Below are 57369 nucleotides of genomic sequence, written 5' to 3'. Positions count from 1 at the left end.
AGCGCAGCGGAGTACCGCAGTCGCGAACGAAGGATGTCGCCGGTGAGCGCGAGTGTGACGACGGAGGTGCCGGAGCCGGCGGAGTCGACCTGGCGGACGCTGCGGCGCGGGTTGGCGCTGTCGCCGGAGTTGCGGGTCGGCCTGGCCGGCACCCTCGGCCTGGCGTTGGTCTACATGGTCGGCCGGGTGGCCGTGCCGGTGGCGGTGCAGCAGGGCATCGACCGGGGCATCGCCGGTGGGCTCGACCTGGACCCGTTGTTCGTCGTCGTGGCGGTCACCGCCGCCGTGCTGGTGGTGACCACCGCCTGCGGCTATCTGATGATGCGGCGGCTGTTCACGGTCAGCGAGACGGCGTTGGCCGGGGTCCGGGTGCGGGCGTTCCGGCACGTGCACGACCTGTCGATGCTGCACCAGCAGTCCGAGCGGCGGGGCTCGCTGGTCTCGCGGGTCACCAGCGACGTCGACCAGATCACCCAGTTCCTCCAGTGGGGCGGCGTGATCCTGCTGGTGAACCTGGGGCAGTTGGCGGTGACCACGGCGGTGATGCTGGCGTACTCGTGGCAACTGACGCTTGTGGTCTTCGCGGCGTTCGTGCCGGCGGTGCTGGTGATCCGGCTGCTCCAGCGTCGGCTCGCCGCCGCGTACGGGGTGGTGCGGCAGCGGACCGGCACGTTGCTGGCGGCGGTCGGCGAGAGCGTGGTCGGCGCGCCGGTGATCCGGGCGTACGGCATCGCCGGCCGGACGTCGCGGCGGCTGGACGAAGCGATCGACAGTCAGCAGCAGGCGCAGAAGAAGGCCATCCGGATCAGCATCCTCGGCAGTTCCGTGGGGGAGTTGGCGGCCGGGGTGGCGCTGGCCGGTGTGGTGGTGCTCGGCGTGCTCCTCGGCGCCGACCAGACGTTGAGCATCGGCGCGATCACCGCGTTCCTGTTCCTGGTGACGCTCTTCATCCAGCCGGTGCAGATCGCCACGGAGGTGCTCAACGAGGCGCAGAACGCGATCGCCGGGTGGCGGCGGGTGCTGGACGTGCTGGACGTCTCGCCGGACGTGGCCGACCCGGGCCCGCAGGGGCGGGAGCTGCCTGGTGGTCCGCTGGACATCCGCTTCGCGCAGGTGCGTTTCGCCTACCCGGACGGGCCGACCGTGTTGCACGACGTCAGCTTGGACATCCCGGCGAAGAGCCGGGTCGCGGTGGTGGGCGAGACGGGCAGCGGCAAGACCACCTTCGCCAAACTGCTGACCCGGTTGATGGACCCGACGGCGGGTGCGGTGCTGCTGTCCGGGGTGCCGTTGACCGACGTCCGCTTCGACTCGTTGCGGTCCCGGGTGGTGATGGTGCCGCAGGACGGCTTCCTGTTCGACACGTCGGTGGCGGACAACGTGCGGTTCGGTCGTCCCGAGTTGACCGACGAGCAGCTCACCGCGGCCTTCAGCGACCTGGGGCTGGCCGACTGGCTGGAGGGGCTACCGGCCGGGTTGGCCACCGGGGTGGGTGAGCGCGGTGAGGCGTTGAGCGTGGGGGAGCGGCAGTTGGTGGCGCTGGCCCGGGCGTACGTGGCCGACCCGGATCTGCTGGTGCTGGACGAGGCGACCAGCGCGGTCGACCCGGCCACCGAGGTACGCCTGCAACGGACCCTGGACGCGGTGACCCGGGGACGGACCACGCTGGCGATCGCGCACCGGCTCTCCACCGCGCAGGGCGCCGACGAGGTGATCGTGGTGGACCGGGGTCGGATCGTGCAGCGTGGGCCGCACGAGGAGTTGATCCGGGACCCGGACTCGGTCTACGGCCTGCTCTACGCCTCCTGGCTGGAGCAGACGCGGTGATCGGCGCGGACGTGTCCCGGCGAGGCCGGTGCCTGGATCCGGTGGACGTGATCGGCACGATGCCCTAGTCTTCGGGTTAGGTAAGCCTAACCTTAGAAGGAGGTCGTGCCATGCGGCCGAGCCCTGCCGAGATCGTTCGTACCCTCGTCGCGGGCCGGTTGGCCGGTCTCGTCCACGTGGCCTGCCGACCCGGTCTGCACCACGTCCGCCACGTCACCGACCGCGACGGCCGGGTGCTGCTGCTGGTGCCGGTGGTCAGTGACCTCACCGCCGCCCTGCGTACCACCGGTCCGGACCGCCCGCTCGCCGTGGCGCTGGACGTCCTGGACCTGCCGCCCGCTGCGGGCGCACCGTCGCTGGGTCGCGCGCTGGTCTCCGGCTGGGTACGCCAGTTGGCCGGTCCCGAGGAACGCGCCGCCGCGCTGGACTTCGCCGAGGTGGACGCCACCGGGGACCTGCTCGACGTCGGTACCCGGTTCCGGCTGTGCCGCTTCGAGGTGGAGCAGGCCCAGTGGGACCGGGCGGGCACGCTGCGCCGGGTCGACCCGGCGGCGTACGCCGAGGCGGAGCCGGACCCGCTGCACCCGGTCGAGGCGGTGCTGCTGGCCGACCTGGCCGACCGGTACGCCGACCGGCTGACCGCCTACCTGCGCCGCCGGCTGGGGCTGACCGACATCGACGTGACGCCTCGGCTGGAGCGGATCGACAGGTACGGGATGTTGGTCTCGTTCGGGCATGCGGGTGCCCGGCACCGGACCCGGCTCGCCTTCGCGCGCCCGGTGGCCGGACACGACGAGTTGCCCCGGATCTTCGACGAGATGCTGCACCCGGCGGCCGGCGCCTGAGCGCGCCTCAGTCGACCAGCTCGCCGGTGAGGTAGCGCTGCACGGTCGGCCCGACGGTGGCGACCAGGGTCTCCGGCTCGGCGGAGGCGATCGGCTCCAGCCGGATCACGTGCCGCATGACGGCCAGCCCGATCAACTGGGTCGCCACCAGCCCGCCGCGCAACGGAAGCTGGGCCGGGTCGACGTCGAGGTGATCGAGGATCCGGCGCAACACCTGGGTGGTCAGGAACTCCCGGACCAGCCGGGCGGTCCACTCGTTGCCGACCGCCGACCGCAGCAGGGCCACCCCGGCGGCGCCGGCCGGCGAGTCCCACACCGCGACGAACGTACGGACCAGTCGTTCCCCGATCCCGTCGCGGTCGCCCGCGAGCACTGACGGCAGCAGCTCCCGGGGGTCGACCGGCGCCTGCACGGCGGCCAGGAACAACTGCTCCTTGCTGCCGAAGTAGTGGTGCACCAGGGCCGGGTCGACCTCGGCGGCGGCGGCGACGGCCCGGATGGTGGCGGCGTCGAAACCCCGCTCCGCGAAGGCGGTGCGGGCCGCCGCCAGGATCGCGTCCCGGGTCGCCGGATTGCCGGGTCGCCGTCCGCTGCGCCGTGCCATCGCCCCCTCTTCCCGCTCGGTGGCCCCGTCAGCCGCTGCGCCGTCGCAGCGTGGCCGAGGCGAGCACCAGCGCCAGCACCGCCGCACCGGCGACCACCGCCACGTCCCGCCACATCGTCGCGGTCGGCTCGGCGTGCGCGCCGACCTCCTGAAGGGCCTCGACGGCGTACGACAGGGGGAGCACGTCGCTGATCGCCTGCAACCAGCCGGCCATCTCGTCGCGCGGCACGAAGAGCCCGCAGAGCAGCAGTTGTGGGGCGACCACGACCGGCATGAACTGTACGGCCTGGAACTCGGTGCGGGCGAAGGCACTGCACAGCAGCCCGAGCGCGACGGCGAGCACGGCGTTCAGCGCCGCGACCAGGATCACCAGCGCGCTGCTGCCGGCGGTCTCGAGACCGAAGACCCAGTACGCCACGGCCGAGGCGATGGTGGCCTGCACCGCGCCGGCCAGCCCGAACGCGATGCCGTACCCGAAGAGCAGGTCGGTGCGGGACAGCGGGGTGGTGAGCAGCCGTTCCAGCGTGCCGCTGGTCCGCTCGCGCAGCATGGCGATGCTGGTCACCAGGAACATGATGAGGAACGGGAAGAAGCCGAGCATCACCAGCGCGATCCGGTCGAAGGTGGACGGCTGGCCGGGCGGGGTGGGCTGGTCGGCGTACATGTAGTAGACCAGGGTGAGCAGCACGGTGGGGACGACCACCAGCAGCGCCACCGTACGCCGGTCGTGGCGCAGTTGCCGCAGGATGCGGCCGACGGTGGCGGCCAGGATCCGCAGGTTCATCACGCCTCCCCGCCGCTCGCGTCGTCGGCCTGGCCCGCCCGGATCAGCCGCAGGAACGCCTCGTCGAGGTCGTCGACCCCGGCGGCGGCCCGGATCGCGGCCGGGGTGTCGTCGGCGACCAGCCGCCCCGCGCGGATCAGCAGCAGCCGGTCGCAGCGGGCCGCCTCGTCCATCACGTGACTGGACACCAGCAGGGTCGTCCCGGCCGCGGCGAGGGCGTGGAACCTCGCCCAGAGCTCGGCGCGCAGCACCGGGTCCTGGCCGACGGTGGGTTCGTCGAGCACGATCAGCTCCGGCTCGCCGACCAGCGCGCAGGCCAGTGACGCCCGGCTGCGTTGCCCACCGGAGAGGGTGTCGACGATCTGGCCCGCCGCCGCTGCCAGCCCGACGTCGGACACCGCCCGGTCCGCCTCGGCCCGGCCCCGGCCGTGCAGGGCGGCGAAGTAGCGGGCGTTCTCCCGCACCGTCAGGTCCGCGTAGACGCTCGGCGCCTGGGTGACGTAGCCGACCCGGTGGCGCAGCTCCGTCGCGCCCGCCGGGTGTCCCAGCACGGTCACCGTGCCGGCGGTGACCACCTGCACCCCGACGATCGCGCGCATCAGCGTGGTCTTGCCGCTGCCGCTGGGGCCGAGCAGCCCGGTGACCGCGCCGCGCGGCACCTCGGCGTCGATCCCGTGCAGTACCCGCCGTCCGCCCCGGTCCACGACCAGGCCCCGGACGGCGATCGCCTCCGCCATCGCCCACCTCCGAAACTCATCATCTGTTGAAATCAACGGTAGTTGAATTACGTCGAGCGGGCCAGGGTGTGATATCGCCATAGCACGGGCTTTAGCCTCCGTATCGGACACCATGTCCGTTGTAGGGCATTGCGCCCGGATCGGACCTGCGGCACGATGGCGCAGTGGATCACGCTCCGTCACCGGACAGTGGGTTCTTCGACGACTGGGCCGCGCGGCTGCGGGCGACCGCCGACCGGCCCGTGGTCGGCATCCTGCTGCGCGGAAGCCACGCCCGTCGAGCCGCCACCCCGCACAGCGACGTCGACGTCGACGTGCTGGTCAACGGAGCCCCGTACGCCGTACGTCGGGCGTACCTCACGGAGCACTCCGGACGCCTGACCCACGTCTCGGTCGCTGCCCGCGACATCCGGTCCTGGGTGACACGGCTGGGCGAGCCGGCCGACTGGGCGTTCGGGCTGCCGGTGACGGCTCCCGCGCGGCTGCTCTGGGCCGACCCGCACTGGCGGGACCGGATCGACCTCACCGTGCTCTGCCAGCCGGCCGACGAACCTCGGCTGGAGGACCTGATCGCCACGCTCGGCAAGGTGGCCGCCGCGCGCGACGCCGACGACCCGCTCGGCGTCCGGCTGGCCGCCGCCGACCTGGCCCGGCTCTGCCCCTCGGTGCTGCGGTTGGCGAACCCCTCGGTCCGGGTGGTGTCCCGCCGCTCGGCCTTCGCCGCCGCGCTCGACCTGCCGGTGGCTCCACCCGGCTACCGGCAGGACATGCTGCGCTGCCTCGGCCTGCTGCCCGGATCGACCGGGCAACTCTGGGCGGCGGCGGTCCGGCTGGTCGCCGGCACCCTGCCGCTGATCCGCCCGTACGCCGCCGAGGTGGCCGAGGTGGCCGGCACCGACTTCGCCGACGCCCTGCTCGACGGGCGCCTGGACCGGTACGTCACCCAGTTGCGCCAGCCCGTCGGCCCTGCGCCGTCCGCCAGCCGGGAGCCCACTGGGGTACCGGCGCCGCGTGCGGGACAATGGGTCACTGTGCCCGTACCTGACGCGCCGACGAGCGGCGCCCACCTCTCCCCGCCGGAGCCGCCGAGTGGCCCGGACCGGCCGTCGCGACTCGACCCGGAGATCGCCGCGCGGCTGCGCCGCACCCCCGACGGCCTGGTGGCCGCCGTGGTCCGCCAGCACGACAGCGGTGAGGTGCTGATGGTGGCCTGGATGGACGACGAGGCCCTGCATCGCACCCTGACCACCGGCCGGGCCACCTACTGGTCACGCAGCCGCCGCGAGTACTGGGTCAAGGGCGCCACCTCCGGCCACCACCAGTACGTGCGGTCCGTGGCGCTGGACTGCGACGGTGACGCGGTGCTGGTCAGCGTCGAGCAGGTCGGCGCGGCCTGCCACACCGGCCGGCGCACCTGCTTCGCCACCGAACTCCCGGTCACCTCCGGCGAGGTGTCCTCGTGAGCGGGCGGTACGCGCGACTCCTCGGACGCCCCGGAGCGTCGGCATGACCGACGGCACGGTCAGCCCGGATCTGGCCACCTTCACCGACCTGGCCGCCCGCTGGCGGGTGGTGCCGGTCACCCGGCGACTGCTGGCCGACGCGGAGACGCCGGTCGGGGTCTATCGCAAGCTCGCCGGCGGGCCCGGCACGTTCCTGCTGGAGTCCGCCGAGCAGGGCGTCGGCTCGTCGGGGCTGGCCTGGTCCCGGTACTCCTTCGTCGGCGTCCGCAGCAGCGCCACCCTGGTCGAACGGAACGGCTCGGCGGCCTGGCTCGGCGAGCCGCCCGCCGGGCTGCCCACCGCAGGCGACCCGGTCGAGGTGCTACGGGCCACGGTGGCGGCGCTGGCCGGTCCGCCCGGCGAGCCGGACGGGACCATGCCCCCGCTGACCGGCGGCATGGTCGGCTACCTCGGGTACGACCTGATCCGCCGCTTCGAACGGCTGCCCTCGCTCACCGAGGACGACCTGCGCGTACCCGAGCTGGGCATGATGCTCGCCACCGACCTGGTGGTGCTGGACCACTTCGACGGCTCGGCCATCCTGGTCGCCAACGCGGTCCTGCCCCCGCTCGACGACCCGGACCGCGAGGCGCAGGTGGCCGCCGCCTACCACCACGCGGTGGGCCGGCTGGACGCGATGACCACCGCGCTGTCCCGGCCGATCCCGCCGATGGTCTCCACGGTCCGCCGCCCCAGTGCCGGCGAGGTACGCAGCCGTACCCCCGAGGGCGGCTACCCCAAGGCGGTCGAGGCGGCCAAGGAGGCGATCCGGGCCGGCGAGTGCTTCCAGATCGTGCTCGCCCAACGGTTCGAGCGCGACACCGACGCCGACCCGCTGGACGTCTACCGGGTGCTGCGCACCACCAACCCGAGCCCGTACATGTACCTGCTGCGCTTCGACGACTTCGACATCGTCGGCTCCTCCCCGGAAGCACACCTGAAGGTGACCGGCGAGGTCGACGGCGAGCGGCGCGCGCTGCTGCACCCGATCGCGGGCACCCGCCCGCGCGGGGCCACCCCGGAGGCCGACGCGCGGCTCGCCGCCGAACTGCTCGCCGACCCGAAGGAACGCGCCGAGCACGTGATGCTCGTCGACCTGGGCCGCAACGACCTGGGGCGGGTCTGTCGACCGGGCACCGTCGAGGTGCCGGAGTTCGCCACCATCGAGCGGTACAGCCACGTCATGCACATCGTCTCCACCGTGGTCGGGACGCTGCGCGCCGACCGCACGGCCTTCGACGCGCTGGCCGCGACGTTCCCGGCGGGCACCCTGTCCGGGGCGCCGAAGGTGCGCGCCATGGAGATCATCGAGGAGCTGGAGCCGGTACGCCGGGGCCTGTACGGCGGCACCGTCGGCTACTTCGGCTTCGGTGGCGACCTCGACATGGCCATCGCCATCCGCACCGCGCTGATCCGGGCCGGGCGGGCGTACGTGCAGGCCGGTGCCGGGGTGGTGGCCGACTCCGATCCGGCCGCCGAGGACCAGGAGACCCGGAACAAGGCCGCCGCGGTGCTCGCCGCCATCGCCGCTGCCGAGACACTCAGGCCGGCCCGGTGAGCGCGAGGAACGCAGCGCAGCGGAGTCCCGCAGTCGCGAGCGAAGGCTGGGTCCGGTGAGCGCGAGGAACGTAGCGCAGCGGAGTCCCGCAGTCGCGAGCGGAGGGTGGGTCCGGTGAGCGCGAGGAACGTAGCGCAGCGGAGTCCCGCAGTCGCGAGCGAAGGGCAAGTCCAGTGAGTGAGCAGACCTTGCCCGGGGGCGACGCGCCGTCCGCGTCGGGCCGGCGCGAGTTGGCGTACGCCGTGTTGCTCTGCCTGGCCGGTGCGGGGCTGGCGCTCTGGGCGGTGACCCGCACCTGGGCGGTGGACACCGACGTGGTGGGCGTACCGACACCGTTGGTGGACGAGGGGCGGACCGGGACGCAACTGCTTCCCTGGCTGCCCGCGCTCGCCCTGGTCGGGCTGGCCGGTGGCGGCGCGGTGCTGGCCACCCGTGGCCGGCTGCGGCAGGTGCTCGGTGGGTTGCTGGCGCTGCTCGGCCTGATGATCGTCGTCGGCGGCGGATACGGGCTGGTCGCCGAGATCGGCGACGAGGTCGCCCGACAGTGGCCGGCGCTCACCCTGCTCGGTGGGTTGCTGGCGGCGGCCGGCGGGCTGTTGACGGCGCTGCGCGGGCGGTACTGGCCGGCGATGGGTGCCCGGTACGAGCGCCGGTCCCGGCAGTCGGCACCGGCGGCGGGGCCGATCTGTGGGGCCGGCACCGTCGAGGCGTGGGACGCGCTCGACCGGGGCGAGGACCCGACCGAGCGCTGAGCGGCCGGTGGGTCAGCCGACCGGCTGCCGGTCCCGGACGCGGCTGGCGGCGAGTTCGGCGACCAGCTGGTCCAGTGCGGCCCGCTGGTCGGCTCGGGCCCGGTCGGCGCAGATGGCCTCCCAGGCGTTGCCGCGGGCGGTCCGGATCCGGGTCGGGCCGACCACGGCGCGCTCCAGCGTGTGGACGACACCGACGGCGAGCGACGCGACGGTACGCGAGATGGTGGTGAGTCCGATGGTCTGCTGCGGCGCGGAGGAATTCATGATCACCCCGGGGAGAGATCGTCGTGGCGATGGGGTAGGCGCGTCATCGAGTGTGCCCGAGTCCGATGCTGCCCGGTTCACGTTTCGTGGTGATGACCACGACATCAACACTGCGGCAGGGGGTCTGAGCAGGCAAAGGGTCGTTCGGCCTTGAGCTTGCTCACAGCATCGACCGACCTCGACGGAAGCCGACCGGTAAGGTCGGGACTGCCGTCGATATGGGTGGATGTCGATAAGAGGGTGACGCAGCGTCACGCCCTGTTCGCGCAGGTCGGTCATTATGCCGCAGCCCATTTCGTGAGGCGCGCCATACCCCCACCGGTCGGTGCCAGGTGGCGGCACCTAGCATCGGCCCATGACACCCGGAGAGGGGAGTCCGTTGGTGACTGCTGAGCATCCGCACGCGGAAGGGAACGAGGCCGGCCCGGCAGCGTCCGTCAGCGTGCTCGACGAGATCCTGGCCGGCGTCCGCGAGGACGTGGCCCGGCGGCAGGAGCAGGTCCCGATGGAGCGGATCCGCGAACTCGCCGCCGCCGCCCCGCCGCCGCTGGACGCGTACGCCGCGCTCCGCCGGCCCGGCGTCGCGGTCATCGCCGAGGTGAAGCGTTCCTCGCCGTCCAAGGGCAAGATCGCCGACATCGCCGACCCGGCGGACCTGGCCGGTGACTACGCGGCCGGTGGCGCCCGGGCGATCAGCGTGCTCACCGAGGGGCGCTGGTTCGGCGGTTCGCTGGAGGACCTCGCCGCCGTCCGGGCCGCGGTCAGCGTTCCGGTGCTGCGCAAGGACTTCGTGGTCTCCAGCTATCAGGTGCACGAGGCCCGCGCGCACGGCGCCGACCTGGTGCTGCTGATCGTCGCCGCGCTGGAGCAGAACGTGCTGGTCGGGCTGCTGGAGCGGATCGAGTCGCTGGGCATGACCGCGCTGGTCGAGGTGCACGACGAGGAGGAGGCCGACCGGGCCCTGGAGGCCGGCGCGCAGGTGATCGGGGTCAACGCCCGCGATCTGCGTACGCTGGAGGTCGACCGGTCGGTGTTCGAGCGGATCGCGCCCGGTCTGCCGAGCAACGTCGTCAAGATCGCCGAGTCGGGCGTGCGTGGTCCGCACGACCTGATCCGGTACGCCTCGGCCGGGGCGGACGCGGTGCTGGTCGGCGAGGGCCTGGTCACCCAGAAGAGCCCGCGGGAGGCGGTGGCCGAGCTGGTCAACGCCGGCAACCACCCCGCCACGCCCCGCCCGGCGCGCTGACGCCGTCGCGGCGAGAGGATCTGACATGAGCGAGCCCGTCGAGCGAATCATCGACGCGGTGACTCAATGGCGGCGCGTAGCGGAGCGGAGTGTCGGCATGAGCGAGCCTGTCGAGCGAATCGTCGACGCGGTGGCTGATGGCGGCGCGCAGCGGAGCGGAGTGTCGGCATGACCGAGCCCGGCGAGCGAATCATCGGTGCGGTGGTGCCTCACGGGGGCACGCGGCGGAGCGGAGTGTCAGCGTGAGCGAGCAGGCGTCTTTTCCGGACGCGGCCGGGCATTTCGGCCGGTTCGGTGGCCGGTTCGTGCCGGAGGCGTTGGTCGCCGCCCTGGACGAGTTGGACGCGGCGCACCGCGCGGCGATGGCCGACGAGTCGTTCCGGGCGGAGTTCGCCGCCCTGCTGCGCGACTACGCCGGCACCCCGTCGCTGCTCTACGAGGCCCGCCGGTTCTCCGCCCGGGTCGGCGCCCGGGTACTGCTCAAGCGGGAGGACCTCAACCACACCGGCGCGCACAAGGTGCGCAACGTGCTCGGTCAGGCGCTGCTGACCCGACGGATGGGCAAGAAGCGGGTGATCGCCGAGACCGGTGCCGGTCAGCACGGTGTCGCCACGGCCACCGCCGCCGCCCTGTTCGACCTGGACTGCGTGGTCTACATGGGTCAGGTCGACACCGAGCGGCAGGCGCTCAACGTGGCCCGGATGCGGATGCTCGGCGCCGAGGTGGTGCCGGTCACGAACGGCTCGCGCACGCTCAAGGACGCGATGAACGAGGCGATGCGGGACTGGGTCGCCAACGTCGACGACACGCACTACCTGATCGGGACCGCGGCCGGCCCGCACCCGTTCCCGGCCCTGGTGCGCGACTTCGTGCGCGGCATCGGCGACGAGGCGCGGGCCCAGTGCCAGCAGCTCACCGGCGGCCTGCCGGACGCCGTCACCGCCTGCGTCGGCGGCGGCTCCAACGCGCTGGGCATCTTCCACGCCTTCGTCGACGACCCGCAGGTACGCCTCTACGGCTTCGAGGCCGGCGGCGACGGGGTGGCCACCGGACGGCACGCGGCCAGCATCACCGGCGGCTCCACCGGCGTGCTGCACGGCACGCGGACCTTCGTGCTGCAGGACGAGGACGGCCAGACCGTCGAGTCGCACTCGATCTCTGCCGGCCTGGACTACCCGGGCGTCGGCCCGGAGCACGCCTGGCTGCACGACACCGGCCGGGCCCGCTACCTGCCGGTCACCGACGACGAGGCGATGGCCGCGTTCGAGTTGCTCTGCCGTACCGAGGGGATCATCCCGGCGATCGAGAGCGCGCACGCGCTCGCCGGCACCCTGGCCGTGGCTCCGAAGCTCGCCGCCGAGCTGGGCCGGGAACCCACCATCGTGGTCAACCTCTCCGGTCGCGGCGACAAGGACGTGCACACCGCCGGCGAGTACTTCGGCATCCTGGGTTCGGAGCGAAGCGGAGCGGCGGCATGAGCGAGCGTCAGCGAGCGAATCATCGATTCAGTGCTCTGGTGTCTCATGGCGGCGCGGAGCGAAGCGGAGCGGCGGCATGAGCGAGCGTCAGCGAGCGAATCATCGATTCAGTGCCCTGGTGTCTCATGGCGGCGCGGAGCGAAGCGGAGCGGCGGCATGAGCGAGCGTCAGCGAGCGAATCATCTCGCCGTGGGGTCTCATGACGGCGCGGAGCGAAGCGGAGCGGCGGCATGAGCCAGATCGGTGGGGCGTTCGAGAAGGCGCGGGCCGACGGCCGGGCGCTGCTGGTGGGCTGCATGCCGGCCGGCTTCCCGACGGTCGAGGGCAGCATCGCCGCGATGAAGGCGATGGTCTCGGCGGGCGTCGACGTGATCGAGGTGGAGATCCCGTACTCCGATCCGGTGATGGACGGCCCGGTGATCCAGCGGGCCAGCGACATCGCGCTGGCCGGCGGGGTGCGCACCCGGGACACGCTGCGCATCGTGGAGGAGGTCGCGGCCACCGGTGCCCCGGTGGTGACGATGACCTACTGGAACCCGATCGAGCGGTACGGCGTGGACGCCTTCGCCCGGGACTACGCGGCGGCCGGCGGCACCGGGCTGGTCACCCCCGACCTGATCCCCGACGAGGCCCAGGAGTGGCTGGCCGCCTCGGACGCGCACGGGCTGGACCGCACGTTCCTGGTCGCCCCCTCGTCCACCGACGCCCGGCTGGCGATGACCGTCGAACACTGCCGTGGCTTCGTCTACGCCACCGCGATCATGGGGGTCACCGGGGCCCGGGCACAGACCTCGGAGGCGGCGCCGGTGCTGGTGTCGCGGGTCCGGGAGATCAGCGAGATCGCGGTCGGCGTCGGGCTGGGCGTGGGCACCGGGGAGCAGGCCGCCACCGTCGCCGGGTACGCCGACGCGGTGATCGTCGGCAGCGCCCTGATCCGCTGCCTGCTCGACGCCCCCGACCAGGAGGCCGGGCTGACCGCGCTGCGGACGCTCAGCGCGGAGCTGGCCGAGGGCGTACGTCACCCTGCGGCCTGACGGGGGAGCGCCCGACCATGTCTCTGGATATCCGGTGGCAGGCGACGGACGGTGACGCCTGTCGCCTGCCACCGAGGTCCTGACCGGTCAGCTGCCGCGGCTGCTCGGCGAGGCGTCCTTTGGCGATTGCCTCGTCACCGTTGCCCAGGTTCGCTCTCGGGGGTGGGCTCGCCGGACGATGGTGCCGCGCTGCTCCGCGGACCGCTCACGGCAACGACGGACTGGTGGGTGGCGCCGACGGTGGTCAGCGTCTTGACGGCGGCCCCGTCCGCCGTCCGGTCGGTGAGAAGTTGGCGAAGAGCCTCTCCTTCCACGTCGACCTTGGGCAGCACTCGGTCGAGCCAGCGGGGCAGCCACCACGCTCTGCGTCCGAGCAGTGTCATCACCGCCGGCACGATCGTCATCCGGACGACGATGGCATCGAAGAGTACGGCGATGCCGAGCGCGAACCCCATCGACTTGATGACTGCCTCCGGGGAGAGGACGAAACCGGAGAACACGCTGATCATGATGATCGCGGCGGCGGTGACGACCCGGGCTCCGTGGGTGAATCCGGTGACGACCGCGTCGGTGGGTTCAGCGCCGTGGACGAACTCCTCCCGCATTCGGGTGACCAGGAAGAGTTGATAGTCCATGGCGAGGCCGAACACCGTGCCGATCAGGAAGATCGGCAGGAAACTGATGATCGGCCCGGTCTGGTCGATGCCGAGCAGGTCGGCGGCCCAGCCCCACTGGAAGACCGCCACCACCACGCCGAACGTTGCACCGATGGACAGGAGAAAGCCGAGCGTGGCCTTGATCGGGACCAGCAGCGACCGGAACACCAGCACCAGCAGGATGAGCGCCAGCCCGACGACCACCGCGAGGTACGGCAGCAGTGCGTCACCGACCTTCTCCGAAAAATCGAGGTTGATCGCTGTCGGGCCGGTCACCTCGATGGTCGTCGCGGGCGTGCCCGTGTCGAGTTCGCGTACCCGGTGGACCAGTTCCTCGGTCTCGGCGGTGCTGGGGCCACTTACCGGCACGACGTTGAGGATCGCCGTGTCACCGGCCTCGTTGACGAGAGCCGGCGACACGGCTGCCACGTTGTCGAGTGCCTGGATCCTCTCCGTCGCCTGGGCCGCCTCTGCCTGGATCGAACCGACCTCGGCGTCGACGACTACGGTCAGCGGTCCGTTGAAACCGGCTCCGAAGCCGTCGGCCAGCAGGTCGTACGCCTTGCGCTGGGTGGACGTGGGCGAGGCGTTGCTGTCGTCGGGCATGCCCAGCCGCAGGTCCAGCGTGGGAATCGCGACCACCCCGAGTCCGACGACCGCGACCAGCAACACGACGACCGGCCGTCGGGCGATGAGTCGGGCCCACCGGGCACCGACGGCGGTGCGTGCGGTCTGACCGGCGACGTTCGTCTTGGAGGGCTTGCGTCCGCTTCCGATCCGTTTGCCGGCGACACCCAGCAGCGCCGGCAGGAGGGTCAGCGCGATGAGGACGGCAACGGCGACGGTGAACGCGGCGGCGAGGCCCATCTGCGTCATCATCGGTAGGTTGACGACGGAGAGCGCGGCCAGGGCGATCATGACGGTGAGACCGGCGAACACGACGGCAGATCCGGCGGTACCGACCGCCCTACCCGCTGCCTCCTCCCGGTCGTGCCCCTCGCCGATCTCGTGCCGGTACCGAGAGACGATGAACAGGGCGTAGTCGATGGCGACCGCCAGGCCGAGCATCAGTGCCAGGGTGGAGGTGGTTGACGAGAGTTCGATGAAGCCCGTGGCGATGCTGATGACACTGACGCCGATGCCGATACCGAGGATCGCGGTGAGCAGTGGAAGGCCAGCTGTGACCAGTGAGCCGAGGGTGATGAACAGGACGATCGCTGCGACGAATACCCCCAGGATCTCTCCCAGGCCCTGTTCCGGTTGTGCCTGGACTGCCTCACCTCCGACCTCCACGGTGAGGCCGCTGCTTCGCGCGACGTCCAGCGCCGAGACGAGGGCCTCGCGAGCATCCTCGGTCACTGCGGGCGGGGGCACGCGCAGGGTCACCTGAGCGAATGCGACGGTGCCGGACTGGTTGACCGCGTTGCTCGTGAACGGGCTGCTGACCGCGGTGACCAGCGGCGCCCGTGTCAGAGCCGCCACGGTGTCGTCGATCACCGCGCGGTGGCGCGGGTCGTCGAGCGTCTCTCCCTCGGGGGCGCCGAAGACGACTCTGGCGGTGGCGCCGTCGGCGGCTACCTCCGGGAATCGTTCCTGCAACAGGTCGATCGCCCGTTGGGAGGGGGTGCCCGGGATGCTGAACGAATCGGAGGTCTGCCCCGACAGGGTGGCGGAGCCGACCAGCGCGGCGACGAGGACCGCCAGCCAGGTTGCCGCCACCAGCCAGCGTCGGCGGAAAGTGAACCGGCCCAGCCGGTAGAGCAGTGCAGCCATGACGAAACTCCTGACACGGATGGGTGGTCGTTCAACCCACATGGGTCGTAGACGGTTCTGACACTGGACGCGGTTCGCGGACCGCTCGGCGGACGTGTGGCTGGCCTTGTGTCTGGAGCGGTTGGTCGAGACCGAGGGGTCGGTGCCAGAACCTCAAGGTGAGGCTTGCCTCACCTTGAGGCCGAACTCTAGCACGAATGGTGAGGCATGCCTCCGCTTGATACGCTGGATGCATGTCGATCACCCCGGCTGACACTCCTGACGCTGGACGGCCGCTGCGGCGTGACGCCCGACGGAATCGAGAGGCTCTGCTGGTCGCGGCTCGACAAGCATTTGCCGAAGCGGGCCTGGAAGCGTCGCTGGAACAGGTGGCACGCCGCGCCGGTGTCGCCATCGGCACCCTCTACCGGCACTTTCCGACCCGTACCGACCTTGTCGAGGCGGTCTTCATGGAGAAGGTGCGGGCCTGGGAGGAACTGGGGTTACGCGCCGCCGAGGTCGACGACGCTTGGGAGGGCTTCCGTCTCTACCTGGAGACCACGTGTGAGCTGCAGGCCGACGACTGGGGCTTCGACGACCTGGCGAGAGCGCATGTCGTGTCCTCGTCCGTGCTCGACGAGGCGCACCGCCGGATGGGGCAACTCGCCGCGCGGATTCTCGAACGTGCCCAACGGCAGGGCGCCGTACGCGCCGACGTGACTGCGGAGGATCTGGCCTTCGTCATCTGGTCCCACAGCGGCATCGCCCGGGCCACCCGGGACATCGCCCCCCGGGTCTGGCGCCGCCACCTTTACCTGATGCTCGACGCCTTCCGGGTCGATCGCGCGCATCCGTTGCCTGAGCCTCCGTTGACCTCTGGACAACTTCAGCAGGCGACCCACGCGCTGGGTCGGTCCTGTTCCCGCCCCGGCTGACCGGTTCCTACCCGTTCGGCGGCGTGCTGCCGACTGGGGCTGGGCAGAACCCCGGGGCGACCGGGGTGACGTTCCGGGGGTCCGCAGCGGTAGCGTGTGCACCCGTGAGTCTCGCCTCGCCGATGCCCCTGGCCGCCCTGCCCAGCCCGAGCACCGCCGTATGGCATCTCGGCCCGATCCCGCTGCGGGCGTACGCCCTGTGCATCATCGCCGGCATCGTGGTGGCCTGCTGGGTCACCGATCGACGGTTGCGCCAGCGCGGCGTGGCCCCCGGCGCGGTGCTCGACATCGCCCTCTGGGCGGTGCCGGCTGGCATCATCGGCGCCCGGATCTACCACGTGATCACCTCACCGGCGGCGTACTTCGGCACCGGCGGTGACCCGATCAAGGTCTTCTTCATCCACGAGGGCGGCCTGGGCATCTGGGGTGCGGTCGCCGGTGGCGCGGTCGGCGCCTACATCGCCGCCCGGCAGCTCGGCATCCCGTTCGCGGTGGTCGCCGACGCGCTGGCGCCGGGCCTGCCGCTGGCGCAGGCGATCGGCCGGCTGGGCAACTGGTTCAACAACGAGCTGTACGGCGGCCGGACGGACCTGCCCTGGGGGCTGGAGATCCACCGGATGGACGGCGGTCAGGCGCTGCGCGACGAGGCGGGGCGGCCGATCCTGGAGGAGGGGCTCTACCACCCGACCTTCGCCTACGAGGCGCTCTGGAACGTGGGCGTCGCCGCGTTGGTGTTCTTCCTCGACCGCAAGCTGGGTCTCGGCCGGGGCCGGGCGTTCGCCCTCTACGTGATGGGCTACACCGCCGGCCGGTTCTGGATCGAGATGATGCGGACCGACGACGCCACCAGCATCCTCGGCGTACGCCTCAACGTCTGGACGGCGGCCGTGGTCTTCGTCGGCGCGTTGATCTACTTCCTGCGGGTGCGCGGGCCGCGTGAGTACCTGATCCCGGTCGGACTGCCGGCCGCCACCGCGGCACCGGCCGGCTCCGACGTCTCCCAGGTCGACCTGTCGGCGACGCGCGGCGGCCGGACCGAGCCGGCGGTGCCGGAGGGCTACCGGGTGGTCAGCGAGGAGCAGTTCGCGCACTGGCGGCAGACCGGTGAGGCTCCCGGCGAGGTGACCGACCCCGCCGACCCCGCCCCGGGCACCGACCCCGCCGATTCCGACCCGGGCACCGGCGCCTCGACTGACGACGGGGACACCCCGACCGCCGCCGAGAGCGCGGCGGCACGTCCGGCCGATCGCGACAGCTGAGGCCATGCGCAGCGCGGTCGTGGTCGGCGGCGGGCTGGGCGGCCTGGCGGTCTCCGGTGCGCTCGCCCGCTCGGGGTGGCAGGTCACCCTGCTGGAACGGGCCGACCGGATCCGTCCCGAGCCGACCGCCGTGGTGCTCTGGCCCAACGGCGTCCGTGCGCTGCGTGCCCTCGATCTCGGTGCCGGCCTGGACGCCATCGCCACCCCGCTGCCGGACGGCGGCGTGCGCCGCCCGGATGGGCACTGGCTGGTGCAGCCCCGGCAGACCCCGGCCGAGCGCCTGCCGGTCGTGGTGCACCGGGAGGACCTGCACGACGCGCTGATCGCGGGCCTGGGCGAGCGGGTCGAGCTGCGAACCGGCGTGACGGTACGCACCGTACGCGCCGCCCCGGGCGCCCGCCCGGCGGTCGGTGACGGCCGGCAGACGTTCGAGGCCGACCTGGTGGTCGCGGCCGACGGCGCGGACAGCGTGATCCGCCGCCAGCTCGCCCCGGAGGCGAGCGTGGTCAGCTCCGGCTGTGCCGCCTGGCGCGCGGTGGTCCCCTGGTACCGCGCACCGAACCTGGCCGACGGTGGGCCCGTCGGCGGGGAGATCCTCGGTGCCGGATACCGCTTCGCCGCCGCCTCGCTGGGCGAGCGCGGCTCCTCCGGCGCGTCCAGCCGGGGCGGCATCTACTGGATGGCCACCGCCGCCGGGGCGCCCCGCCCGGAGCCGCCGGAGACCCAGTTGGCGCTGCTGCGACGCTGGTACGCGGGCTGGCCCGGACCAGTCGACGAGCTGCTGGCCGCCACCGACCCGGCCGACCTGGTGCAGCAGGAGATCCGCGAGCTGCGTCCGCTGCCCAAGTCGTACGGCTTCCCGGTCGGACCGGGCGGGGTGGTGCTGCTCGGTGACGCCGCCCACGCCATGCCACCGCACCTCGGGCAGGGCGCCTGCCTGGCCTTCGAGGACGCCGTGACGCTCGCCGCGCTGCTGCGGGAGTCCACGCTGCCGGACGCGGTGGTGGCGTACGACCGGACCCGTCGCCCCCGCGCGGCCACCGTGGTCCGGCAGACCCGCCGCATGTCGGCGGTGCTGCAGACCCGGGGCCGGCTGGCCCTACGCGCCCGCGACGCCGCCCTCGGCACCATCACCCCCCGCCTCCTAGGCAGCGCCGCCTCCGTGGCCGCCCAGTGGCGCCCCCCAACCTGACCCACCCCCACCCTGTCCCGCCCCCAGCCGCCCAGCACGCGTCACCCCCCTGCCGCGTCGATCATGGAGTTCTGGCTGCGGCAAAAGACCACAAAACATGCCAGAAGCCTGACCACAAGTGCATGATCGGCGCGGATCCGGCGAGGTACGGCACGGCGAGCCGCCGTGATCCGCCCCACCCCCGCCAGCAGCCGCCTCGGCCCGCCCCACCCCGCCCTGCTGCCCGCCGCCCCGCCGCCCCGCCCGCCCGCCGCCCGTCCGCCGCGTTGATCAAGAGGTTTTGGCGCTAGTTGATCTCCGGGAGCGACCAAACTTCTTGATCAACGCGGCGGTGGGGGGTGATCAACGCGGCGGGGGATGCGGCGAACGGGGTGGGGTGGGAGTGGGGTGGGGAGGTGGGGGAGGGCGGTGGGGGTGGGGGTGGTCAGGGGGTGACTGTGGCGGGTTCGGCTATGCAGGCGGTGCCGATGCGGCGGAAGCCGACGCGCAGGTAGACGCGGGCGATCTCTTCGCTGCCGGCGGAGAGGAAGACCAGGCCGGTGCCGTCGGCGAGCAGGGCGCGGGCCAGGGTGGCGGTGACCGCGGCGGCCAGGCCCCGGCGGCGTGCGCTGGGCAGGGTGGCCACTCCGGCGATCTCGGCCACGTCGCCGACCCGCATGGCCATCCCGCTGGCCAGGGCGCCCTCGATGGGGGTCTCGGCCAGGGCGGAGAGTCGACTGCCGTCGGCGATCCGGGCCCGTTCCTCGTCCAGGGCTGCGACGTCGAGGCCGATCATGGCGGCGTCGCGTTCGGCCGGGCCGCCGGTGCCTCGGCCGGTGCCGGGCGCGGCGAAGCCGACGGCTGCGACGGCCCGGCGGGCGGCCACGTCGGCGGCGAGGTCCGGCGCGTCGGCGGCCAGCATCCGCACCGGTACGTCGGTGAACGTCGCCGGGTCGCCGACGGCCTCCGGGTCGAGCACCATCAGCGGGGCTTCCAGTACGCCGAGTCCGGCTGAGCGGGCGACCGCGAGCAGGTCCGGGTTGATCTCGTGCACCCATTCCAGGGCCTCGGGCAGGCCGAGTTCCCGCTGCCGGTTGCGAACCGTCGTCAGGTCGGCCAGCGAGGGCGGTCGGTCGGCACCGAGGCGTGGACGGGCATAGAACGGCCATCCGGGGCCTTCGCGGACGAACAGCACACACCCGCCGTGTTCCTCCGCGCGGGCCACGTCGCGGGGCACCGCGTCGTAGAAGCGCTCCAGCCGATCCAGCAGGTCGGCGTACGGTCTATCCACCGCGCGAGACTACACGTCCCAGAGTCTGGACGGTGTGATCAATCTGCACTGGCCTTGCGTACCGCGCCCTAACGTAGACTCAATAGTCCGATACAGGGCCGACGTCGTCCCGACCATGATCCACGCCTGAGTGACGACAGGAGGCCCGGGTGGCCTTTGCGTACCCACACCACCCCCAGCCGGCACCGCGCGACGGCCAGGTAGCGTCCCCTGCCGGCCTGTACGACGCCGCCCACGAGCACGACGCGTGCGGTGTGGCTTTCGTGGCGGACCTGCACGGCCGGCGCTCGCACACGGTGGTCGCCAGCGGTCTCGGCGCCCTGTGTCGGCTGGACCACCGAGGTGCCCGGGGCGCCGAACCGAACACCGGTGACGGCGCGGGCATCATGATCCAGGTTCCGGACGCCTTCCTGCGCGCGGTGGTCGACTTCCCGCTGCCTCCGGCCGGCGAGTACGCCACCGGCCTGGTCTTCTTCCCGGACGACGACGCCGCCGAGGCCCGCGCCCGCCAGGTGATCGAGAAGTACGCCCTGGTGGAGGGTGCCGAGCTGCTCGGCTGGCGGGACGTCCCGGTGGACGCCTCCGACCTCGGCGAGACGGCTCTGGCGGCGATGCCCCGGGTGCGGCAGCTCTTCCTCGCCGCGGACCGGCTGACCGACACCCCCGCCGGTCCGGCCGGCTCCCCGCTGCGCGGCATCGAGTTGGAGCGGGTCGCGTTCTGCGTCCGCAAGCAGGCCGAGCGTGAGTCGGCCGAGCGCGGCGTGCCGGCGTACTTCCCGTCGCTGTCCGGGCGGACCATGGTCTACAAGGGGATGCTCACCCCGGACCAGTTGCCCGCGTTCTATCCGGACCTGACCGACGAGCGGGTGGACAGCGCCATCGCGCTGGTGCACTCGCGCTTCTCCACGAACACGTTCCCGTCCTGGCCGCTGGCGCACCCGTACCGGTTCATCGCGCACAACGGTGAGATCAACACGATCCGCGGCAACCGGAACTGGATGCAGGCCCGCGAGGCGCTGCTGCGGACGCCGGAGCTGTCCGGCAACATCCGCCGGGTCTTCCCGATCTGCACCCCGGCCGCCTCGGACTCGGCCAACTTCGACGAGGTCCTGGAGTTGCTGCACCTGGCCGGGCGCAGCCTGCCGCACGCGGTGCTGATGATGATTCCGGAGGCGTGGGAGAACGACCCGGACATGGCCGCCGACAAGCGCGCCTTCTATCGGTTCCACGCCAGCCTGATGGAGCCGTGGGACGGCCCGGCCTCGGTCGCCTTCACCGACGGCGAGATCGTCGGCGCGGTGCTCGACCGCAACGGGCTGCGTCCGGGCCGCTGGTGGCAGACCGCCGACGGACTCGTGGTGCTGGGCAGCGAGGCGGGCGTGCTCGACCTCGACCCGGCCACCGTGGTCGCCAAGGGTCGGCTCCAGCCCGGCAAGATGTTCCTGGTCGACACGACCGCCGGTCGGATCGTGCACGACGACGAGATCAAGACCGAGCTGGCCGCCGCACAGCCGTACGCGGACTGGCTGCACGCCGGGCTGATCGAGATGGACGACCTGCCGCACCGCGAGCACGAGGTCTACACCCACGACTCGGTACGCCGTCGCCAGCAGACCTTCGGCTACACCGAGGAGGAGCTGAAGATCCTGCTCGCCCCGATGGCCCGCACCGGCGCGGAGCCGATCGGCTCGATGGGCACGGACACCCCGATCGCCCCGCTGTCCACCCGGCCACGGCTGCTCTACGACTACTTCCACCAGCTCTTCGCCCAGGTCACCAACCCGCCGCTGGACGCCATCCGCGAGGAACTGGTGACCAGCCTGGCGACGACCATCGGGCCGGAGGGCAACCTGCTCGACCCGGGCCCGGCGAGCTGTCGGCAGATCGTGCTGCCCTACCCGGTGATCGACAACGACGAGCTGGCCAAGATCCTCTCCGTCGACGAGGACGGTGACCTGCCCGGCTTCAAGGCGGTCCGGGTCTCCGGGCTCTACCGGATCCGGGACGGCGGCGCCGGCATCAAGGCCCGGCTGACCGAGATCTGCCGGCACGTCTCCGAGGCGATCGAGGACGGCGTCCGCATCCTGGTGCTCTCCGACCGGGACTCCAACGCCGACCTCGCGCCGATCCCGTCGCTGCTGCTCACCGCCGCGGTGCACCAGCACCTGGTCCGGGAGCAGACGCGGACCCAGGTGGCGCTCATCGTGGAGTCCGGGGACTGCCGCGAGGTGCACCACGCGGCGGTGCTCATCGGCTACGGCGCGGCGGCGGTCAACCCGTACCTCGCCTTCGAGTCGGTGGAGGACATGATCTCCACTGGGTCGCTGACCGGGGTCGAGCCGCGTACCGCGATCCGCAACTACGTCAAGGCGCTCGGCAAGGGCGTCCTGAAGATCATGTCCAAGATGGGCATCTCCACCGTGTCGTCGTACTGCGGGGCGCAGGTCTTCGAGGCGGTCGGCCTGGCGACCCGCCTGGTGCAGCGCTACTTCCGGGGCACGCCGAGCACGATCAGCGGCGTCGGGCTGGACGGCATCCACGCCGAGGTGGCCGCCCGGCACGCGCTGGCCTGGCCGCCGCCGGGCGCCGAGGCCGCCGACGCGCTGCCGGTCGGCGGTGAGTACCAGTGGCGTCGCGAGGGCGAGCTGCACCTGTTCAACCCGGAGACGGTCTTCCTGCTCCAGCACGCCACCCGGACCCGGCAGTACGACGTGTTCCGCGCGTACACCACCAAGGTCGACGAGCTGGCCGCGAAGGCCGGGTCGCTGCGCGGGCTGTTCCGGCTGCGGACCGGCGACCGGACGCCGGTGCCGATCGAGGAGGTCGAGCCGGTCAGCGAGATCGTCAAGCGGTTCGCCACCGGCGCCATGTCGTACGGGTCGATCTCGGCGGAGTCGCACGAGACCCTGGCGATCGCGATGAACCGGCTCGGCGGCAAGTCCAACACCGGCGAGGGCGGCGAGGACGTCGAGCGCCTCTACGACCCGGCCCGCCGCTCGTCGGTCAAGCAGATCGCCAGTGGCCGCTTCGGCGTCACCAGCGAATACCTGGTCAACGCCGACGACCTCCAGATCAAGATGGCCCAGGGGGCCAAGCCCGGCGAGGGCGGTCAGCTCCCCGGCAACAAGGTGTGGCCGTGGATCGCCCGGACCCGGCACGCCACCCCCGGCGTCGGGTTGATCTCGCCGCCGCCGCACCACGACATCTACTCGATCGAGGACCTCGCCCAGCTCGTACACGACCTCAAGTGCGTCAACCCGGCCGCCCGGGTGCACGTCAAGCTGGTCAGCGAGGTGGGCGTCGGCACGGTGGCCGCCGGGGTGGCCAAGCTCAAGGCCGACGTCATCCTGATCTCCGGTCACGACGGCGGCACCGGCGCCTCCCCGCTGAACTCGCTCAAGCACGCCGGCACCCCCTGGGAGCTGGGACTGGCCGAGGCACAGCAGACGCTGCTGCTCAACAAGCTGCGTGACCGGGTCACCGTGCAGGTCGACGGCCAGCTCAAGACCGGCCGGGACGTGGTGGTGGCGGCGCTGCTCGGTGCCGAGGAGTTCGGTTTCGCCACCGCGCCGCTGATCGTCTCCGGCTGCGTGATGATGCGCGTGTGTCACCTGGACACCTGCCCGGTCGGCATCGCCACCCAGAACCCGGTGCTGCGCGAGCGCTTCAACGGCAAGCCGGAGTTCGTGGAGAACTTCTTCCTCTTCCTCGCCGAGGAGATCCGCGGCTACCTGGCCGAACTGGGTCTGCGCAGCATCGACGAGGCGATCGGCCGGACCGAGCTGCTCGACGTCGCGCCCGCCGTCGCGCACTGGAAGGCCGGCGGGGTCGACCTCGGTCGCGTACTGCACCTGCCGGAGCTGCCGGAGGGCGCCGCGCGCCGGGGCGTCCGGGCCCAGGACCACGGCCTGGAGCTGGCGCTGGACAACGAGCTGATCGCGCTGGCCGCCCCGGTGCTGGACGCGTCACCGGCCGACGGGACGCCGGTCGGTCCGGTCCGGGCCGAGGTGACGATCCGCAACGAGCACCGCAGCGTCGGCGCCATGCTGGGCGGCGAGGTGACCCGCCGGTACGGCAGTGCCGGGCTGCCCGCCGACACCGTCGAGTTCACCCTGCGCGGCACGGCCGGGCAGTCGTTCGGCGCGTTCCTGCCGCGCGGGGTCACCATGCGGCTGCACGGCGACGCCAACGACTACGTCGGCAAGGGCCTCTCCGGCGGTCGGCTGGTCGTCCGGCCGGACGCGTCGGCGCCGTTCGTCGGCACCGGTGCCGAGGCCGGCCGGCGCGCCGAGGACCAGATCATCGCCGGCAACACCATCCTGTACGGCGCCACCGAGGGCGAGGTGTTCCTGCGTGGCCGGGTGGGCGAGCGGTTCGCGGTGCGCAACTCCGGCGCGGTGGCCGTCGTCGAGGGCGTCGGCGACCACGGCTGCGAGTACATGACCGGCGGCACGGTGGTGGTGCTCGGCCCGACCGGGCGCAACTTCGCGGCCGGCATGTCCGGCGGCACCGCGTTCGTCTGGAACCTCGACCGGCGGCGGGTCAACACCGAGCTGGTCGACCTCGCCGCCCCCGGCGAGCAGGAGCGGGTCCGGCTGCACGAGCTGGTGCAGCGGCACTTCGCGGAGACCGACTCGGCGGTCGCCGAGGCGCTGCTCAAGCGTTGGCCGGACGCGGTGGAGGAGTTCACCGCCGTGGTACCCCGGGACTACCGCCGGGTGATGGAGATCATGCGGGCCGCCGAAGCCGCCGGCCAGAACGTCGACGACGCGGTGATGAGTGCGCTCGCACCGACCGCGCAGCCGCCGCAGGCGGCACCCGCGTCGATGCCGGTTCCGTCCGCGTCGCGGGCGATCGCCCAGGAGGTGGCTCGTGCCTGACCCGAACGGTTTCCTGCGCTACCCCCGGCGGATGCCGGCGCGTCGGCCGGTACCGGTGCGGATCAGCGACTGGCGCGAGGTCTACCCGCCCGCCGGTGAGGAGCTGATCCGCGAGCAGGCCACCCGGTGCATGGACTGCGGCATCCCGTTCTGCCACAGCGACACCGCCGGCTGCCCGCTGGGCAACCGCATCCCGGACTGGAACGACCTGGTCCGCACCGGCAACTGGGACGCGGCGGTGGAGTCGCTGCACGCCACCAACAACTTCCCCGAGTTCACCGGCCGGCTCTGCCCGGCACCCTGCGAGTCGGCCTGCGTGCTCGGCATCGGCGGGGGCGCACCGGTGACCATCAAGCAGGTCGAGGTGGAGATCGCCGACGCCGCGGTGGCCCGAGGGCTGACCCCGCAGCCGAGTCCGACCCCGTCCGGGCGGTCGGTGGCGGTGGTCGGCTCCGGCCCGGCCGGGCTGGCCGCCGCGCAGCAACTCGCCCGTGCCGGGCACGCCGTCACCGTGTACGAGCGCGACGACACCCCGGGCGGCCTGCTGCGGTACGGCATCCCCGACTTCAAGCTGGAGAAGCGGCACATCGACGCCCGGCTGGCGCAGTTGACCGCCGAGGGCGTGGTGTTCCGGACCGGCGTGAACGTCGGCGTCGACGTCACCGCCGCGCAGCTCCGCGCCCAGCACGACGCGGTGCTGCTGGCCTGTGGGGCGTTGCAGGGCCGGGACACCGACACCGTGGGCCGGCAGCTGCGCGGGGTGCACCAGGCGATGGCGCACCTGGTCGCCGCTAACCGGGTGGTCGCTGCGGCCGGCGCGGGCCGTCCCGCGCTGGCCACCCTGCCGGACGGTACGCCGATCGACGCGGCCGGCAAGCACGTGGTCATCATCGGTGGTGGCGACACCGCGGCCGACTGCCTCGGGGTGGCGCACCGGCAGGGCGCGGCCGGTGTACACCAGCTCGACCTGTACCCGCGACCGCCGCAGGCCCGCGACGAGGAGCGCGACCCGTGGCCGACCTGGCCGTGGGTGCTGCGCGAGTACGCGGCGCACGAGGAGGGCGGCGAGCGCGTCTTCGCGGTCGCGGTGCAGGAGTTCGTTGACGACGGCACCGGTGCGGTGCGTGCGGTGCGGATCGCCGAGGTGACCGTCGAGAAGCGGGACGGCCGGCGCATCGTCACCACTGTCCCGGGGACCGAACGGGAGTTGCCCGCCGACCTGGTGCTGCTGGCCATCGGCTTCGAGGGCACCGAGGTGCAGCCGCTGCTGACCCAGTTCGGGGTGACCCGCAACGCGCGGGGCGCGATCGACTCGCGGGGCGACTGGCAGACCGAGGCCGACGGGGTCTTCGTCGCCGGTGACATGCACCGGGGCGCGTCGCTGATCGTCTGGGCCATCGCCGAGGGCCGGGCGGCCGCCGCCGCGATCCACGAGTACCTCGGTGGTGTCGGCACCCTCCCGGCACCCGTGCACGCCACGTCCCAACCCCTCGCTGTGTAAGGAAGGGCCCCCTACTAACGCCTCGTGCATAGCAGGGGACCCCTTTTAACCAACCGCACACGCACGCCCGGCCGCGATCGGCCGGGCGTGTCGCGTCTGCGGAGCGCCGGCTATTCACTTCATCTGCATGTTTCGATAGCATTACCGGCTAGTAACAACCCCTGGCCACGCGCGCGGTCCACGGGCTCCACCACCACCCTCTGTGGAGGTCCGTCATGTCCCACCGTCCGCTGGCCCGTGCCCTCGCCACGCTGGTCGCCCTCGCCACCGCCACCCTCGGCGCACTGGCCGTCCCCACCGCCGCCCAGGCCGCCGCACCCGTGCACTACGTCGCGCTCGGCGACTCGTACTCCTCCGGGGTCGGCGCCGGCCCGTACGACCTGTCCACCTGCCTACGCAGCCAGAAGTCGTACGCGCCACTGTGGGCCGCCGCCAACGCGGTGGCCAGCTTCCGCTTCCCGGCCTGCGGCGGCGCGGTCACCGCCGACGTGCTCGCCAACCAACTCGGCGCGCTCAGCGCCACCACCACGATGGTCACCATCACCGTCGGCGGCAACGACGCCGGATTCGCCGACGTGATGACCAGTTGCCGCTTCGGCAGCACCTCCACCTGCACCAGCGCGGTCAACGAGGCCAAGGCGTTCGCCACCGGCACCCTGCCGGCCCGGCTGGACCGCACGTACGCGGCCATCCGCGAGCGCGCTCCGAACGCACGGCTGATCGTGCTCGGCTACCCGCGTCTGTTCGAGACCCGGTCCTGCGGGCTGCTGGCGATGAGCACGTACAAGCGCACCATCCTCAACGAGGCGGCCGACGTCCTCGCCGAGGTGACCGCCGACCGGGCCGCCGCAGCCGGCGCCACCTTCGCCGACACCCGGCCCACCTTCGCCGGCCACGGCGTCTGCGGCGCCCAGCCGTGGATCCGCGACGTCACCGGCGTCATCGAGGCGTACCACCCCAACGCCGACGGCTACCGGTACGGCTACCTGCCCGCGCTCAACGCGGTCACCGGCTGACCGCTCGCAATGTTAGGAAGGGTCCCCTGCTATGCACGAGGCGTTAGCAGGGGACCCTTCCTTTCACCACACGCCCGGGCGCGACGGGACCGTGCCCGGATCGCCGCTGTCCGTTAGGGTTTCAGCGGACCAGGCGGCCGTCGGCGGAGGGGCACACGTTGGGCAGGCTCGCGTCGGCGTACGGGCAGGCGATGGCCGCCCACCGGGCCGCCCGGGCCCACCTCGACTCCGCCCGTGACGCGCTGCGCGGCGCGGTGCCGGTCACCCCGGCGGCCGACACCGACCTGGTGGCCCGGCTGGCCCGGGTCGGCACCGCGTTGGCCACCCCGACGCCGGGTACGCCCCTGGTGCACCAGCCCGTGCCGGTACGCGTCGGCGCAGCGGTCGTCGCCGGTGGCGGATTCCCGGTGCTGCTGCCGCTCGGTGCCGGGCACCATCTGGCGGTCGACACCGACGCCCGTGACCCGGCCGTGGCCGCCCTGCTGCGGGCGCTCGTGCTGCGGCTGCTGGCCACCGCCGCGCCCGGCGGCGTCCGTGTCGCCGGGCTGGACACGGCCGCTCTCGGTGCCACCTTCGGTCCACTGCGGCCCCTGGCCGACGCCGGGGTGATCGACCCACCGGCCACCACCGACGCCGACGTCACCGCCCTGCTCGACGCCGCCGAACAGCACGCCCGGGACGCGCGTCGCGCCGACCGGCCCGACCAGGAACTCCTGCTGGTGGTCGCCGCGTCTGTCCCGTCGCCCCGCGAGGCGGCCCGGCTCGCCGCGCTCACCCACGCCGGGCCCGCCGCAGCGGTCTGTGTCCTGCTGGCCGGCTGGCCGGCGACCGGGCCGGGGGAGACCGCGCCGCCCCTGGGTCACACCACCGTGGTGCGGCTGGCCGGCGACCAGGCCCACGTCGGTGGCGGGCAGGGCGGGCCGTCATCCGGGAACGTCGGCGGGCTGGCCCGGGTCGGTGACCCGCCCGGAACGCCGTTCAGCGCCGACGGCAGCGGGCTGAGCGTCCCGGTGCGTCTGGACGGCGACGCGCCGCCGGCCTCGGTCGCCGCCCTCGCCACCCACCTGGGCGACGCCGCCCGGCGCGGTGCGGCGGTCAGCTTCGCCGACCTGCTGCCCGGGCAGCGCTGGACCGCCTCCGCCCGCGCCGGCCTGCGGACCGTGGTGGGCCGCGCCGGACGCGACCCGTTCAGCATGGCCTTCGACGACGCCACCCCGCACTGGCTGGTCGGCGGACGCACCGGCGCCGGCAAGACGGTCTTCCTGCTCGACGTGCTCTACGGCCTGGCCGCCCGCTACTCCCCGGCCGAGTTGCAGCTCTACCTCCTCGACTTCAAGGAGGGGGTGAGCTTCACCGAGTTCGTCCCCACCGGACACGACCCGTCGTGGTTGCCGCACGCCCGTGCCGTCGGCATCGAGAGCGACCGCGAGTACGGCGTGGCCGTGCTCCGCGAGCTGCGCCGCGAACTGCACCGGCGGGCCACCGCCCTCAAACGCCACGGCGTCACCAAGCTCGCCGACCTGCCCGTCGACACGCCGGTGCCCCGGATCGTCGCCGTGATCGACGAGTTCCAGGTGCTGCTGGCCGCCAACGACCCGCTCGCCCGCGAATCGGTGGACCTGCTGGAGGAATTGGCCCGCAAGGGCCGCTCGTACGGCGTACACCTGGTGCTCGCCAGCCAGAGCACGACGGGGATCGAGGCCCTCTACGGGCGGGCCGAGGCGGTCTTCGGTCAGTTCGCGCTGCGGGTGGCGCTGGCCGGCGGCGGGGGAGTCCTCGACCAGCTCAACGACGCGGCGGCGACCCTGCCGGTCGGCTCGGCCGTGGTCAACACCGCCGCCGGTGCGCCCGGCGCGAACACCGTGATCCGGTTCCCCGACGCGCACGCCGCCGGTGGCGAGCTGACCCGGCTGCGGCACGACCTGTGGCAGGCCCGTCCGCCCGGCGCGCGCCCGCCGTCGGTGTTCCGGGGGTACGACACCGCCCACGTCGAGGCCGACGCCACCTTCACCGGTCTACGCCCCGGCGGACGGCGTCCCCTGGCGCTGGTCGGCCGGACGGTCGACGTGGACGGCACCACCGCCATGTTCATCATGGACACCGCCCCCGGCCGGCACCTGGCCGTGGTGGGCACCTCGCCCACCGGTGCCGAGGTGCTGCGCGCCGCGACCCTGAGCCTCGCCCGGCAGCACACCCCCGGTGAGGCGACCTTCCTGCTCGCCCCGCTGGTCGCCGCCGCCGACTCGGCCGCCGACGACACCGCCGCCGAGCTCACCGCCGCCGGGCACCCGGTGCAGCGGCTGGACACCGCCGCGCTACGCGCCCGGATCGGCACCCTTGGGGCCGCCACGTCCGACGCCGGTACGTCCGATCCCAACGTGCCCGGGGCCGGCGCGCCCGACCCGTCTGCGCCGTCCGGCGGACCGGTCGCTGCGGCGCGTACCTATCTGGTGGTGTTCGGGGTGGACGCCGCCGCCGGACGGCTCGCCGAGACCGATCCGGCGACCTTCCGCTCCGGCCACGACGACCTGCGGACCCTGCTGCGCCAGGGCCCCGGCCACGGGGTACACCTGCTCGGCTGGTGGCGTGGCCTGCGTCGACTCGCCGACGACCTCGGCGGCACCCAGAACCGCGACGACGTGGCCTGCCTGGTCGCGTTGAACGTGCCCGGCGCCGACCTCGGTCTGCACCTCGGCGTGCACGACCTGGCGTACACGCCCCGGGCCGACCGGGCGCTGCTGGTGGACCGGCACGACCAGCGGGTCCGGTTGATCGTGCCGTTCGCCCGGGACGGGCACACCCCCGACGGGCAGGAGTGAGGCGTGTCCAGCTTCGACGAGTACGCCGCGCTGCTGCGGCACCTCTCCGCACAGCAGCGCGCCGGTGAACAGGACACCGCCGCCAAGACCGAACGACACCGTCACCTCGGTGCCACCGTGGACTACCTGCACCGACGCCTGCTCGCCCAGGGCCAGCGCCTCGACCACCTCGGCCGCACCATCGGCGTGGACCCGGGCACCGCGGTCCCACCGCCGGGCTTCCCGCCCGGGTCCGGCCCGCCGGTGCCACCCGGTGCCGCGCCGGTGTCGGGTGTGCCGGTCTCCGGTTCGCTCGATTCCGGGCCGTCGGGCGGCACGTCGGCCGTCGGCACACCGGGTGCCGGGTCGGTCTCGGGGATACCCGAGCCGCCGGCTGCCGCCGGTCACCAGCCGGTGTCCGGGGGACCGTCGGGGTCGCCGGGGACGGTGGGGGTCGGCGGCGCAGCCGCCGCGCCGGGGTGGCCGGGTGTCGGGGCGTACCCGCAGCCGGGGCAGACGGACCGGGCGTTGCCGGTGGCGGTGAGCGCGACGGAGGCCGGGGTGCCGGCCCAGCGGGCCGGAACGGTCGACCCGGCGACGGAGCTGGAGTTGGCGCGGCGCTGGGCGGACGAGGCGGACAAGTACGCGCAGCAGGCCGAGATGCTGGCCCAGCGGCCGGCGCTGCTGCCGGGCTGGTCGCCGATGGCGCGGGCGGTCGCCGTGTACCTCGGCTTCTCCGGTGTCGCCGTGGTGCTGATGCTGGTGATGGTGCTCGCCTCCGGCGTCGGTGCGGTCGGCTTCGGCACCCTGATCGCCTGGATGTGCGCCGGTCTGCCCGCAGCGGCCCTGATCGGCGCCTGGCTGGTGCTCGGCAAGTGGGGGCGGCCCGCCAGTGGTGCCGCCACGCCGCCCCGGTACCCGCTGCTGGGCTTCCTGCTCTGCTTCCTCGCCGTGCCGCTCGCCTACTGCGGCTACCTGCTGATGTTCCGCGCGCTGCGCTGACCCGGCCGCTGCGCCGGCATGGTCCCTGTGCTGACCTGGCCCGGCTGCGCTGCCTGGCCCCGGCTGGACTGCCTGTTCGGTGGTATCGCCTGGTCCGGCGTCCGTGTGGTCCGGCGTCCAGGCCCGCTGGGCGATGTGCGGGCGGCGCGGTGGGGAACTGTGCTTCGGGCGCTATCGAGCTGAGCGCAGCGACGGATCGCTGGCTACGCGAGTCGGCGTCGCAGGCCGGACGGACATGACGGGAAGCCCCACGACTCTGTTTCGTTCGAGGTGGGTAGATCTGTTGTCGCTGGGACGACAACAGATCTACCCACCTCTCGGTGAACCGGGTGTGCGGTGCGGGTGGTCGCGGTGTGGGGACGGATCTCGTACGCTCCTGTGTGGTCGCGAGGGCGGTCGAGCCGGGGAGGGCATGTGAGCGCAGCGGAGATGATCGCCCGGTTGGCGGCAGCCGCGCAGAAGCTGGACGAGGCGAAGGCGAAGACGGCCGCCGCCGCCCAGGATGCGGCCGAGGCGCGGCAACTCGTCGCGGGCGCGTTGCAGGGCGTGGCCGCCGGTCCGCTGATCGGGATGATCGACTCGTACCGGCAGGCGCTCGCGCAGGCCGCCGAGGGCGGTGGCCCGGCCCGGCAGCACGTCCAGGAGACGATCACCAAGGTACGCGCGTTGGGTAACTGACCGGGGCGATCAAGGGGGTGGCGGGTGGACCGCGACGGCGGGACGTTGGACGGGTTCCACATCGGGCACGTGCCGCCCGGTGTCGGCGACGAGGTGTCGGACTTCACCAGCGAGTGGGAGGACGTCCGCCTCACCAGCCGGTTCTGGGAGCGGCCGACGGCCGACGGCCACCAGGTGGACCTCCGCGTCCACGTGCTGCGGGGTGAGCGGCTCGTCGACCTCGACGCGGTACGCGACTTCCTCGCCGAGTATCACGAGCGTGATCCGGCGCAGTGGTGGCTGACCGAGTTCCCGCACGGCGACGGTCCTGGGCTGACCGACGATGCGCAGGCGTTCTGGCTGGTCGGACCCGGCGTCGCCGTCACCGTGCTGACGACCCCGGAGTTCGCCGAGGCGCTCGCGGCGACCGCGCTGGCCGTACGCGCCGCCCCTGACGACGTGGCCTGACCGCCGCGCGCTCACCGCAGCCAGCGTACGCGCTTTCGGATCAGGCTAATCGCGTCTCGCCAGGCACGATCGAACGTCCGTGAATGGCCGGAGTAGAGCTCGCGACGTGCCTTCCATCCGGCGAGTGGTCGATGGGAGACGCGTAGCAGATCGTCGAGTTCATCGATTGGTGACCCCAGTCGGAGGAGATTGCGCAGATCGTCGCACCCGAAGGCTTGGGTGATGTCCGCAACAAAGTCGCGGTGGGTGATGAACAGTTGCGGATCCCATTGTGGGACCGTCTCCCTCAGGAAGTGGATAATCAGGGTGAAGTCGTAGGACCGCTCGTCTCCGTCCCGCATTCCGGTTCGGAGTACCCAGTTCATGAAGCTGTCCCAACCGGGTGCCTCGGCCAGTTCGTGTGCTGCGGGCTCGGTCAGGTATCGGTGCAACGACTCACGGGTCCGGAACAGAAGCAGGTGACCTTCGGCGCCGAGAAGGGCGGTCTGCTCCTGCTGCTCGTCGAGGTACGCCCCGAGCGTGTACCCTTCCCCGTCTTTCGGCAGTGAGATGGTGATCGGACGGATAGCCAGTGGCTCCGTGAGGTCGACTGGGTTGTACGAAGGGTGCGTCCAGCGTGCGCGGGGATGCTGGCGCTCGCGGATCTCCCGTTCGCGTCGCTGCTGTTCGCGGTCCCGCGCCTTGCGCTCACGGGCCTCACTCTTCTGCGCCTCGCGTTCGCGTGCCTTGCGTTCCTTCGCCTCGCGTTCGCGTGCCTCGCGTTTCTCGGCCTCACGCCTGCGGGCCTCGCGTTCCCTCGCCTTGCGTTCTCGTGCCTCGCGTTCCTCGGCTTCGCGTCGACGCGCCTCACGTTCCCGCTCCTCCCGATCCCGGGCCCTGCGCTCCCGCTCACGGGTCTCCCGACTGTGGGCGTCGATGAGGAACTTGTACGCCACGTTGATCTGCTGCATCTGCCGGGTCGCCTCGGCGCGCACCTTCTCCGGACTCGACTGATGCCGGTCCGGGTGCAACAACTGCACGAGGATGTGGTACCGCTCGCGAATCTGCGCCGGCGTCGAATCCCGGTCGACGCCGAGGAGCAGGTACGGATCCTGGCCGTCAGGAGACATGTATGCGCCGTATTCACGAGTGTGAGGAGTTGGCTGCGGCGATGGTAACAGTGTCCCGCGAGCTTCGCGGTCACTGCATGGACCATGGTCGCCGTGCGTCGGACCGATCCGGGCACAGAGGACTGCGGACGGCAGCCACTACTCAATTCCCCCGGGACAGTTGCGGGCGCACCCAGTCGGTGAATCGTCGGTGCAGGTCCGGCAGGTGAGTGGCGGGCTTGGCGGCGGCGAGCTGCGCGATGGCCTCTTCCCGCAGCGTGACCAGATAGACCATCAGCCCCGGGATGTTGTCCCGGTACTCGGCGAGCAGGCGCACCTTCGCCGTCGAGCACGGCCAGGCGACGCCGCAGGCCCGGCAGCGCCACGTAGGGCGGGAGGGTACGTGCTCGCGGGCGGGCGTGCTCACCTGGCGGCCCTCGGTGCGTAGCGCCGGACCGGGGTACGGCGCGGGGCCGCCGGTGGCGGTGCGGGACGCATCCCGCCGGGGCGGACGAACAACTCGCGGCGGTCGGTGGCGTCGCCCCGGGTGTCGAGTACGTACACCTCGATCCACGTCCAACCGTCGAAGCTGTTCCGGTCGGTGCGCTCACGGATCACCCGCACCGTGATCGGCGTGTGGAACTGCGGCGACGCGTCGCGGGTCAGCCGGTAGACACCGGGCGCGACGCGGGGCGTCCCGTCCTCACGGACCGCCCTCGCCGACCTGCCTACCGATGAGGTGCTTGTCCGGACGGTGGGGCTCCGGATGGTAGGGGGCGGCGGGGTAGCGGCCCGGACGGTGTTGGTCGGCGCGAGACCGGGCGATGTGGTGGCGGTCGGCGCGGTGGCGGGGCGGTGCGACCAGCGGGACGTCGGGACTCGGTTCGCAGATTTCGGCACGGACGTCTCCTCGCGTGGGTGGTCTGGAACGGGGGTCGCCGCGAGTGCTCGCCCGGCGGCGACCCCCGTCACGTACGCACCCGCCGGGTCGCAGGGGGTCGACCTCCACCGGGTACGCCGTGCTCCTTCCACCCTGGACGGCAGCACCCTAGGCTCGGAACAGTCATCGCTCGATCGCGGAATGTGGCGACCAGGTTCGCGCCAACGCGGAACGGCGTATCGCGCCGGGGAAGGGTGAGGAAGCTGTGGGAATCTCGCCGTCGGAGTACCTGCTTCGCGAGTTGCGGCGACGTCGCGGGGCGGCCGGGTTGACCCAGGCGCAACTCGGTGAGCGGGTCTTCTGCTCGGACACCCAGGTCAGCGCGATCGAGACGGGCACCAAGCCGCCGACGCTGCCCTACCTGACCGCCGTCGACAAGGCGCTGGACACCGGCGGGTACTTCGCGACGCTCTGGAACGAGTTGGTGAACGGTGAGGCCGCGCCGGTCTGGCTGCGCGAGCTGATCCAGATCGAACGGGAAGCGACCGCGCTGCGGTGGTACGAGCACTCCTTCGTGCCGGGGCTCCTTCAGACCGAGGCGTATGCCCGCACGACCTTCCGGGCGGCGCGCACCCCGACCGCCGAGCTGGACCAGCGGGTCGCCGCGCGGCTGGAACGGCAGGCGGTCCTCGCCCGTGACCTGGCTCCGCAACTGTTCGTGGTGTTGGACGAGATGGTGCTCCGGCGTCCCTGCGGCGGCCCCGACGTGATGGCCGAGCAGGTCGAGCATCTGCTGACCTGCGCTGAGCAGCCGCATATCCAGTTGCACGTGGTGCCGTTGTCGGCTGGCATCTATTCGGGTTTGGCCGGGGCGTTCATTCTGGCCGACCTGCCCGACGGGTCACGGGCGGGCTATGTGGACAATCAGGTGGCGGCGCAGATCGCGGGGGAGCCCGCCCTCCTCGCCAGCCTCGGATTGGCCTGGGACGCGGTTCGCGGCAAAGCCCTCCCGTTGGGGCAGACGCTCGACGTTCTCAAGGAGGCGGCCAAGACATGGACCATCTGAGCGGCGCACGCTGGCGTACCTCGTCCCACTCGTCCACCAACGGCGGTGCCTGCGTGGAGGTCGCCGACAACCTGCCCGGCGTCGTCGGCGTACGCGACTCGAAGGACCCGGCCGGTCCGGCGCTGGTCTTCGCGCCGACTGCCTGGCGTGCGTTCGTGGCCCGGCTCGGCGACCGCACCTGACCCGCCGACGCCCGGCGCGACCCGACGAGCGACCCGGACGCCTCCCACCTGCCTGCCCGCCTCCCGCCCCGCGGTGGGTAGGCCTGTTGTCGCTGGGCCGGCTACAGAGCTACCCGCCGCCGAACGTGGTCAGCCGGGTCGTTCGGCGGTGGTGGCGAGGAGGTGGGCGAGCGCGGTCCGGGCGTTCTGGAGGGTGGAGATCCGCGCGTCGAGGCCGCGGAGCTGGTCTGACAGGGTCGGTGCGGCACAGTGTTCGAGTTCCGGGCCGGGTCCCTGCACGCAGGGCAGCACCTCGCGGATGACGCTGGTGGTCAGCCCGGCGGCGAGCAGCGCCCGGACGCGGCCGACCACGACCGGGGCGTCGTCGGCGTAACGGCGGTGGCCTGCACCGATCCGGTCCGAGGTGAGCAGTCCCTGCTCCTCGTAGTAGCGCAGGAGCCGGGGGCTGACGCCGGTGAGGCGTGACAGTTCGCCGATCTTCATCCCGATGTGATCTGCCTCATCCGCACTGGAAACTGACACCGATGTCAGATCGTACGGTGCCGATATGACGTACTTCGTTGTGCAGCGCGACGGCCGGACGGCGACCGCCGAGGACCTGGCGCCGCTGGCCTTCGCGGGCCACGCGCACTTCACCGCCATGCAGGTACGCGGGGGACAGGTGCGGGGCCTCGACCTGCACCTGGAGCGGTTGCGGTCCGCCTCGGGACGGATGTTCGGTCGGGTGGTGCCCGACGAGCGGGTCCGTGCCCACCTGCGGGCGGCGCTGGCGCAGAGCCCGGACGATGTCTCGTTGCTGGCCACCGTGTACTCGTCGGCGGGCGAGTTCACCCTGCCCGGTCCGGACGACGAACTGGCGGTGCTGGTCCTGACCGGGCCGGCGGCATCCGGGCCGCCGGGGCCGCTGACGCTGGCGACGGTCGAGTACGAACGGGTGCTCCCGGAGGTGAAGCACGTCGGCGAGGTGGCCAAGACGCATCTTCTCCGTCAGGCCGTGGGGCGAGGTGCCGACGACGCCGCCTTCGTCGACCGGCGGGGCCGGTTGAGTGAGGGGACGATCTGGAACCTGGCCTTCTGGGACGGCACGTCGGTGGTGTGGCCCGACGCGGAGATGCTCGGCGGGACCACGATGGGCATCGTCCGCCGCCAGGTGGACCGCCTCGGCGTCCCGCAGCGCGTGCGGGAGGTCACCGTCGCCGACCTGCCGACGATGGCGGGGTGCGTGGTGATGAACTCCTGGACGCCGGGTGTGCCGGTGCACCGGATCGACGCGGTGCCGTTGCCCGAGGCGCCGTCCTTCCTGTCTCTGCTGCACCGGGCCTACCAGGCCGAACCGCTCACCTCGCCATGAGGGAAGGGGCTCGACAAACGAAGTCCTGCTCACCGGCGACAGCGCCGGGGGCGGAGCGGGGGTGAGGGTGGGGTGGGGGAGTCCAGGCCGAACTGCTCGGCCCGGTTCACGGGTCGGTGAGCAGGAGCCAGTCGTCGTCCAGGGGCGCGACCGTGGTGCCGTCGGGCCAGACGTGGGCGGCGGACGTCGTCGCGCGGGCCCGGTCGACCCGGGGGCGGTGGGCCAGCGTGGCGGACTCGAAGCTGACCGGGCCGTGGAAGCGGGCACGACCGAAGTTCGCCGTACCGGGGAAGTGGGCACCGGTGAACCAGACGTCGGCGGCGAACTCGGTCCAGCGGAACAGGGCCAGGTCGGCGAAGTGGGTGCTCCGGAAGTCGACGTGGCCGCCGAAGGCGGTGTGCTCCATGGACAGTCCGCCGAGGAACGACGCCTGGGGGAAGAACGCGCTGCCGCCGAACGTGCTGTGGTCGAAGGTGACCGACCGGCGGAACGTGGCGCCGCGCCAGGAGGTCTCGCCGAGAGTGGCGCGCCGGGCGGAGACCCGCCCGGCGAACTCGGCGCCGTCGGCGTGCAGGCCGCCGGTGATCCGCGCGCCGTCCAGAACGATCTCCGCGTCGCCGGTGACCGCGTTCAGCGCCAGCTCGTCGAAGGTGGCCGCGAGCACCAGTCGGCCACCGAGCCGGGCACCGGTGAAGCGGGTGAGGCCGGTGCAGGTCGCGCCGGTCAGGTCCGCGTCGTCCAGGGTGCACCCGGACGCGTCGAGGTCGTGCAGGCGGGCGCCGGTCAGGTCCAGTCGCATACCGGGCCAGAACGCGTCGCCGTCCGCGCGCAGGTGCGCGGTCACCACCCGCTGCGCGGTACGGCGTACCTCCGACTCGCGCGCGTCGTCGTCCGGCGGCGGCATCCGCAGGTACGCGCAGAGCACCGCCACGATGGTCGGGCGCTGTGCCGGGTTGTCCTGACCGAGGCGTTCCAGGGCGTGCAGTCCGCCGAGGCGTACCGCCGCGTTGTCGTTGCCGAGCAGCTCCACGGCCCGGGTGTACAGCTCGGTGAGTCGGCGCTCGGCGGCGTCGTACGCGGCGGCCTCGGCCTGACTCTCCTGGTGCCGCTGCCCGGCCTCGGCGACCGCCTCGACGTGTGCCTGCACCCGGTCGCGGTGCTCCTGGTCCCGGGCGGCGACGGTCTCCTGGTGTCGTTGCGCCCGCTCGCTGATCCACTGTCGGCGGGCGGCGAGCAGCAGGGCGAGCCCGCCGCCGGTGCCGGCGACCACGGTCAGTCCGGTGCGGATCGCGTCGATGCGCAGGCCGGCCCGGGTGTCCGGGGCGGCGGCACGGTCGGCCTCACCGAGCAACCAGTCCAGCACCCACCAGCCGAGCAGGGCGGCGACCAGCAGCCCGATCAGGATCAGCCACCAGGGCATGACCCGGAGACGCTCGTCGGGGGGCGAGGTGCCGCGCACGGCTCACAGCATGCCATCGAACTGCGCCGTCCGCCGGTGCCGCCCGTCTGGAGTTGCGGCGGAACCTCCGGCACGGTACGCCATGCGTACGCAGATCCGCCGATGTCTCCGGGGGCCCACCCGGCGGCGGTCTGGAAGTCGAGGATGGAATGGAATTCTTGACCAGTCCCGAGCTGTGGATCGCGTTCGCGACCCTGCTCCTGCTGGAGATCGTGCTGGGCATCGACAACGTCGTGTTCATCTCGATCCTGTCCGGCCGGTTGCCTGAGCATCAGCAGGCCCGCGCCCGGATGATCGGCATCTCGCTCGCCCTGATCACCCGTCTGATCCTGCTGGCCTCGTTGTCCTGGATCATCGGCCTGACCGCCCCGCTGTTCACCGTGCTCGGACAGGAGATCTCCGGGCGGGACCTGATCCTGCTGCTCGGCGGGTTGTTCCTGGTCGGCAAGGCGACGTACGAGATCCACGAGCACCTGGAGGGATCCGACCACGCCAAGTCGGGCAAGAAGGCCGCCTCGTTCAGTGTGGTCATCGCGCAGATCCTGGTGCTGGACGTGGTCTTCTCGCTCGACTCGGTGATCACCGCGGTCGGCATGGTCGACGAACTCGCCATCATGGTGGCCGCCGTGGTGATCGCGATGATCATCATGTTGGTCTCGGTCAATGCGGTGAGCACCTTCGTCAACCAGCATCCGACGGTCAAGATGCTCGCCCTGTCGTTCCTGCTGATCATCGGCGCCAGCCTGATCGCGGAGGGTCTCGACCAGCACATCCCGAAGGGCTACGTGTACGGCCCGATCGCCTTCTCGATCTTCGTGGAGTTCCTCAACCTGCGGGTTCGGTCGCGTCAACGACGCCGTCAGGAGAACCAGCCGGTGCAACTGCACCCGACGTACGTCAAGAACGGTCAGGCGCGGCCCGAGCCCGAGCCCGAGCCGGAGAAGACCCCGGCCGGCTGACGCCCGTACCACCCTGGACGCCGCACGCACCCGGTCGGTGCGTGCGGCGTCCGCCGTCCGGCGGTGTGCCCCGCTCTCCGCGGTGTTCGTCGGGTGGCGGCGAAAAGATCGCTACCCGCGCGTAACTTTTCATTGACGTTTCCGGATTGTGGCCCGCATCATCGAGGCACGGTCGATCGGACACCCCCACCGCCTCCACCCGGCAACCCCGGGATCCCCCTTGGGAGGTGCAGCGATGCTGCTCCGAAAGGCTGTCCCCGTCCTGGCCCTCGCCCTCGCCGCCGTGCTGACGTTCCCCGCCGCAGCCGCCGCCCGCACCGTCCCCGACGGCTCGGCGACACCGGCGGACGCGACCGCCACCACCGTCGCCGGGCCCACCGGCGTCACTCCCGGAAGCGCTGCCTCGGTCGGCTCCGTCTCCGAGGACCCCGTCCCCGCCGCCGACGGACTGCGGGCCCTCGCCGGGGCCAACCCGGTCATCGTCGTCGGCGGGCTCAGTGGTTTCGCCGCCGTCTACGAACCGCTCGCCGCGCGGCTGCGCGCCGACGGGTACCGCGTCTGGATCTATCCGCTGCCGAACCTCGGGCTCGGCGACATCACCGCGTCCGCCGGAAGCCTGCGCAGTTTCGTCGGCCAGGTCCGCGCCGGCACCGGCGCGGCAAAGGTCGACCTGGTCGCCCACTCCGAAGGGGGCCTGGTCAGCCGCTACTACATCAAGAACCTGGGCGGCGGGGACGCCGTCGGGCGGTACGTCAGCCTGGGCACCCCGCAGTACGGCACGTACGTCGCCAACATCGTGGCCTTCCTCGGCCTGGGCAGCTGTGCGGGAGTCGTCGCCTGTCAGCAGATGACGATCGGCTCGCCGTTCCTCACCGCCCTCAACGCCGGTGACGACACCCCCGGTGACGTCCGCTGGACCACCGTGCGTACCCGCCAGGACGAGTTGGTCCGCCCGGTCGACAACGCCATGCTGGCCGACGGGGCGACGAACGTACTGATCCAGTCCAGGTGTCCACTCCGCGTCGTCGGGCACCTCGGTCTGGTGGCCGACGGCACCACGTACTCCGTGATCCGCCAAGCCCTCCGCGACCAACCCGTCAACCCCGCCTGCCTGGCCCTCTGACCACCTCCCACCCCACCCGCCCTCCCTCCCGCCCCCCGCCCCGCCGATCATGGAGTTGTGGTGAAGGAAAAGTGGCGATTACACCCGTTTCGTCACCACCACAACTCCATGATCGGCGCGGAGGGCCGTCGCGCGGAGGGCCGTCGCGCGGAGGGCCGTCGCGCGGAGGGTCGTGGGGCGGGGAGGGTCGTGGGGCGGGGTCAGGTGGCGGTGGTGAGGGACTCGTACTCGGCGTCGGTCAGCTCTATGGTGGCGGCGGCGACGTTCTCCTCCAGGTGGGCCACCGACGACGTGCCGGGGATCGGCAGCATCACCGGCGAGCGGCGCAGCAGCCAGGCGAGCGCGAGCTGGCCGGGCGGCGCGCCGTGCTCGGTGGAGATCGCGTCCAGCGGGCCGCCGGGGCGGGCCAGCTCGCCGGTGGCGATCGGGAACCACGGGATGAACGCGATGTCGTTCGCCTCGCAGTAGGTCAGCACCTCCTCGGCGCTGCGGTCGGCCACGTTGTAGAGGTTCTGCACCGAGACGATCGGCGCGATCCGGCGGGCCGCCTCGACCTGCGCGACGCTCACCTCGGAGAGCCCGATGTGCTGGATCTTGCCCTCCTGGCGCAGCAGCACCAGCTCGCCGAGCTGGTCCTCCAGCGGCACCTTCGCGTCGATGCGGTGCAACTGGTAGAGCCCGATGCTCTCCAGGCCCAGGTGACGCAGGCTCAGCTCGCACTGCTGGCGCAGATACTCCGGTCGACCCACCGGGCGCCACACGCCCGGGCCGCCGCGGGTGAGGCCGGCCTTGGTCGCGACGACCAGATCCTCGGCGTACGGGTGCAGCGCCTCCTTGATCAACAGCTCGGAGACGAACGGCCCGTACGAGTCGGCGGTGTCGATGAAGGTGACACCCAGCTCGTATGCCCGGCGCAGCACCCGGACCGCCTCGGCCGGGTCCTTCGGGTCACCCCAGACGCCCGGGCCGGTGATCTGCATGGCCCCGTAGCCGAGTCGGTCGACGGTCAGCTCACCGCCGATGCGGTAGGTGCCGGAGGACTTCGCGGGTCGCGGGTCGGTCTCGCTCGCCATTCGCCGTTCCCATCGTGTCGTTCGTCGGTGACCGGTGCTGGTCACCCTGGGATACACCTTTCCCCTGGTACGGCGGATACACCGCCGCGAGCGGGTATCCGATCGTGGCCCGTCCCGGAGGTGTTGATCAACCGGGACGGCCGGGTGGAATCCGATGAGCTGCCGGTGCGGGTCGCCGGTGGCGTGAGACGCTCGGGGGTACCGCCGTGCGTGCCACCGCAGCGCGCGGGTGAGCTGCGGAAAGGAACGTGATGGCAGGAGAGCCGCGGGTCGACTTCGCGCTCGACACGTTCGAGTGCATCGTGCTGTATCCGGGTACCGCCGGGCGGGCGTTGCCGGCCGAGACCATCCAGCGTCTCCAGGCCGAGCACGCCGAGCACATGGCGGCGTTGCAGCGCCGGGGGATCATCCTGGTGGCCGGCGCGGTGGACGGCAACGACGCCCGGGAACCGGACCCGCCGCTCGGATTCGGGCTGGCGCGTACCGGCTCCGTGGACGACGTACGCAGCGTGATGGAGGCCGACCCGGCCGTGCAGGCCGAGCTCTATCGGGTGGACGTGATGACCTTCCTCTGCCCGGCGGGCTCGTTGGAGTTTCCGCTGGCCAAGACGGAGAGCTGAGGCGAGGGCGGGATTCTCCGGTCGATCTTCACGCAGTGATGTCGCGAGCACTCTCGGTCACCGGAGTGGAGCGCCTCGTCGCCCATTGGTGTCAGGGGCGTACCATTCCGGCGCGCGGTCGCTGTTGCCCGCCGTTGACGTCCGGTGCGGCTTCGCCCGCCGGCTGCGCGCGTACGGCGCGCAGCGTTGGACAATCGTTCCGCCATGCGCAAGGGGTCGGCCCGTGGTCCGACCTGGAGGAGAGACTAGCCTGATGGGCGTGACACGCCGCGCGAAGATCGTCTGCACTCTTGGCCCCGCCACCTCGTCGCCCGAGCGCATCCGTGGGCTCGTCGAGGCCGGCATGAATGTGGCGAGGCTCAACTTCAGCCACGGCAGCCACGCCGACCACGAGGCCGTCTATCGGCTCGTCCGGGAGGCGGCCGAAGCGACCGGTCAGCCGGTGGCGATCCTGGCCGACCTGCAGGGACCGAAGATCCGGCTGGGCCGGTTCGCCGACGGGCCGCACGAGTGGCGTACCGGCGACTCCGTCGTGATCACCGGCGACGAGATCCTGGGCAGCAAGGAGCGCGTCTCCTGCACCTACCGCCGCCTTCCGCAGGAGGTCAAGCCCGGTGACCGGCTGCTGATCGACGACGGCCGGGTCGCCGTCGAGGTCACCGACGTGACCGGCAACGACATCCGGGTGCTGGTCACCGAGGGTGGGCCGGTCAGCAACAACAAGGGCGTCTCGCTGCCCAACGTCGCGGTCAGCGTGCCGGCCCTCTCCGAGAAGGACGCCGCCGACCTGCGGTTCGCGCTCGGTCTCGGTGTCGACCTGGTGGCGCTCTCGTTCGTCCGCTCCGCCGACGACATCAAGCTCTGTCACTCGATCATGAGTGAGGTCGGCGTGCACCGGCCCGTACTCGCCAAGGTCGAGAAGCCGGAGGCCGTCGACCACCTGGAAGCGATCGTGCTGGCCTTCGACGGCGTCATGGTCGCCCGTGGCGACCTCGGCGTGGAGCTGCCGCTGGACGAGGTCCCGCTGGTGCAGAAGCGCGCCGTGCAGCTCTGCCGCGAGAACGCCAAGCCGGTCATCGTGGCCACCCAGATGCTCGACTCGATGATCGAGAACTCGCGGCCCACCCGCGCCGAGGCCTCCGACGTGGCCAACGCCGTTCTCGACGGCGCCGACGCGGTGATGCTCTCCGGCGAGACCAGCGTCGGCAAGTACCCGGTGCTCACGGTCAGCACCATGGCCAAGATCGTCACCACCACGGAGGCCGGTTCCATCGCCGTGCCCCGGCTCCAGCACGACCCGCGTACGCACGGCGGGGCGCTCACCGTCGCCGCCTCCTCCATCGCCCGGGCCATCGGGGCGAAGGCGCTGGTCGCGTTCTCGCAGACCGGTGACACCGTGCGCCGGTTGAGCCGGTTGCACTGCGACCTGCCGCTGCTGGCCTTCACCCCGGTCCCCGAGGTGCGCCAGCAGCTCGCCCTCTGCTGGGGCGTGGAGACCTTCCTGATGCCGTTCGTCCAGCACACCGACGACATGTTCCGGCAGGTCGACCAGGCGCTGCTCGGACTCAACCGGGGCAACCCCGGTGACCTGGTGGTGGTCGTGGCGGGCAGCCCGCCCGGCAGCCCCGGCTCGACCAACACGCTGCGGGTGCACCAGCTCGGATCGCTCGTCGACGCCGCCACCGCGAGGGCGTTGCAGTGACCGACGGCGAGGGGACCATCGTCGGCCAGGCCGCCGTGGACCAGTTGCTGGAGGTGCTCGACCTGGAGTCGACGGGCACCATGTCGTTCCGGGGGATGAGTCCTCCGGTCGGCCCGCAGCGGGTCTACGGCGGTCAGGTCGCCGGCCAGGCACTGGTCGCGGCCGGGCGCACCGTCGCCCCGGACCGGGTGGTCCACTCGCTGCACGGCTACTTCGTCCGGGCCGGGGATCCGGCCGAGCCGATCGCGTACGAGGTGGAGAACATCCGCGACGGCCGGTCCTTCTCGGTACGCCGCTCGGTCGCCCTGCAACACGGCAAGCCGATCTTCTTCATGTCCGCCTCGTTCCAGCGGCACGAGGAGGGGCTCGACCACCAGACCCCGGTCCCGCCGGACGTGCCCGCCCCACAGGACGTGCCGACGATGTCCGACCGGCTGGCCCGCTATCCCGAACGGCTCGGCATCTGGGGGCAGATCCCGCGCCCGATCGACGTGCGGTACGTCGGCGAACCCGGTTGGGTACGCCCCGGCGACCGCCCGGCCGAGAAGCACCAGCGGGTGTGGATGCGCATCGACGGCAAACTCCCCGACGATCCGCTGCTGCACGCCTGCGCCCTCACGTACGCCTCCGACCTGACCCTGCTCGACTCGGTGCTCTCCGTACACGGCGAGGTGTGGGGGCCGGGCGGGGTGGTCGGGGCGAGCCTGGACCACGCCCTGTGGTTCCACCGCCCGTTCCGCGCCGACGAGTGGTTCCTCTACGACTGCGGCAGCCCGTCCGCCTCCGGTGCGCGCGGTCTGGCCACCGGCCAGTTGTTCACCGTCGACGGCCGGCACATCGCCAGCGTCGTGCAGGAGGGGCTGCTGCGCCGGGTGGGCGAGTAGCCCGCGACCGCCGGGCGCTCCGGGCAACCGCGTAAACCGATCGGTCAAGGGGTGATCGTCCAGGTGGATCGGGTGGCCCGCTAATCTGTCCGGCATGCGACTCTCCGCTCGGGTGGACTACGCCCTTCGCGCGGTCACCGAGCTGGCCTCGGTGACCGGGTCCGGGCGCGGTCGCCCGGTGACCGCCGACCAGATCGCCCGCGCCCAGGAGATCCCTCCGAAGTTCCTGGAGAGCATCCTGCTGCAGATGCGCCGGGGCGGCATCGTGCAGGCACAGCGAGGGCCGGAGGGCGGCTACTGGCTGGCCCGTCCGGCCGAGGAGATCTCCCTGGCCGAGGTGATCCGGGTGATCGACGGACCACTGGCCCACATCCGTGGCCAGCGCCCCGAACAGCTCGGCTACCACGGCGCGGCCCGCGCCCTGCAGGACGTCTGGATCGCGCTGCGCGCCAGCGAACGCCAGATCCTGGAACTGGTCACCGTGGCCGACGTGGCCCAGGGCACCCTGCCCGAGCAGGTCACCAAGCTGGTCGCCGACCCGCGCGCCTGGACCTGATCCCGCCCGCCGGGGGAGCCGACGGCCCTGATCCCGCCCGCGTCGGTGGTCCCGGCCCGGCGTGTCGTGCGGGTGTACCGCCACGATCGCGCGCGCGGTCCGGGGCGCGGTGTCCGTGCGTCGTCTCACTGACCGATCAGGGGGTTGACCGGAGGGTACTGCGTACCGCATTCTCGACCAAGTTGATAGGAGATGCCGAAAAGTAGGGGGCGTCCGTGCGCAAGTTGCTCGTCATCGCACTGGTCGGGCTGGCCGCGCAGCTGGTCGACGGTGCGCTCGGCATGGCCTACGGACTGACGTCCACGACCTTGCTGCTGGTGGTCGGCGTCGCGCCGGCTGCGGCGTCCGCCTCGGTGCACCTGGCCGAGATCGGCACCACGCTCGCCTCCGGAGCGGCGCACTGGCGGTTCGGCAACGTCGACTGGCGGGTGGTGCGCCGCATCGCCCTGCCGGGCGCGATCGGTGCGTTCGCCGGGGCCACCTTCCTCAGTTGGCTCTCCACCGACTCGGCCGCCCCCTGGATGGCCGCCATCCTGTTCACCCTCGGCGCGTACCTGCTCGTCCGGTTCTCCCGGCCGCTGCGCCGCAACCCGGCCGCGGGCCGGCTACGCGGGCGTTTCCTCGGCCCGCTCGGGCTGGTCGCCGGCTTCGTCGACGCCACCGGCGGCGGCGGATGGGGGCCGGTCGCCACGCCGGCCCTGCTGGCGTCCGGGCGGATGGAGCCGCGCAAGGTGATCGGCTCGGTGGACACCTCCGAGTTCGTCGTCGCCTCCTCGGCCAGCCTCGGCTTCCTGATCGGCCTCGGCACCGAAGGCTTCCTGCTGCCGATCGTGCTCGCCCTGCTCGCCGGTGGTCTGATCGCCGCGCCGATCGCGGCCTACCTGGTGCGGATCATCCCGGCCCAGATGCTCGGCGCGGCGGTCGGCGGCGTGATCGTGCTGACCAACGCCCGCGTCCTGCTGGGCGCCGTCGAGCTGCCCAGCGCCGTGCCGGTGGTGGTCTACCTGCTGCTGGCCGCCGGCTGGGTGGGCGCGCTGGTGCTGGCGGTGCGGGTACTGCGGCGGACCCGCCGCGAGGACGCGCTCGTGGCGGCCACCGCACCGACCGACGCTGCCACGTCGTCCGCCGAGGCGGACGCCGCGCGGACCGAGGCCGACAGCAGCACCCGCGCCCTCTCCGGCGCGGACCGCTGACCGCCCGCCTCACCCGCTGCCGCACCGCCCTCGGCGAACCGCCTCCCGGCTCGCCGAGGGCCCGCGCCCGCAGCCCGCGTGGTCCCGGCCCGGACCTCGCGCTGGTGTCCGACTCAGTCGGCGTCGGTGCGCGCGGTCTGCGAGACCAGGTCCCAGGCCTCGTCCACGTGAACCTCGGTGGTCTGCGGCGCACCGACGGCCAGCCGCAGCGTGTGCCGGCCGGCGACCCGGGTGTGCGTCAGATAGACGCGACCGGTGGCGTTCACCGCCGCCAGCAGCCGCTCGTTCGGTTCGTCGTCGCCGCGCAGCCGGAAACAGACCAGGGCGTACGGGTGCGGGGTGACCAGTTCGAAGCGGTCGTCGGCGCGTACCCGGTCGGCGAAGCGGGCGGCCAGGGCGACACCGCTGCGGATGTGCGCGCGTAGTCCCTCGACGCCGTACCAGCGCAGCACGAACCACAGCTTGAGCGCGCGGAAGCGCCGGCCCAGCGGCACCTGCCAGTCCCGGTAGTCGATCACCGCGCCGGATTCGGTGGCCGCGTTGCGCAGGTACTCGGGCAGCACGGTCAGCGCCTCGACCAGCTCACCGGCGTCGGCCACCCAGAACGCGTCGCAGTCGAAGCCGGTCAGCAGCCACTTGTGCGGGTCGAAGCAGTAGGAGTCGGCGTACTCCAGCCCGTCGTGGCCGAACCGTAGTTCGGGGCAGACCGCCGCGGAGCCCGCGTACGCGGCGTCGACGTGCAGGAAGACCCCGTGCTCGGCGCAGATCGGCCCGATCTGCGGCAACGGGTCCACGGCGGTGGTGGAGGTGGTGCCGACGGTCGCCACCACCAGGGCGGGGGTCACCCCGGCGGCGATGTCCGCCTCGATCGCGGCGCGCAGCGCCGACGCCGACATGGCCCGGGTGTCCGGGTCCACCTCGATCAGCCGTACGCCGTCGGCGCCGAGCCCGGCGATGCGGGCCGCCTTCTCCACCGAGGAGTGGCCCTCGGTGGAGGTGTAGACGCGGTACCGCCGGTCCACGCCGACCTGCCGCCACCGTCCCCGCGCGGCCCGGTGCACCGCCACCAGGGTGGCCACCAGCGTAGCGGAGGAGGCGGAGTCCTGGATGACCCCGCCGCCGGGGCCGGTGGAGCGGAACCTCTGCGGCAGGTCCATCAGGTCGGCCAGCCAGTCGAGCAGCACCGTCTCCATCTCGGTGCAGGCCGGTCCGGTGGCCCAGAGCATCCCCTGCACGCCGAGCCCGGCGCTGACCATGTCGCCCAGCACGCTGGGTCCGCTGGTGTTGGCCGGGAAGTAGCCGAAGAAGCCGGGGTGCTGCCAGTGGGTGAGCCCGGGCGTCACCAGCGAGTCCAGGTCGGCCAGGAGCGCCTCGACCGGTTCGCCGTGGGTCGGCGGTCCGGCCGGCAGCCGGGCGGCGACGGTGCCGGGCGGGTCCGGCGAGGTGACCGGACGCTTGTCGAGGGTGGCCCAGTAGTCGGCGATCCAGTCGACGACCGCGTACCCGGCCCGACGGAACTCGTCGGGTGTCATGTGCCCTGCCATGGCGTGAGTCGATCAAGAAGGGGGCGTGGTGGCAAGCATCCGGCGTGATTGTGTCGAGAAAGCGCTTGCCCTAGCATCACCACTGCGCGGGGCCGCGTGTACCGACGTCGATACGTCGGGATCTCTGCCTTTCAGCGCGGGACGTCACCGCCGGACCGGGCACGTCGGCGCAGGCGTGGACCGCGCGTGACCTCCTTCGGAGGGACGAGCATGCCTCGCACCACCCGCCGGGCCGCTCTGCTGGCCACGGCCACCGCCACCATCGTCGCGGCCGGAGGGTTGACCACCCTCACCGCCTCGGCCGCCGCCGCCGGCTGCCGCGTCGACTACCGGGTCACCAACCAGTGGTCCGGCGGCTTCGGCGCCGACGTCACCGTGACCAACCTCGGCGACCCGCTCACCGGCTGGACCGTCACCTGGACCTGGCCCGCCGGACAGCAGGTCAGCCAGGCCTGGAACGCCACCGTCAGCCAGTCCGGCACCCAGGTCACTGCCCGCAACGTGGACTACAACGCCGCGCTCGGCACCGGAGCCAGCACCGCATTCGGCTTCAACGGCTCCTGGTCCGGCAGCAACCCCGCACCGACCGCCTTCGCCGTCAACGGCACCACCTGCACCGGCGGCACGACCCCGCCGCCCACCACGCTCCCGCCCGTCACGCCCACCCCGACCACACCGCCACCGCCCACCACACCACCGCCGACGACTCCGCCGCCCACCACCCCGCCGGCCGGCACCATGCAGGCGGAGAACCTCGACCGGGGACTGGTCAGCGTCCGCGCCGGCGCCGGCAACCTGGTCTCCTGGCGGCTGCTGGGCACCGAGACCTCCGGTGTGGCGTTCCACCTCTATCGTGGCGGCACCCGGGTCACCGCCACCCCGATCACCGGCGCCACCAACTACCTGGACAACGGCGCCGCCGTCGGCAGCACGTACACCGTGCGGGCCGTCGTCGGCGGCGTCGAACAGGCCGCCTCGGCGCCCGCGCTCCAGTTCCCCGCCGGTTACCTCGACGTGCCGTTGCAGATCCCGCCGGGCGGCACCACGCCCAGCGGCGAGGCCTACACCTACGTCGCCAACGACGCCAGCGTCGGCGACCTCGACGGCGACGGCCGCTACGAGTTCGTCGTGAAGTGGGACCCCTCCAACGCCAAGGACAACGCCCAGTCCGGCTACACCGGCAACGTCTACGTCGACGCGTACACCCTGACCGGCACCCGCCTGTGGCGCATCGACCTGGGACGCAACATCCGGGCCGGCGCCCACTACACCCAGTTCCAGGTGTACGACTACGACGGCGACGGTGACGCCGAGGTGGCCATGAAGACCGCCGACGGCACCCGCTCCGGCACCGGCCAGGTCATCGGCAACGCCAGTGCCGACCACCGCAACTCCAGCGGATACGTGCTCGCCGGCTCCGAGTACCTCACCATGTTCGACGGCCGTACCGGCGCCGCCCTGTCCACCGTGGCCTACGACCCGCCGCGCGGCACCGTCTCCTCCTGGGGCGACAACTACGGCAACCGGGTGGACCGGTTCCTCGCCGCCACCGCCTATCTCGACGGGCAGCGCCCTTCACTGATCATGGCCCGGGGCTACTACACCCGCGCGGTGATCGCCGCCTGGGACTTCCGCAACGGCAGCCTCACCAAGCGGTGGACCTTCGACTCCAACGCCTCCGGCAACGGCGCCGCCGCCGGCCAGGGCAACCACAACCTCTCCGTGGCCGACGTCGACGGCGACGGTCGACAGGAGATCGTCTACGGCGCCGTCACCATCGACGACAACGGCCGCCTGCTGCACTCCACCGGCACCGGCCACGGCGACGCCATGCACGTCGGCGACCTCGACCCGACCCGCCCCGGCCTGGAAGTGTTCAAGGTCAACGAAAGCGGCAGCCAGCCCAGCTCCTACCTCGCCGACGCCCGCACCGGACAGCGCATCTGGTCCACCCCGGCCGCCGGCGACAACGGCCGAGGCGTCGCCGGTGACATCTGGGCCGGCAGCCCCGGCGCCGAATCCTGGTCGTCCGCCGTCAGCGGCCTGACCAACACCCGAGGCCAGAACGTCGGCCGCAAACCGTCCTCCACCAACTTCCTGATCTGGTGGGACGGCGACCCGGTCCGCGAACTGCTCGACGCCACCCGCATCGACAAGTACGGCCCCAACGGCGACACCCGCCTGCTCACCGGCAGCGACGTGGCCTCGAACAACGGCACCAAGTCGACGCCCGCGCTCTCCGGCGACATCCTCGGCGACTGGCGCGAGGAGGTCGTCTGGCGGACCAGCGACAACCGGGCCCTGCGCATCTACAGCACACCCACGCAGACCGGCACCCGCCTGCCCACCCTCATGCACGACCTGCAGTACCGGGTGGCCGTCGCCTGGCAGAACACCGCCTACAACCAGCCGCCGCACCCGAGTTTCTTCCTCGGCGACGGCATGAGCACCCCGCCGGCACCGCGCATCTACCTGCGTTGACGTCGAAGGGGAGAAGGCGGTAGGCAGATAAACGGACAGGCACCGGGCCGCGATCGCGGAATCCGCACAATCGCAGCCCGGTGCCCCACACCGCGGCACCCCCGACCCGTCCCGACCGGGGAGTGCCGTACCACCACCGGTAATAAAGTTAAGCGGGCTCCGCGTCGCGAGGGTGACGCTGTCGTGAAGATCGTGTTTCGTGCCCACCGAACCGCTGTGACCTGGGTTACTGCCTCAGCGACGCAGGCCCCCGGCCACCTCGGTCGCGATCAGCTCGAACGAGCGCACCCGGTCGGCCACGTCGTACACCATCGCGGTCAGCATCAACTCGTCCGCACCGGTCCGCGCCAGCAACTCACCCAACTGCCGACGGACCGTCTCCGGCGAACCGAGCGCCTGGCCCTCCCGGCGCTGCACCACGAACTCCCGCTCCAGATCCGTGTACGGATACGCCGCCGCCTCCTCCGGTGAGGCGAGCGGCTCCGGCCGCCCCGACCGCAACCGCAGGAACGACAACCCCGCCGGCCCGGACAACCACTCGGCACGCTCGTCGGTCTCCGCACACACCGCGTTCACCGCCACCATCGCGTACGGCCGCTCCAACCACTGCGACGGCCGGAAACTCTGCCGGTACAACGCCAACGCGGGCACCGTGTTCTGCGCGCTGAAGTGATGCGCGAACGAGAACGGCAACCCCAGCGCACCCGCCAGCCGGGCACTGAACCCACTGGACCCGAGCAACCACACCGCCGGCCGCTGCCCGCGCCCCGGGGTGGCCGTGATCGGCCCCGACCCGTCCTCGCTGAAGTACTCCATCAGGTCGGCCAGTTCCCGGGGGAAACCCTCCGCCGACAACCCCTCCATCGTCCGGCGCAACGCCAACGCGGTCACCTGGTCGGTGCCGGGCGCGCGACCGATACCCAGGTCGATGCGGCCCGGATGCAACGCCTCCAACGTGCCGAACTGCTCCGCGACCACCAGCGGCGCGTGGTTCGGCAACATCACCCCACCGGACCCGAGGCGGATGGTCTCGGTGTGCGCGGCCAGGTGCGCGAGCAGCACCGCCGGCGCCGACGACGCGATGGCCGGCATGTTGTGGTGCTCGGCCACCCAGAATCGGTGGTAGCCCCACTCGTCGGTACGCCGCGCCAACTCGGTGGTGTGCCGCAACGCCTCGGTCGCGGAGGCGCCGGCCGCGACGGGGGCCAGGTCGAGGACAGACAACGGTACGTCGATCACACGGCTGGCCAACCCGCCCGATGCCACATTTGTTCCCTACCGGCGGACGACGTGAGTCAGCCCATTCCCCGCGCCTGCTCGAAGATCAGGCTGGTCTGGCTGTGCTGCACCGCCGGATCGACGGCCAGGTAGTCGAGGACGAAGTCCCGCAACGCCTCCGCCGACGCCGCCCGCACGTGCAGCACGTAGTCCTCCGCCCCGGCCACGTGGAACACCGACACCACCCCCGGCAGCCGGACCGAACGCGTCCGGAACGCGTCCACCGCCGCCCGCGCGTGCTCGGTCAACCGCACCGACACCAACGCCTGCAACGGCAACCCCACCGCCGCCGGATCCACCTCGGCGTGGAAACCCCGGATCGCCCCGCACTCCCGCAACGCCCGGGTACGCGCCAGACACGTCGACGGCGCCACCCCCACCCGCTCGGCCAGCGCGTTGTTCGGCAACCGCCCGTCGGCGGCCAACTCGGTCAGGATCGCGCGATCGGTGTCGTCCAGGGCCGCGAACGGCCGCACATCGTTCGAAACGAGGGGCATGACACCATCCTCCACCGAACATCATCACGCCCGATAGGGGTAACGGCGAATGATCTTCGGAAGTGTTGCCCCCTTGGTGCGCGATGTTCGATCCTTGCCGCCATGACGACCGTGGACACCCGAGCCGTGCACGCCGGCCGCGACGACCTCGCCGCGCTGGGCGTCCACGTGCCCCCGATCGACCTCTCCACCACCAACCCGCTGCCCTCGGTCCACGACGGCGGCGACGCGTACGAACTCCTCGCCACCGGCGGCACCCCGACCCCCGGCACCAGCGCCGTCTACCAGCGGCTCTGGAACCCCACCGTGGCCCGCTTCGAGACCGCCCTCGCCGAACTCGAAGGCACCACCGACGCCGTCGCCTTCGCCAGCGGCATGGCCGCACTCACCGCCGCCCTGCTGGCCGCCACCCGCGACGGGAAACGACACCTGGTCGCCGTCCGCCCGCTCTACGGCGGCACCGACCACGTGCTCGCCACCGGCCTGCTCGGCACCGACGTCACCTGGGCCCGTCCCGACGAGGTCGCCGCCGCGGTCCGCCCCGACACCGCCCTGGTCGTCGCCGAGACCCCCGCCAACCCCACCCTCGACCTCGTCGACATCCGTGCCCTCGCCGACGCCGCCGGCAACGTACCCCTCCTGATCGACAACACCGTCGCCACCCCGGTCCTCCAACAACCCGCCCGCCACGGCGCCGCGCTCGTGCTGCACAGCGCCACCAAGAGCATCGGCGGCCACGGCGACGTCCTCGCCGGCGTCGTCGCCTGCGACCCGCACTGGGCCGCCCGGCTGCGCCAGGTCCGCGCGCTCACCGGTGCGGTCCTGCACCCGCTCGGCGCGTACCTGCTGCACCGGGGCCTGCAGACGCTGCCGCTGCGGGTACGCGCCCAACAGGCCGGCGCGGAGAAGATCGCCGCCTGGCTCGCCGACCACCCCGCCGTCGCGCGCGTGCACCACCCCGGACTCGACGACCACGCCGGGCTGATCGGCCGCCAACTCGCCGGTCCCGGCAGCCTGCTCGCCTTCCGGGTACGCGGTGGCGCCCCCGCCGCGGCGGCGGTCGCCGGTGCCTGCCGGCTGATCACCCACGCGGTCTCGCTCGGCGGCGTCGACACCCTCGTCCAGCACCCCGCGTCGCTGACCCACCGCCCGGTCGACGGCGACGCGAAACCCGACGGCGGCCTGCTGCGGCTCTCGGTCGGGCTGGAGGACCCCGAGGACCTCTGCGCCGACCTGGCCCAGGCGCTCGCCACCGTCTGACCCGTCGGGGCGCGGTCAGCACTTCGGCCCGACGTGACGGTCCAGCACGGCGACCGCCTCCCGGCGCGCGACGGAGAGGCTGTTGCGGCGGTTCATCCGCCAGGCCACACCGAGCACGTCCAGTGCCCACTGGCACAACGCCATGATGTCGGTCGACTCGTTGACGAACATGTAGCGCGGATAGACGTACGTCCGGCCCCGCACCGTGACCCGGTTGGCGAACCGGCAGCCGTCGGAGTGGAACAGGCCGCGCAGGAAGCTGCCGGCGTGCGCCTTGACGATCGGCCGTTGCCAGGCCGTCAGCACGATCGGCCGGCGGTGTTTGGGGCCCGGCCCGTGCTGCGGCAACAGGCACGGCCAGTGGACGCCGTAGCTCTGCACGCTGACGCAGCCGGCGGACGGGACGCGTTGCACCGAGGAGGCGAGGACGCTTCTCATGGCGGTCTCGGCCGCGTCGACCAGCCCCGGCCAGGTCTCGGCACAGGCGATCCGGAGCACCGGCACCCGGGCGGCGGTGACCAGGTGCCCGTCACCGAGATAGAGACCGAGCAGGTAGGCGTACTGGCCGGGGTCTGTCGGATTCTCGACGTCGCGGCACCGGAAACAGCGCGATGCCGTACTCCGCTGTCTCGGCTCCGGCTGGACCCGGCACCAGTGGCGGACGGTGGGGTAGGGGAGCCCGACGGCGCGGGCGACCTCCGCGACGGTCGCGCCGGCGCGGTGCAACCGCAGCGCTCGTAGACGCAGATCGGGTGGGTGCACCGGGGCATTCTCGAACGCCCGTGCGACACTTCTGGTGTCCCCGGTGGGACTCGAACCCACACTGTCGGAGGTTTGAGCTCCGTTTCTCTGCCAATTGGAATACGGGGACGTTCGCGCTCAACGCCTGTCGCGTCGGCCCATAGGTTACCCACTACGCTAGGAGCGGCGACACCCGGTACCGCGGGTGTCGGGCACAGACTGGGTGGGAGTGGCTCGTGGCCGAGACGCAGACGGATGCCGCGCGCAGGCGGGTACTGATCGCCGAGGACGAGGCGCTGATCCGGCTGGACCTGGCCGAGATGTTGGCCGAGGAAGGCTACGAGGTGGTCGGGGAGGCCGGCGACGGCGAGACCGCCGTACGCCTGGCCGAGGAGCTCAAGCCCGATCTGGTCATTCTCGACATCAAGATGCCGATCATGGACGGACTGGCCGCCGCCGAGCGGATCGCCGGTGCCCGGATCGCCCCGGTGATCATCCTGACCGCGTTCAGTCAGCGTGACCTGGTCGAGCGGGCCCGGGCGGCCGGCGCGATGGCGTACCTGGTCAAGCCGTTCCAGAAGTCCGACCTGGTGCCGGCGGTGGAGATCGCCCTCTCCCGCTACTCGGAGATCGCCGCGCTGGAGGCCGAGGTCGCCGGGCTCACCGACCGGCTGGAGGTCCGCAAGAGCGTCGAGCGGGCCAAGGGTGCGTTGATGACCACCTACAACATGACCGAGCCGCAGGCGTTCAAGTGGATCCAGCGCACGGCGATGGACCACCGGATGACCATGAAGGAGGTCTCCGAGCGGATTCTCGCCGAGACCGCCGGTGGCGGCGAGGTCACCCGCCCGGCTCCCTGACCGCTCGCCGTCACGGGGCAGTCGCGATGCCCGGCGGCCGTTAGCATCTGGCGGCATGGGTGCCCGGCGTTCCACGCTGACGCGGCGATCCGGGGCGCGTCGTCTGGGCGTGTCCCGTGTTCGGCGGTTGTTCCTGGTGGTGGGTGGCCTGCTGGCGGTGGTGCTGGCGGGGTGTCCGGCGCCGCAGCGGGACGACGCCGGCCCGGAGCCGGCACAGCTGCACTGGGAGCGCGTGGAGTTGCCGAGCCCGTCGGAGCCGGGCCGGGTCCTGGTGCGCGATCTGGTGGTGTGCGCCGGGCACTGGTATGCGGCCGGCGCGGTGGCGGATCCGGCCGGGGCCACCAGTCCGGCGGTGTGGTCCAGCCTGGACGGTGCGACGTGGACGCCGGTGCCGCTGATCGCGGATTCGTTCTACGGACGGCAGAGTGTGCTGTTCTCCGTGGGCTGCCGGGACGGCGCGGTCGCCGCGGTCGGCGGCAAGGTCGGTGGCGCGCACGGCAATCCCCGGGTGAGCACCTGGGGGCAGCGTCGGGACGGCACGTTGGTCGAGGTGGCGGCCTCGTTCGAGTTGTACGGCGGCCCGAAGGCGGTCAACGTGTCCCGGTTGACCGGTGGCCCGGACGGGTGGTTGATCGTCGGGAACCGGGCCAGCGGGGCAGCGGCCTGGGTGTCGTCGGACGCGGCGGAGTTCGCGATCGTCGAGGGGGCGCCGGAGCTGGCCAGTGACGGCCAGGGCGTGACCTGGGCGTTCGACGCGGTGGCGGGGCCGTCCGGCTGGTTGGCGGTGGGCGGGCTGTTGGCGCCGGGACGGATCGACCGGGATCCGGCGGCGTGGACCTCGCCGGACGGGCGTACCTGGCGGCGGACGGTCCTGCCGGGCGGCCAGGAGTACGAGGAGATGCAGCGGGTGGTCCTGGTCGACGGGGTGCCGCTGGGGGTGGGGTTGCGCGGTCGGGCGTTCGGCGCGTGGCGTCAGGAGTCGGCCGGGTGGGCGGCGGCGGGCGGGTTCGGTCAGGTTGCCGGCGGGGTGCCGTCGGTCGGTGGGGTGGCCGTCTCCGCCGGGCAGGTGCTGGCGGTGGTCTCCGACGGCGAGCGGTACGGCGGTTGGCTCTCCGGCGACCGGGGTGACGGTTGGCGGCCGGTGGAGTTGCCGGTGGCGGCGCCGGTCGGGGCGGCTCGGGCGGTGGCTCTGTCGGCCGACGGTGGGCGGTGGTGGTTGGCGGTCGACGACGGGGTGCGGACCTCGGTGTGGGTGGGCCGCCCCGACCCGTCGTCGGAGTGATCCAGTCGTCACTCTCGGTGGTTTTCGAGGTGGAAACCTGACCTTCACGAGGGTGTCGTACGGCAGCTCTGTCCGGGCGTGTCGGCGGTGTTCCGGGGTGTTCCAACTGGCGGACAGGTGTCGGCTAACGACCGGTCAGCGGATTGACCTGTTACGGGAGTGGCAGGGTTGACGTCTCTCTTCGTAACGGTTTCGCAGACCCCGCTCCGACCTCTTCCTTGGCCGAATGAGTGTGGGTACGCTCCGCCAGCACGAGCCGTAATGCAGGGGGCGTCCCTGCCCGGCCGGCGGTGGACGGGCCACACCTTGTCGCCGCCCCGCCGGGTCCCGGTGCCCACCTGCTTCTGGAGGAGGTCAGGAAGCCGTGAGGCGAAGCTATTCAAGGGCGCTGGGTACTGCCGCGCTCGCCGCGGTGCTGGTCGCCGCCGCTGGTTGCCAGGACGCCGGCGGCAGCGGCGACAACACCGCGTCCGGTGACTGCGGTGGCAAGATCGCCATCTTCGGTGCGTTCACCGGCGACAACGCGGGTCTGGTGCTGCCGTCGCTGAACGCCGCGAAGCTCGCGATCAAGCAGCACAACGACGCGAACGCCGACTGCAAGGTCGAGATGGTCGAGTTCGACACCCAGGGTGACCCGGCGCAGGCCACCCCGGTCGCGAACCAGGTCGCGGGTGACACCTCGTTCCTCGGTGTCATCGGTGGTCACTTCTCCGGTGAGTCGGACGCCACCATGCCGGTCTACGAGGCCGCCGGTCTCGTGATGGTCGCCCCGTCGGCGACCCGGACCGACCTGACCCAGAAGGGCAACAAGTCCTTCTACCGGGTGGTCGGCAACGACGGCACCCAGGCGGGCGCCGTGGCGACCTACCTGAAGGGCGAGAACGCGCAGCGGGTCTTCCTGATCGACGACGCCAGCGCCTACGGCGCCGGTATCACCGCCGAGCTGACCAAGAACCTGGGCGCCACGGTCGCCGCCAGCGACAAGATCCAGGAGCGGCAGTCGCAGTTCGAGGCGACGATCTCCAAGATCAAGGCGGCGAACGCCGACTTCGTCTTCTACGGTGGCTACACCCGTGAGGCCGCGCCGCTGGTCCGCCAGATGCGTGCCGCCGGTGTGCAGGCGAAGTTCATCGGCCCGGACGGCCTGTACGACCCGGCCTTCCCGGCCGGTGCGTCCGGTGGCGCCGACGGCTCCATCATCACCTGCCCGTGCCTCCCGCCGGACAAGGCCGGTGGCACCTTCACCGCCGACTACCAGGCCGAGTACGGCCAG

Annotated in this window: 50 protein-coding genes, 1 tRNA gene and 1 pseudogene (1 of these 52 cut by a window edge); 35 read left to right on the top strand and 17 right to left on the bottom strand. The window is 72.3% G+C overall.

The genetic code is table 11. From position 1 onward, the window contains the following. Positions 1–42 precede the first annotated feature (42 nt). Together ACWDVW_RS10725 and ACWDVW_RS10720 are read left to right on the top strand one after the other, a co-directional pair. Entirely contained in the window at positions 43–1827 is a 1785-nt protein-coding gene (locus tag ACWDVW_RS10725) for an ABC transporter ATP-binding protein (RefSeq protein WP_449946747.1), read from the top strand. Positions 1828–1937: 110 nt separating this feature from the next. Next, positions 1938–2672 carry a DUF2470 domain-containing protein gene (locus ACWDVW_RS10720; protein ID WP_449946745.1) on the top strand — a complete coding sequence of 245 codons (735 nt, stop codon included), beginning with the start codon at positions 1938–1940 and terminating at the stop codon, positions 2670–2672. A 7-nt stretch (positions 2673–2679) separates the two neighbouring features. On the opposite strand, the gene ACWDVW_RS10715 is transcribed toward ACWDVW_RS10720, so the two are convergent. From ACWDVW_RS10715 to ACWDVW_RS10705, 3 genes are read right to left on the bottom strand one after another with little or no spacing between them, the layout of a single operon-like run. Further along, positions 2680–3276: a TetR/AcrR family transcriptional regulator gene (locus tag ACWDVW_RS10715; RefSeq protein WP_449946743.1), complete on the bottom strand. Its 597-nt coding sequence runs from the start codon at positions 3274–3276 to the stop codon at positions 2680–2682. Positions 3277–3304: 28 nt separating this feature from the next. Further along, positions 3305–4060, bottom strand: a complete 756-nt coding sequence (locus ACWDVW_RS10710; RefSeq protein ID WP_449946741.1) for an ABC transporter permease — start codon at positions 4058–4060, stop codon at positions 3305–3307. Further along, the gene (locus tag ACWDVW_RS10705; RefSeq protein ID WP_449946740.1) at positions 4060–4797 is read right to left on the bottom strand and encodes an ABC transporter ATP-binding protein; all 738 of its coding nucleotides are present in this window, start codon (positions 4795–4797) and stop codon (positions 4060–4062) included. The genes ACWDVW_RS10710 and ACWDVW_RS10705 overlap by 1 nt, the downstream gene beginning before the upstream one ends. A gap of 164 nt (positions 4798–4961) precedes the next feature. On the opposite strand from ACWDVW_RS10705, the pseudogene ACWDVW_RS10700 reads away from it, so the two are divergent. From ACWDVW_RS10700 to ACWDVW_RS10685, 4 genes and pseudogenes are all read left to right on the top strand, one after another. Further along, positions 4962–5648: pseudogene (locus ACWDVW_RS10700) on the top strand (phosphoribosyl-AMP cyclohydrolase); the annotation flags it as partial. Between the two features lie 180 nt (positions 5649–5828). Next, positions 5829–6260: a phosphoribosyl-AMP cyclohydrolase gene (hisI, locus tag ACWDVW_RS10695; protein WP_449946810.1), complete on the top strand. Its 432-nt coding sequence runs from the start codon at positions 5829–5831 to the stop codon at positions 6258–6260. 43 nt (positions 6261–6303) lie between these two features. Next, positions 6304–7857, top strand: coding sequence for an anthranilate synthase component I (locus ACWDVW_RS10690; protein WP_449946739.1), 1554 nt, complete (start codon positions 6304–6306; stop codon positions 7855–7857). Between the two features lie 173 nt (positions 7858–8030). After that, positions 8031–8609: a Trp biosynthesis-associated membrane protein gene (locus ACWDVW_RS10685; RefSeq protein WP_449946738.1), complete on the top strand. Its 579-nt coding sequence runs from the start codon at positions 8031–8033 to the stop codon at positions 8607–8609. Positions 8610–8621: 12 nt separating this feature from the next. Here the strand turns inward: ACWDVW_RS10685 and ACWDVW_RS10680 are convergent, their stop codons facing one another. Next, positions 8622–8873, bottom strand: a complete 252-nt coding sequence (locus ACWDVW_RS10680; RefSeq protein WP_449946737.1) for a hypothetical protein — start codon at positions 8871–8873, stop codon at positions 8622–8624. Positions 8874–9315: 442 nt separating this feature from the next. Here ACWDVW_RS10680 and trpC point away from each other — a divergent pair, with 442 nt between their 5' ends. From trpC to trpA, 4 genes are all read left to right on the top strand, one after another. Further along, positions 9316–10119, top strand: coding sequence for an indole-3-glycerol phosphate synthase TrpC (trpC, locus tag ACWDVW_RS10675; protein WP_449946809.1), 804 nt, complete (start codon positions 9316–9318; stop codon positions 10117–10119). 25 nt (positions 10120–10144) lie between these two features. Then, positions 10145–10291, top strand: coding sequence for a hypothetical protein (locus ACWDVW_RS10670; RefSeq protein ID WP_449946735.1), 147 nt, complete (start codon positions 10145–10147; stop codon positions 10289–10291). Between the two features lie 70 nt (positions 10292–10361). After that, on the top strand, positions 10362–11597 hold the full coding sequence (gene trpB / locus ACWDVW_RS10665; RefSeq protein WP_449946733.1) for a tryptophan synthase subunit beta: 1236 nt from the start codon (positions 10362–10364) through the stop codon (positions 11595–11597). A gap of 230 nt (positions 11598–11827) precedes the next feature. Continuing rightward, on the top strand, positions 11828–12631 hold the full coding sequence (gene trpA, locus ACWDVW_RS10660; protein ID WP_449946731.1) for a tryptophan synthase subunit alpha: 804 nt from the start codon (positions 11828–11830) through the stop codon (positions 12629–12631). 134 nt (positions 12632–12765) lie between these two features. On the opposite strand, the gene ACWDVW_RS10655 is transcribed toward trpA, so the two are convergent. Next, positions 12766–15060 (bottom strand): MMPL family transporter, encoded by a 2295-nt coding sequence (locus ACWDVW_RS10655; protein ID WP_449946730.1) that lies wholly within the window; start codon positions 15058–15060, stop codon positions 12766–12768. Positions 15061–15293: 233 nt separating this feature from the next. Here ACWDVW_RS10655 and ACWDVW_RS10650 point away from each other — a divergent pair, with 233 nt between their 5' ends. The 3 genes from ACWDVW_RS10650 (at position 15294) to ACWDVW_RS10640 (ending at position 18425) form a co-directional block, all read left to right on the top strand. Next, positions 15294–15974 (top strand): TetR/AcrR family transcriptional regulator, encoded by a 681-nt coding sequence (locus tag ACWDVW_RS10650; protein ID WP_449946729.1) that lies wholly within the window; start codon positions 15294–15296, stop codon positions 15972–15974. Positions 15975–16078: 104 nt separating this feature from the next. Continuing rightward, positions 16079–17233, top strand: coding sequence for a prolipoprotein diacylglyceryl transferase (lgt, locus tag ACWDVW_RS10645; protein WP_449946728.1), 1155 nt, complete (start codon positions 16079–16081; stop codon positions 17231–17233). Between the two features lie 4 nt (positions 17234–17237). Continuing rightward, a complete protein-coding gene (locus ACWDVW_RS10640; protein ID WP_449946726.1) occupies positions 17238–18425 on the top strand; it encodes an FAD-dependent oxidoreductase in 1188 nt (395 codons plus the stop codon). 424 nt (positions 18426–18849) lie between these two features. Here the strand turns inward: ACWDVW_RS10640 and ACWDVW_RS10635 are convergent, their stop codons facing one another. Further along, the gene (locus ACWDVW_RS10635) at positions 18850–19695 is read right to left on the bottom strand and encodes a GNAT family N-acetyltransferase (RefSeq protein WP_449946724.1); all 846 of its coding nucleotides are present in this window, start codon (positions 19693–19695) and stop codon (positions 18850–18852) included. Between the two features lie 149 nt (positions 19696–19844). On the opposite strand from ACWDVW_RS10635, the gene gltB reads away from it, so the two are divergent. The 7 genes from gltB to ACWDVW_RS10600 all read left to right on the top strand — a co-directional run bounded on the left by gltB (position 19845) and on the right by ACWDVW_RS10600 (position 32017). After that, complete coding sequence (gene gltB, locus ACWDVW_RS10630) at positions 19845–24575, top strand: glutamate synthase large subunit (RefSeq protein ID WP_449946722.1); 4731 nt, start codon at positions 19845–19847, stop codon at positions 24573–24575. Next, entirely contained in the window at positions 24568–26076 is a 1509-nt protein-coding gene (locus ACWDVW_RS10625) for a glutamate synthase subunit beta (RefSeq protein ID WP_449946720.1), read from the top strand. Before gltB ends, ACWDVW_RS10625 begins: the two co-directional genes overlap by 8 nt. 215 nt (positions 26077–26291) lie before the next feature. Next, positions 26292–27092 (top strand): SGNH/GDSL hydrolase family protein, encoded by an 801-nt coding sequence (locus ACWDVW_RS10620; protein ID WP_396742726.1) that lies wholly within the window; start codon positions 26292–26294, stop codon positions 27090–27092. A gap of 158 nt (positions 27093–27250) precedes the next feature. After that, complete coding sequence (locus ACWDVW_RS10615) at positions 27251–29911, top strand: FtsK/SpoIIIE domain-containing protein (RefSeq protein WP_449946718.1); 2661 nt, start codon at positions 27251–27253, stop codon at positions 29909–29911. A 3-nt stretch (positions 29912–29914) separates the two neighbouring features. Further along, positions 29915–30892, top strand: a complete 978-nt coding sequence (locus ACWDVW_RS10610; RefSeq protein ID WP_449946716.1) for a hypothetical protein — start codon at positions 29915–29917, stop codon at positions 30890–30892. Between the two features lie 414 nt (positions 30893–31306). After that, positions 31307–31570 (top strand): DUF6244 family protein, encoded by a 264-nt coding sequence (locus ACWDVW_RS10605; protein ID WP_350696440.1) that lies wholly within the window; start codon positions 31307–31309, stop codon positions 31568–31570. Positions 31571–31594: 24 nt separating this feature from the next. Further along, positions 31595–32017 carry a hypothetical protein gene (locus ACWDVW_RS10600; protein ID WP_449946714.1) on the top strand — a complete coding sequence of 141 codons (423 nt, stop codon included), beginning with the start codon at positions 31595–31597 and terminating at the stop codon, positions 32015–32017. 11 nt (positions 32018–32028) lie between these two features. On the opposite strand, the gene ACWDVW_RS10595 is transcribed toward ACWDVW_RS10600, so the two are convergent. From ACWDVW_RS10595 to ACWDVW_RS10585, 3 genes are all read right to left on the bottom strand, one after another. Further along, complete coding sequence (locus tag ACWDVW_RS10595; RefSeq protein WP_449946712.1) at positions 32029–33126, bottom strand: J domain-containing protein; 1098 nt, start codon at positions 33124–33126, stop codon at positions 32029–32031. Between the two features lie 142 nt (positions 33127–33268). Next, a complete protein-coding gene (locus ACWDVW_RS10590; RefSeq protein ID WP_449946710.1) occupies positions 33269–33532 on the bottom strand; it encodes a flavin reductase in 264 nt (87 codons plus the stop codon). Further along, on the bottom strand, positions 33529–33723 hold the full coding sequence (locus tag ACWDVW_RS10585; protein WP_449946709.1) for a hypothetical protein: 195 nt from the start codon (positions 33721–33723) through the stop codon (positions 33529–33531). Before ACWDVW_RS10585 ends, ACWDVW_RS10590 begins: the two co-directional genes overlap by 4 nt. 527 nt (positions 33724–34250) lie before the next feature. Here ACWDVW_RS10585 and ACWDVW_RS10580 point away from each other — a divergent pair. Together ACWDVW_RS10580 and ACWDVW_RS10575 are read left to right on the top strand one after the other, a co-directional pair. Next, positions 34251–35051, top strand: a complete 801-nt coding sequence (locus ACWDVW_RS10580; protein WP_449946707.1) for a helix-turn-helix domain-containing protein — start codon at positions 34251–34253, stop codon at positions 35049–35051. Next, positions 35039–35233: a DUF397 domain-containing protein gene (locus ACWDVW_RS10575; protein WP_449946705.1), complete on the top strand. Its 195-nt coding sequence runs from the start codon at positions 35039–35041 to the stop codon at positions 35231–35233. Before ACWDVW_RS10580 ends, ACWDVW_RS10575 begins: the two co-directional genes overlap by 13 nt. 129 nt (positions 35234–35362) lie before the next feature. On the opposite strand, the gene ACWDVW_RS10570 is transcribed toward ACWDVW_RS10575, so the two are convergent. Continuing rightward, entirely contained in the window at positions 35363–35716 is a 354-nt protein-coding gene (locus ACWDVW_RS10570) for a MerR family transcriptional regulator (RefSeq protein ID WP_449946703.1), read from the bottom strand. 64 nt (positions 35717–35780) lie between these two features. On the opposite strand from ACWDVW_RS10570, the gene ACWDVW_RS10565 reads away from it, so the two are divergent. After that, complete coding sequence (locus ACWDVW_RS10565) at positions 35781–36584, top strand: aminotransferase class IV family protein (RefSeq protein ID WP_449946702.1); 804 nt, start codon at positions 35781–35783, stop codon at positions 36582–36584. A gap of 106 nt (positions 36585–36690) precedes the next feature. Here ACWDVW_RS10565 and ACWDVW_RS10560 read toward each other — a convergent pair whose 3' ends face one another. Beyond that, positions 36691–38043 carry a pentapeptide repeat-containing protein gene (locus ACWDVW_RS10560; protein ID WP_449946700.1) on the bottom strand — a complete coding sequence of 451 codons (1353 nt, stop codon included), beginning with the start codon at positions 38041–38043 and terminating at the stop codon, positions 36691–36693. Positions 38044–38192: 149 nt separating this feature from the next. Here ACWDVW_RS10560 and ACWDVW_RS10555 point away from each other — a divergent pair, with 149 nt between their 5' ends. Both ACWDVW_RS10555 and ACWDVW_RS10550 read left to right on the top strand, forming a co-directional pair. After that, the gene (locus tag ACWDVW_RS10555; protein WP_449946698.1) at positions 38193–39002 is read left to right on the top strand and encodes a TerC family protein; all 810 of its coding nucleotides are present in this window, start codon (positions 38193–38195) and stop codon (positions 39000–39002) included. A 235-nt stretch (positions 39003–39237) separates the two neighbouring features. Then, entirely contained in the window at positions 39238–40125 is an 888-nt protein-coding gene (locus ACWDVW_RS10550) for an esterase/lipase family protein (protein ID WP_449946696.1), read from the top strand. Positions 40126–40325: 200 nt separating this feature from the next. Here the strand turns inward: ACWDVW_RS10550 and ACWDVW_RS10545 are convergent, their stop codons facing one another. Next, positions 40326–41198, bottom strand: a complete 873-nt coding sequence (locus ACWDVW_RS10545) for an aldo/keto reductase (protein ID WP_449946694.1) — start codon at positions 41196–41198, stop codon at positions 40326–40328. 251 nt (positions 41199–41449) lie between these two features. On the opposite strand from ACWDVW_RS10545, the gene ACWDVW_RS10540 reads away from it, so the two are divergent. The 5 genes from ACWDVW_RS10540 (at position 41450) to ACWDVW_RS10520 (ending at position 46153) form a co-directional block, all read left to right on the top strand. Further along, a complete protein-coding gene (locus tag ACWDVW_RS10540) occupies positions 41450–41818 on the top strand; it encodes a YciI family protein (RefSeq protein ID WP_350696456.1) in 369 nt (122 codons plus the stop codon). A 253-nt stretch (positions 41819–42071) separates the two neighbouring features. Then, positions 42072–43520 (top strand): pyruvate kinase, encoded by a 1449-nt coding sequence (gene pyk, locus ACWDVW_RS10535; protein ID WP_396742757.1) that lies wholly within the window; start codon positions 42072–42074, stop codon positions 43518–43520. Further along, a complete protein-coding gene (locus tag ACWDVW_RS10530) occupies positions 43517–44404 on the top strand; it encodes an acyl-CoA thioesterase (protein ID WP_449946691.1) in 888 nt (295 codons plus the stop codon). Before pyk ends, ACWDVW_RS10530 begins: the two co-directional genes overlap by 4 nt. Positions 44405–44498: 94 nt before the next feature. Beyond that, on the top strand, positions 44499–44960 hold the full coding sequence (locus tag ACWDVW_RS10525) for an RrF2 family transcriptional regulator (RefSeq protein ID WP_131053955.1): 462 nt from the start codon (positions 44499–44501) through the stop codon (positions 44958–44960). Positions 44961–45175: 215 nt separating this feature from the next. Beyond that, entirely contained in the window at positions 45176–46153 is a 978-nt protein-coding gene (locus tag ACWDVW_RS10520; protein ID WP_449946688.1) for a sulfite exporter TauE/SafE family protein, read from the top strand. A gap of 113 nt (positions 46154–46266) precedes the next feature. Here the strand turns inward: ACWDVW_RS10520 and ACWDVW_RS10515 are convergent, their stop codons facing one another. Continuing rightward, positions 46267–47697, bottom strand: coding sequence for a pyridoxal-dependent decarboxylase (locus ACWDVW_RS10515; RefSeq protein ID WP_449946686.1), 1431 nt, complete (start codon positions 47695–47697; stop codon positions 46267–46269). Positions 47698–47907: 210 nt separating this feature from the next. Here ACWDVW_RS10515 and ACWDVW_RS10510 point away from each other — a divergent pair, with 210 nt between their 5' ends. Beyond that, positions 47908–50178 (top strand): rhamnogalacturonan lyase family protein, encoded by a 2271-nt coding sequence (locus ACWDVW_RS10510; protein WP_449946684.1) that lies wholly within the window; start codon positions 47908–47910, stop codon positions 50176–50178. Between the two features lie 234 nt (positions 50179–50412). On the opposite strand, the gene ACWDVW_RS10505 is transcribed toward ACWDVW_RS10510, so the two are convergent. Next, positions 50413–51417: an LLM class flavin-dependent oxidoreductase gene (locus ACWDVW_RS10505; RefSeq protein WP_449946807.1), complete on the bottom strand. Its 1005-nt coding sequence runs from the start codon at positions 51415–51417 to the stop codon at positions 50413–50415. A gap of 56 nt (positions 51418–51473) precedes the next feature. Next, complete coding sequence (locus ACWDVW_RS10500) at positions 51474–51953, bottom strand: Lrp/AsnC family transcriptional regulator (protein ID WP_449946682.1); 480 nt, start codon at positions 51951–51953, stop codon at positions 51474–51476. Between the two features lie 102 nt (positions 51954–52055). On the opposite strand from ACWDVW_RS10500, the gene ACWDVW_RS10495 reads away from it, so the two are divergent. Next, positions 52056–53213, top strand: coding sequence for a trans-sulfuration enzyme family protein (locus ACWDVW_RS10495; protein WP_449946680.1), 1158 nt, complete (start codon positions 52056–52058; stop codon positions 53211–53213). A 15-nt stretch (positions 53214–53228) separates the two neighbouring features. Here the strand turns inward: ACWDVW_RS10495 and ACWDVW_RS10490 are convergent, their stop codons facing one another. Next, positions 53229–53975, bottom strand: a complete 747-nt coding sequence (locus tag ACWDVW_RS10490) for a helix-turn-helix domain-containing protein (RefSeq protein WP_449946678.1) — start codon at positions 53973–53975, stop codon at positions 53229–53231. Positions 53976–54007: 32 nt separating this feature from the next. Further along, positions 54008–54084, bottom strand: a tRNA-Leu gene (locus tag ACWDVW_RS10485). Between the two features lie 106 nt (positions 54085–54190). Between ACWDVW_RS10485 and ACWDVW_RS10480 the strand changes: the two genes are divergently transcribed. The 3 genes from ACWDVW_RS10480 to ACWDVW_RS10470 all read left to right on the top strand — a co-directional run. Further along, on the top strand, positions 54191–54814 hold the full coding sequence (locus ACWDVW_RS10480; protein WP_449946676.1) for an ANTAR domain-containing response regulator: 624 nt from the start codon (positions 54191–54193) through the stop codon (positions 54812–54814). 109 nt (positions 54815–54923) lie between these two features. After that, entirely contained in the window at positions 54924–56096 is a 1173-nt protein-coding gene (locus tag ACWDVW_RS10475; protein WP_449946675.1) for a hypothetical protein, read from the top strand. Between the two features lie 364 nt (positions 56097–56460). Continuing rightward, positions 56461–57369, top strand: partial view of a branched-chain amino acid ABC transporter substrate-binding protein gene (locus ACWDVW_RS10470; RefSeq protein ID WP_449946673.1) — the 5' portion only. Its footprint extends 243 nt past the window's final position; only the first 909 of its 1152 coding nucleotides appear in the window; it begins with the start codon at positions 56461–56463; its stop codon lies beyond the right edge, outside the window.

This window comes from Micromonospora sp. NPDC003241 (assembly GCF_053589795.1).
The sequence above is the reverse complement of the archived record's forward strand: the minus strand, read 5'-3'. Positions and strand labels throughout refer to the sequence as shown.

What these genes read in the sequence shown, in the direction of transcription:
- ACWDVW_RS10720 (WP_449946745.1), top strand. Translation starts at nt 1,938, where the DNA reads ATGCGGCCGAGCCCTGCCGAGATCGTTCGTACCCTCGTCGCGGGCCGG.
- ACWDVW_RS10715 (WP_449946743.1), bottom strand. Translation starts at nt 3,276, where the DNA reads ATGGCACGGCGCAGCGGACGGCGACCCGGCAATCCGGCGACCCGGGAC.
- ACWDVW_RS10710 (WP_449946741.1), bottom strand. Translation starts at nt 4,060, where the DNA reads ATGAACCTGCGGATCCTGGCCGCCACCGTCGGCCGCATCCTGCGGCAA.
- ACWDVW_RS10705 (WP_449946740.1), bottom strand. Translation starts at nt 4,797, where the DNA reads ATGGCGGAGGCGATCGCCGTCCGGGGCCTGGTCGTGGACCGGGGCGGA.
- ACWDVW_RS10690 (WP_449946739.1), top strand. Translation starts at nt 6,304, where the DNA reads ATGACCGACGGCACGGTCAGCCCGGATCTGGCCACCTTCACCGACCTG.
- ACWDVW_RS10680 (WP_449946737.1), bottom strand. Translation starts at nt 8,873, where the DNA reads ATGAATTCCTCCGCGCCGCAGCAGACCATCGGACTCACCACCATCTCG.
- ACWDVW_RS10670 (WP_449946735.1), top strand. Translation starts at nt 10,145, where the DNA reads ATGAGCGAGCCCGTCGAGCGAATCATCGACGCGGTGACTCAATGGCGG.
- trpA (WP_449946731.1), top strand. Translation starts at nt 11,828, where the DNA reads ATGAGCCAGATCGGTGGGGCGTTCGAGAAGGCGCGGGCCGACGGCCGG.
- ACWDVW_RS10655 (WP_449946730.1), bottom strand. Translation starts at nt 15,060, where the DNA reads ATGGCTGCACTGCTCTACCGGCTGGGCCGGTTCACTTTCCGCCGACGC.
- ACWDVW_RS10650 (WP_449946729.1), top strand. Translation starts at nt 15,294, where the DNA reads ATGTCGATCACCCCGGCTGACACTCCTGACGCTGGACGGCCGCTGCGG.
- ACWDVW_RS10640 (WP_449946726.1), top strand. Translation starts at nt 17,238, where the DNA reads ATGCGCAGCGCGGTCGTGGTCGGCGGCGGGCTGGGCGGCCTGGCGGTC.
- ACWDVW_RS10620 (WP_396742726.1), top strand. Translation starts at nt 26,292, where the DNA reads ATGTCCCACCGTCCGCTGGCCCGTGCCCTCGCCACGCTGGTCGCCCTC.
- ACWDVW_RS10595 (WP_449946712.1), bottom strand. Translation starts at nt 33,126, where the DNA reads ATGTCTCCTGACGGCCAGGATCCGTACCTGCTCCTCGGCGTCGACCGG.
- ACWDVW_RS10575 (WP_449946705.1), top strand. Translation starts at nt 35,039, where the DNA reads ATGGACCATCTGAGCGGCGCACGCTGGCGTACCTCGTCCCACTCGTCC.
- ACWDVW_RS10570 (WP_449946703.1), bottom strand. Translation starts at nt 35,716, where the DNA reads ATGAAGATCGGCGAACTGTCACGCCTCACCGGCGTCAGCCCCCGGCTC.
- ACWDVW_RS10565 (WP_449946702.1), top strand. Translation starts at nt 35,781, where the DNA reads ATGACGTACTTCGTTGTGCAGCGCGACGGCCGGACGGCGACCGCCGAG.
- ACWDVW_RS10555 (WP_449946698.1), top strand. Translation starts at nt 38,193, where the DNA reads ATGGAATTCTTGACCAGTCCCGAGCTGTGGATCGCGTTCGCGACCCTG.
- ACWDVW_RS10550 (WP_449946696.1), top strand. Translation starts at nt 39,238, where the DNA reads ATGCTGCTCCGAAAGGCTGTCCCCGTCCTGGCCCTCGCCCTCGCCGCC.
- ACWDVW_RS10545 (WP_449946694.1), bottom strand. Translation starts at nt 41,198, where the DNA reads ATGGCGAGCGAGACCGACCCGCGACCCGCGAAGTCCTCCGGCACCTAC.
- ACWDVW_RS10540 (WP_350696456.1), top strand. Translation starts at nt 41,450, where the DNA reads ATGGCAGGAGAGCCGCGGGTCGACTTCGCGCTCGACACGTTCGAGTGC.
- pyk (WP_396742757.1), top strand. Translation starts at nt 42,072, where the DNA reads ATGGGCGTGACACGCCGCGCGAAGATCGTCTGCACTCTTGGCCCCGCC.
- ACWDVW_RS10525 (WP_131053955.1), top strand. Translation starts at nt 44,499, where the DNA reads ATGCGACTCTCCGCTCGGGTGGACTACGCCCTTCGCGCGGTCACCGAG.
- ACWDVW_RS10515 (WP_449946686.1), bottom strand. Translation starts at nt 47,697, where the DNA reads ATGGCAGGGCACATGACACCCGACGAGTTCCGTCGGGCCGGGTACGCG.
- ACWDVW_RS10510 (WP_449946684.1), top strand. Translation starts at nt 47,908, where the DNA reads ATGCCTCGCACCACCCGCCGGGCCGCTCTGCTGGCCACGGCCACCGCC.
- ACWDVW_RS10500 (WP_449946682.1), bottom strand. Translation starts at nt 51,953, where the DNA reads ATGCCCCTCGTTTCGAACGATGTGCGGCCGTTCGCGGCCCTGGACGAC.
- ACWDVW_RS10495 (WP_449946680.1), top strand. Translation starts at nt 52,056, where the DNA reads ATGACGACCGTGGACACCCGAGCCGTGCACGCCGGCCGCGACGACCTC.